57 protein-coding genes (2 of these 57 running past the window's edge) are annotated in these 55127 nt (G+C 64.3%); 26 read left to right on the top strand and 31 right to left on the bottom strand.

The features are described 5' to 3' along the window. Positions 1-505: the start of a sigma-54-dependent Fis family transcriptional regulator gene (locus tag PPGU16_RS35155; protein WP_180725452.1), read on the bottom strand. 1601 nt of this gene lie to the left of the window's left edge; 505 of the gene's 2106 nt are visible here — the first part of the coding sequence; it begins with the start codon at positions 503-505; its stop codon lies off the left edge, out of view. A 306-nt stretch (positions 506-811) separates the two neighbouring features. Here PPGU16_RS35155 and PPGU16_RS35150 point away from each other — a divergent pair, with 306 nt between their 5' ends. Next, positions 812-1282, top strand: a complete 471-nt coding sequence (locus PPGU16_RS35150; RefSeq protein WP_180725451.1) for a dihydroneopterin aldolase — start codon at positions 812-814, stop codon at positions 1280-1282. A 68-nt stretch (positions 1283-1350) separates the two neighbouring features. Here the strand turns inward: PPGU16_RS35150 and PPGU16_RS35145 are convergent, their stop codons facing one another. The 9 genes from PPGU16_RS35145 to PPGU16_RS35105 all read right to left on the bottom strand — a co-directional run bounded on the left by PPGU16_RS35145 (position 1351) and on the right by PPGU16_RS35105 (position 9382). Beyond that, entirely contained in the window at positions 1351-1773 is a 423-nt protein-coding gene (locus tag PPGU16_RS35145; protein WP_180725450.1) for a hypothetical protein, read from the bottom strand. Positions 1774-1897: 124 nt separating this feature from the next. Then, the gene (fae, locus tag PPGU16_RS35140; protein WP_180725449.1) at positions 1898-2407 is read right to left on the bottom strand and encodes a formaldehyde-activating enzyme; all 510 of its coding nucleotides are present in this window, start codon (positions 2405-2407) and stop codon (positions 1898-1900) included. Between the two features lie 135 nt (positions 2408-2542). Further along, positions 2543-3424 carry a triphosphoribosyl-dephospho-CoA synthase gene (locus tag PPGU16_RS35135; protein ID WP_180725448.1) on the bottom strand — a complete coding sequence of 294 codons (882 nt, stop codon included), beginning with the start codon at positions 3422-3424 and terminating at the stop codon, positions 2543-2545. After that, positions 3414-4421, bottom strand: coding sequence for an ATP-grasp domain-containing protein (locus PPGU16_RS35130; RefSeq protein ID WP_180725447.1), 1008 nt, complete (start codon positions 4419-4421; stop codon positions 3414-3416). Before PPGU16_RS35130 ends, PPGU16_RS35135 begins: the two co-directional genes overlap by 11 nt. Beyond that, the gene (mch, locus tag PPGU16_RS35125) at positions 4418-5521 is read right to left on the bottom strand and encodes a methenyltetrahydromethanopterin cyclohydrolase (protein ID WP_180725446.1); all 1104 of its coding nucleotides are present in this window, start codon (positions 5519-5521) and stop codon (positions 4418-4420) included. The genes PPGU16_RS35130 and mch overlap by 4 nt, the downstream gene beginning before the upstream one ends. After that, positions 5496-6725 carry an ATP-grasp domain-containing protein gene (locus PPGU16_RS35120; protein WP_180725445.1) on the bottom strand — a complete coding sequence of 410 codons (1230 nt, stop codon included), beginning with the start codon at positions 6723-6725 and terminating at the stop codon, positions 5496-5498. Before PPGU16_RS35120 ends, mch begins: the two co-directional genes overlap by 26 nt. Before the next feature lie 29 nt (positions 6726-6754). Next, positions 6755-7681, bottom strand: coding sequence for an NAD(P)-dependent methylenetetrahydromethanopterin dehydrogenase (locus PPGU16_RS35115; protein WP_180725444.1), 927 nt, complete (start codon positions 7679-7681; stop codon positions 6755-6757). Positions 7682-7774: 93 nt separating this feature from the next. Continuing rightward, positions 7775-8824 (bottom strand): beta-ribofuranosylaminobenzene 5'-phosphate synthase family protein, encoded by a 1050-nt coding sequence (locus PPGU16_RS35110; protein ID WP_180725443.1) that lies wholly within the window; start codon positions 8822-8824, stop codon positions 7775-7777. A 171-nt stretch (positions 8825-8995) separates the two neighbouring features. Continuing rightward, positions 8996-9382 carry a 4a-hydroxytetrahydrobiopterin dehydratase gene (locus PPGU16_RS35105; RefSeq protein ID WP_180725442.1) on the bottom strand — a complete coding sequence of 129 codons (387 nt, stop codon included), beginning with the start codon at positions 9380-9382 and terminating at the stop codon, positions 8996-8998. 378 nt (positions 9383-9760) lie between these two features. Here PPGU16_RS35105 and PPGU16_RS35100 point away from each other — a divergent pair, with 378 nt between their 5' ends. The 6 genes from PPGU16_RS35100 (at position 9761) to PPGU16_RS35075 (ending at position 15275) form a co-directional block, all read left to right on the top strand. After that, positions 9761-11578: a methanol/ethanol family PQQ-dependent dehydrogenase gene (locus PPGU16_RS35100; protein ID WP_180725441.1), complete on the top strand. Its 1818-nt coding sequence runs from the start codon at positions 9761-9763 to the stop codon at positions 11576-11578. Positions 11579-11754: 176 nt separating this feature from the next. Beyond that, on the top strand, positions 11755-12195 hold the full coding sequence (locus PPGU16_RS35095; RefSeq protein ID WP_180725440.1) for a c-type cytochrome: 441 nt from the start codon (positions 11755-11757) through the stop codon (positions 12193-12195). Between the two features lie 90 nt (positions 12196-12285). Then, positions 12286-13200, top strand: a complete 915-nt coding sequence (locus tag PPGU16_RS35090; RefSeq protein WP_180725439.1) for a substrate-binding domain-containing protein — start codon at positions 12286-12288, stop codon at positions 13198-13200. Beyond that, positions 13197-14012 (top strand): hypothetical protein, encoded by an 816-nt coding sequence (locus PPGU16_RS35085; protein WP_180725438.1) that lies wholly within the window; start codon positions 13197-13199, stop codon positions 14010-14012. The genes PPGU16_RS35090 and PPGU16_RS35085 overlap by 4 nt, the downstream gene beginning before the upstream one ends. Before the next feature lie 67 nt (positions 14013-14079). Beyond that, positions 14080-15066: a LysR family transcriptional regulator gene (locus PPGU16_RS35080; RefSeq protein WP_180725437.1), complete on the top strand. Its 987-nt coding sequence runs from the start codon at positions 14080-14082 to the stop codon at positions 15064-15066. A gap of 11 nt (positions 15067-15077) precedes the next feature. Next, the gene (locus tag PPGU16_RS35075) at positions 15078-15275 is read left to right on the top strand and encodes a hypothetical protein (RefSeq protein WP_180725436.1); all 198 of its coding nucleotides are present in this window, start codon (positions 15078-15080) and stop codon (positions 15273-15275) included. A 479-nt stretch (positions 15276-15754) separates the two neighbouring features. On the opposite strand, the gene PPGU16_RS35070 is transcribed toward PPGU16_RS35075, so the two are convergent. The 3 genes from PPGU16_RS35070 to PPGU16_RS35060 are packed head-to-tail and all read right to left on the bottom strand — an operon-like array spanning position 15755 to position 18224. Next, positions 15755-15955 carry a hypothetical protein gene (locus tag PPGU16_RS35070; RefSeq protein ID WP_180725243.1) on the bottom strand — a complete coding sequence of 67 codons (201 nt, stop codon included), beginning with the start codon at positions 15953-15955 and terminating at the stop codon, positions 15755-15757. Further along, the gene (locus PPGU16_RS35065; RefSeq protein WP_180725435.1) at positions 15927-16133 is read right to left on the bottom strand and encodes a YbdD/YjiX family protein; all 207 of its coding nucleotides are present in this window, start codon (positions 16131-16133) and stop codon (positions 15927-15929) included. The genes PPGU16_RS35070 and PPGU16_RS35065 overlap by 29 nt, the downstream gene beginning before the upstream one ends. A gap of 12 nt (positions 16134-16145) precedes the next feature. Beyond that, a complete protein-coding gene (locus PPGU16_RS35060) occupies positions 16146-18224 on the bottom strand; it encodes a carbon starvation CstA family protein (protein WP_180725434.1) in 2079 nt (692 codons plus the stop codon). Between the two features lie 202 nt (positions 18225-18426). Here PPGU16_RS35060 and PPGU16_RS35055 point away from each other — a divergent pair, with 202 nt between their 5' ends. After that, the gene (locus PPGU16_RS35055) at positions 18427-19842 is read left to right on the top strand and encodes a cache domain-containing protein (RefSeq protein WP_180725433.1); all 1416 of its coding nucleotides are present in this window, start codon (positions 18427-18429) and stop codon (positions 19840-19842) included. Further along, a complete protein-coding gene (locus tag PPGU16_RS35050) occupies positions 19839-20480 on the top strand; it encodes a response regulator (protein ID WP_180725432.1) in 642 nt (213 codons plus the stop codon). Before PPGU16_RS35055 ends, PPGU16_RS35050 begins: the two co-directional genes overlap by 4 nt. A gap of 27 nt (positions 20481-20507) precedes the next feature. Here PPGU16_RS35050 and PPGU16_RS35045 read toward each other — a convergent pair whose 3' ends face one another. The 3 genes from PPGU16_RS35045 to PPGU16_RS35035 form a co-directional block, all read right to left on the bottom strand. Beyond that, on the bottom strand, positions 20508-20849 hold the full coding sequence (locus PPGU16_RS35045) for a zinc ribbon domain-containing protein YjdM (RefSeq protein ID WP_180725431.1): 342 nt from the start codon (positions 20847-20849) through the stop codon (positions 20508-20510). A gap of 82 nt (positions 20850-20931) precedes the next feature. Then, positions 20932-21612 (bottom strand): Vgb family protein, encoded by a 681-nt coding sequence (locus PPGU16_RS35040; protein ID WP_180725430.1) that lies wholly within the window; start codon positions 21610-21612, stop codon positions 20932-20934. Between the two features lie 38 nt (positions 21613-21650). Further along, on the bottom strand, positions 21651-22871 hold the full coding sequence (locus tag PPGU16_RS35035) for a helix-turn-helix domain-containing protein (protein WP_180725429.1): 1221 nt from the start codon (positions 22869-22871) through the stop codon (positions 21651-21653). A 108-nt stretch (positions 22872-22979) separates the two neighbouring features. Here PPGU16_RS35035 and PPGU16_RS35030 point away from each other — a divergent pair, with 108 nt between their 5' ends. Then, entirely contained in the window at positions 22980-23744 is a 765-nt protein-coding gene (locus PPGU16_RS35030) for a DUF899 domain-containing protein (RefSeq protein ID WP_180725428.1), read from the top strand. A gap of 29 nt (positions 23745-23773) precedes the next feature. Beyond that, positions 23774-24553, top strand: coding sequence for a DUF2182 domain-containing protein (locus PPGU16_RS35025; RefSeq protein ID WP_180725427.1), 780 nt, complete (start codon positions 23774-23776; stop codon positions 24551-24553). A gap of 42 nt (positions 24554-24595) precedes the next feature. Here the strand turns inward: PPGU16_RS35025 and PPGU16_RS35020 are convergent, their stop codons facing one another. Genes PPGU16_RS35020 through PPGU16_RS35010 form a run of 3 tightly spaced genes read right to left on the bottom strand, consistent with a single transcriptional unit; the run spans position 24596 to position 27285 of the window. Beyond that, a complete protein-coding gene (locus tag PPGU16_RS35020; RefSeq protein ID WP_180725426.1) occupies positions 24596-25366 on the bottom strand; it encodes an SDR family oxidoreductase in 771 nt (256 codons plus the stop codon). Positions 25367-25399: 33 nt separating this feature from the next. Then, positions 25400-26371 (bottom strand): zinc-binding alcohol dehydrogenase family protein, encoded by a 972-nt coding sequence (locus PPGU16_RS35015; RefSeq protein WP_180725425.1) that lies wholly within the window; start codon positions 26369-26371, stop codon positions 25400-25402. A 59-nt stretch (positions 26372-26430) separates the two neighbouring features. After that, positions 26431-27285, bottom strand: coding sequence for an alpha/beta fold hydrolase (locus PPGU16_RS35010; RefSeq protein WP_180725424.1), 855 nt, complete (start codon positions 27283-27285; stop codon positions 26431-26433). Positions 27286-27478: 193 nt separating this feature from the next. On the opposite strand from PPGU16_RS35010, the gene PPGU16_RS35005 reads away from it, so the two are divergent. After that, a complete protein-coding gene (locus tag PPGU16_RS35005) occupies positions 27479-28111 on the top strand; it encodes a CGNR zinc finger domain-containing protein (RefSeq protein ID WP_180725423.1) in 633 nt (210 codons plus the stop codon). A 54-nt stretch (positions 28112-28165) separates the two neighbouring features. Continuing rightward, entirely contained in the window at positions 28166-28849 is a 684-nt protein-coding gene (locus PPGU16_RS35000; protein WP_180725422.1) for a haloacid dehalogenase type II, read from the top strand. A 46-nt stretch (positions 28850-28895) separates the two neighbouring features. Here the strand turns inward: PPGU16_RS35000 and PPGU16_RS34995 are convergent, their stop codons facing one another. Further along, on the bottom strand, positions 28896-29489 hold the full coding sequence (locus tag PPGU16_RS34995) for an MlaC/ttg2D family ABC transporter substrate-binding protein (RefSeq protein ID WP_405032402.1): 594 nt from the start codon (positions 29487-29489) through the stop codon (positions 28896-28898). 273 nt (positions 29490-29762) lie between these two features. Between PPGU16_RS34995 and PPGU16_RS34990 the strand changes: the two genes are divergently transcribed. The 4 genes from PPGU16_RS34990 (at position 29763) to PPGU16_RS34975 (ending at position 33388) form a co-directional block, all read left to right on the top strand. After that, positions 29763-30512: an electron transfer flavoprotein subunit beta/FixA family protein gene (locus tag PPGU16_RS34990; RefSeq protein ID WP_180725420.1), complete on the top strand. Its 750-nt coding sequence runs from the start codon at positions 29763-29765 to the stop codon at positions 30510-30512. A gap of 16 nt (positions 30513-30528) precedes the next feature. Further along, the gene (locus PPGU16_RS34985; RefSeq protein WP_180725419.1) at positions 30529-31461 is read left to right on the top strand and encodes an electron transfer flavoprotein subunit alpha/FixB family protein; all 933 of its coding nucleotides are present in this window, start codon (positions 30529-30531) and stop codon (positions 31459-31461) included. 24 nt (positions 31462-31485) lie between these two features. Then, on the top strand, positions 31486-32304 hold the full coding sequence (locus PPGU16_RS34980) for an HpcH/HpaI aldolase/citrate lyase family protein (protein ID WP_180725418.1): 819 nt from the start codon (positions 31486-31488) through the stop codon (positions 32302-32304). 136 nt (positions 32305-32440) lie between these two features. After that, on the top strand, positions 32441-33388 hold the full coding sequence (locus tag PPGU16_RS34975) for a LysR substrate-binding domain-containing protein (protein ID WP_180725417.1): 948 nt from the start codon (positions 32441-32443) through the stop codon (positions 33386-33388). Here PPGU16_RS34975 and PPGU16_RS34970 read toward each other — a convergent pair whose 3' ends face one another. The 6 genes from PPGU16_RS34970 to PPGU16_RS34945 form a co-directional block, all read right to left on the bottom strand. After that, positions 33389-34783, bottom strand: coding sequence for an MFS transporter (locus PPGU16_RS34970; RefSeq protein ID WP_180725416.1), 1395 nt, complete (start codon positions 34781-34783; stop codon positions 33389-33391). A gap of 103 nt (positions 34784-34886) precedes the next feature. After that, a complete protein-coding gene (locus PPGU16_RS34965; protein WP_180725415.1) occupies positions 34887-36065 on the bottom strand; it encodes a CaiB/BaiF CoA transferase family protein in 1179 nt (392 codons plus the stop codon). A gap of 13 nt (positions 36066-36078) precedes the next feature. Beyond that, positions 36079-37242: an acyl-CoA dehydrogenase family protein gene (locus tag PPGU16_RS34960; RefSeq protein WP_180725414.1), complete on the bottom strand. Its 1164-nt coding sequence runs from the start codon at positions 37240-37242 to the stop codon at positions 36079-36081. Between the two features lie 32 nt (positions 37243-37274). Next, entirely contained in the window at positions 37275-38117 is an 843-nt protein-coding gene (locus tag PPGU16_RS34955) for an HTD2 family dehydratase (protein ID WP_180725413.1), read from the bottom strand. 112 nt (positions 38118-38229) lie between these two features. Then, the gene (locus PPGU16_RS34950; RefSeq protein WP_180725412.1) at positions 38230-39147 is read right to left on the bottom strand and encodes an ATP adenylyltransferase family protein; all 918 of its coding nucleotides are present in this window, start codon (positions 39145-39147) and stop codon (positions 38230-38232) included. 5 nt (positions 39148-39152) lie between these two features. Beyond that, the gene (locus PPGU16_RS34945) at positions 39153-39638 is read right to left on the bottom strand and encodes an adenosine-specific kinase (protein ID WP_180725411.1); all 486 of its coding nucleotides are present in this window, start codon (positions 39636-39638) and stop codon (positions 39153-39155) included. Between the two features lie 217 nt (positions 39639-39855). Between PPGU16_RS34945 and PPGU16_RS34940 the strand changes: the two genes are divergently transcribed. From PPGU16_RS34940 to PPGU16_RS34930, 3 genes are all read left to right on the top strand, one after another. After that, positions 39856-40107 carry a hypothetical protein gene (locus PPGU16_RS34940; RefSeq protein ID WP_007577028.1) on the top strand — a complete coding sequence of 84 codons (252 nt, stop codon included), beginning with the start codon at positions 39856-39858 and terminating at the stop codon, positions 40105-40107. A 127-nt stretch (positions 40108-40234) separates the two neighbouring features. Next, complete coding sequence (locus PPGU16_RS34935) at positions 40235-40744, top strand: membrane protein (RefSeq protein ID WP_035995104.1); 510 nt, start codon at positions 40235-40237, stop codon at positions 40742-40744. Between the two features lie 243 nt (positions 40745-40987). Continuing rightward, entirely contained in the window at positions 40988-41935 is a 948-nt protein-coding gene (locus PPGU16_RS34930; protein ID WP_180725410.1) for a DMT family transporter, read from the top strand. 27 nt (positions 41936-41962) lie between these two features. Here PPGU16_RS34930 and PPGU16_RS34925 read toward each other — a convergent pair whose 3' ends face one another. Genes PPGU16_RS34925 through PPGU16_RS34910 form a run of 4 tightly spaced genes read right to left on the bottom strand, consistent with a single transcriptional unit; the run spans position 41963 to position 46981 of the window. After that, positions 41963-42718 carry a phosphatase PAP2 family protein gene (locus tag PPGU16_RS34925; protein ID WP_180725409.1) on the bottom strand — a complete coding sequence of 252 codons (756 nt, stop codon included), beginning with the start codon at positions 42716-42718 and terminating at the stop codon, positions 41963-41965. Then, positions 42715-43569: a metallophosphoesterase family protein gene (locus PPGU16_RS34920; protein WP_180725408.1), complete on the bottom strand. Its 855-nt coding sequence runs from the start codon at positions 43567-43569 to the stop codon at positions 42715-42717. The genes PPGU16_RS34925 and PPGU16_RS34920 overlap by 4 nt, the downstream gene beginning before the upstream one ends. Next, entirely contained in the window at positions 43566-44564 is a 999-nt protein-coding gene (locus tag PPGU16_RS34915; RefSeq protein ID WP_180725407.1) for a diacylglycerol/lipid kinase family protein, read from the bottom strand. The genes PPGU16_RS34920 and PPGU16_RS34915 overlap by 4 nt, the downstream gene beginning before the upstream one ends. Continuing rightward, a complete protein-coding gene (locus PPGU16_RS34910; protein WP_180725406.1) occupies positions 44561-46981 on the bottom strand; it encodes a penicillin acylase family protein in 2421 nt (806 codons plus the stop codon). Before PPGU16_RS34910 ends, PPGU16_RS34915 begins: the two co-directional genes overlap by 4 nt. 291 nt (positions 46982-47272) lie before the next feature. On the opposite strand from PPGU16_RS34910, the gene PPGU16_RS34905 reads away from it, so the two are divergent. From PPGU16_RS34905 to PPGU16_RS34880, 6 genes are all read left to right on the top strand, one after another. Further along, positions 47273-48391: a nucleoside hydrolase gene (locus tag PPGU16_RS34905; protein WP_434064436.1), complete on the top strand. Its 1119-nt coding sequence runs from the start codon at positions 47273-47275 to the stop codon at positions 48389-48391. A 157-nt stretch (positions 48392-48548) separates the two neighbouring features. Then, the gene (locus tag PPGU16_RS34900; RefSeq protein WP_180725405.1) at positions 48549-49565 is read left to right on the top strand and encodes an alcohol dehydrogenase; all 1017 of its coding nucleotides are present in this window, start codon (positions 48549-48551) and stop codon (positions 49563-49565) included. A gap of 203 nt (positions 49566-49768) precedes the next feature. Then, positions 49769-50509: a DUF3348 domain-containing protein gene (locus PPGU16_RS34895; RefSeq protein ID WP_180725404.1), complete on the top strand. Its 741-nt coding sequence runs from the start codon at positions 49769-49771 to the stop codon at positions 50507-50509. Between the two features lie 10 nt (positions 50510-50519). Next, complete coding sequence (locus PPGU16_RS34890) at positions 50520-52958, top strand: DUF802 domain-containing protein (RefSeq protein WP_180725403.1); 2439 nt, start codon at positions 50520-50522, stop codon at positions 52956-52958. Beyond that, positions 52955-53602, top strand: coding sequence for an OmpA family protein (locus PPGU16_RS34885; protein WP_007585194.1), 648 nt, complete (start codon positions 52955-52957; stop codon positions 53600-53602). Before PPGU16_RS34890 ends, PPGU16_RS34885 begins: the two co-directional genes overlap by 4 nt. Beyond that, positions 53595-54242, top strand: a complete 648-nt coding sequence (locus tag PPGU16_RS34880) for a DUF2894 domain-containing protein (protein ID WP_180725402.1) — start codon at positions 53595-53597, stop codon at positions 54240-54242. The genes PPGU16_RS34885 and PPGU16_RS34880 overlap by 8 nt, the downstream gene beginning before the upstream one ends. A gap of 30 nt (positions 54243-54272) precedes the next feature. Here the strand turns inward: PPGU16_RS34880 and fusA are convergent, their stop codons facing one another. Then, on the bottom strand, positions 54273-55127 hold the final stretch of the coding sequence (gene fusA / locus PPGU16_RS34875; RefSeq protein ID WP_180725401.1) for an elongation factor G. It continues 1191 nt past the right edge of the window; the window shows 855 of its 2046 coding nt (coding positions 1192-2046); the start codon falls outside the window, past its right edge; it ends in the stop codon at positions 54273-54275.

Genomic DNA, 55127 nt, shown 5'->3' with positions numbered 1-55127 from the left:
CGAAGATCGGCGCGGCCGAGCAGGTGAGGGACGTATAGCGCGGATAGAAATGCTCATGCTGATAGATCGCGAGACATTCGCGCTCGGTCAGGCACGTGCCCATGCCGTTCGTGCCCGCTTCGCGCTCGCTCCACACGGCGCCGGGACGCAGGCCATCGGCAGCGACGGCCTCGCCGAACGGTACCGACGAAACCTGATGCACGATCACGCCGTTGGCATCGACGAGTATCACCGCGAGTTCGGGGTCGGCGAGCTGCTGGTAGAGCGTGGTCATTTCCAGCTTCGAGCAGGCGATCAGATCGCCTGCCGCTTCGCGCCGCAAGTTCAGTTCGTGCTGCGTGAGCACGGGCGGCAGCACGAAACGTCCGGGGTCCAGACCGAAATCGACGAGGCAGCGCGTCCACGATTGCGCGACGGAATGGCTCATCGAACACGAGGCGGGCTGGTTGTTGACGATGTTCATTACATCCCGGACATGCGAATCGATGTCAACGAGCGATGACATTAGGGGCGTCTCCGATGCGTTCGGCTCGTGTCCATCCCGTTGCCGATGGGCGCGGCCTGCGCTGTATATAAGTGTTTCCCCGTGTGCTTCACGATGTGCCGCGCGTCTCGCGCGCGCGTGGCAGAACTGCTGATATGTCGTTTGAATCCGTTCCAGCGCACTCAGCAAACACTGTACAACTCGTGTCGCGATACATCAATAAATAGTCGTACGATCGTGTGCGAGTGCGCCTGCTTTTTGCTTCGCATCGTCAGATTGCCGTAAAAACCGATGCGCCGCACGCGCGCCCCACTGTGGAGCCGACACATGGACCGTTTCAACCCAGGAAGCAGTCCCATCCATTTTACTGTCGTGCTGCCATCGAGCGCGCGGCCCATGCTGGAGCCAGCAGAGCAGCCGCAACGCAGCGCCGCGCTCGATATCGTGTACATCGAGGGCTTCGTCGCGCAGACGGTGATCGGCATCGACGTGGGCGAACTGCACGAGCCGCAGCCCGTGCAACTGGATCTTGCAATCGGCGTGCCGTCGCTGCGCGCGTGCGAGACGGACCGTATCGACGACACGATCAATTACGCGGCCGTGCGCGCCGAATTGCTCACATTGCTCGCGACCCATAAGGTGCAGCTTCTCGAAGCGCTGGCCGAGCAGATTGCCCGGTTGTTGATCGACAGATTCGGCGCTCAGTGGGTGCGCGTCAAGTTGTGCAAACCCGCAAAGTTCGACGACGTCGCCGCGGTTGGCGTGATCATCGAACGGCAGCGCGTGCGCTTTGCGTGAGATGCGCGCACGTGCCCGTCGGTCTGTGACGGGCACGTCAGCGCGTGCGCAGGTTGGGTGAAGAGGCTTTACTTCGCCGCCGACGGCGTGGCCTTGGCGAGCCCGCACGCCTGATACGCCTCTTGCTGCAGCGCGCGATATTTCTTCGTTTGCGCGCGCGCCCGGTCGACGCGGAATTCATTACCGCCTTCGCCGCCGAGTGTCGCGTACTTCGCGAACGTCATCTGCTCGACGTATTCGTCATACGGTAGGGCAGCCGCAATCTTGTCGATCACGCACGAGCACTTGTAGACGTTGGCGAAATCATGGCCGTTGTCGTCCATGCAGCCGAGCACGTATTCGACACGGCCCTGGGTCGGGTAGTCATTGCCGCCGGGCGGCGCGCCTTGCGCCTTGTCACCGGCGGGATCGGCCGCCAGGGCGGCAAGCGGGATTACTGCAACGCACGCGAACGCCGCGACAGCGAGACGCGCGCGACAACGTGAGGTCATGGGTCAGCCTTTATCGTAGGGTTCAGCATCCATCGGGGAAACACGCGCGACGCAACGCGCGGCAGACCGTTACGGCCCGCCGCGCGTTGCGCGCGCGACACTGCTTGTCATGCATACGGCGCGCCTAGTTCGGCGCGAACGGGTGCGCAGCGCCTGCCTTCTTCGACACCACTTCAGCGGCGCTCGGCTCGCCCGCTACCGCGCGCTGGAGTGCTTCGCGTGTCGCCTTGTAGTTGAACTCCTGAATCTTCTTGTCGTCGTCGGCTTCCCAGTGAATGAAGACGCCGACGCAGACGAACAGGTCGTCGGCTTCGTCCTTCGGAATCGTGCCGTCTTCGACGCAATCCGCAACGGCAAGCGCCACGGCGTGCTGCGCCGGACCGAACATCTGCACGGCCTGCTTTGCGCCCTTGATGGTCACCTTGTTGAACATCACGGTATTGGGCTTGGTCAGCAGATTCGGCGCAACGACGGCGAGCAGCGACGTGAAGCCGTCCTTGTTGTTGGTGAGGGCGTGGCAGAAAGCCGATTCGGCTGCTGAGCCTCGCGGCCCGATGATCAGATCGATGTGGGCGACTTCGTTGCCCTCGCCGATAAGCGACTCGCCTACCATTACGCGGTTGATCTTGGCCATGCTGTTCCTCCAGTGAATTGGGTCTGTCGACGTGTGACGAACTCGCGACGCGTGGCGACCAACCGCGCGTTGTTTGAGGGGGACGCACCGCGTTCCCGTGTAACAGGAACCATGCCAATTAATCTCGTGATGCGTTCAGACGCTGTTGCGCGTGAAGCGCAGAGGGTCGAGCAGGGCGGCGACGAACAGCGTCGCGACGCTCAGATCGGCGCTCGTGCCTGGGTTGACGCCTTGCGCCTTCAGTTCGGCGTCCCATGCATCGAGTGGCGCGGTGCGCTCGCGACCGTGCGCGTCGCGCCATTGCGTATGGCGTTCACGCGCTTCGCGCGTGACACTTTGCGCCACGGCCGCGCCATGCTTGCGCAGTATGTGCGAGTCGGGCCACGCGCCGAGGAAGGTGAGAAACACGTCGAGCGTGAGGTCGGTCGGCATGCTGCAGTGCGATTGCGCGAGCGCATCGAGGCCCATGCCGAAGATGTCCGCGAAGCCGTTCGCGTATTGACGCGCGATGCTGTCGCGTTCGGCGGCCAGCGACATGGCTACGCGCAGATCGACAGTGGGCGGCGCATGCACCGATTGCTCGGGCGCGTCGCCGAGACCGCCGGGATTGGCGAGCGCGATCGCGCGATAGGCGGCGCGCGCATCGTCGACGTCGAGGCGCGACAGCACGGTTTCGACGGAGGCTTGCCAGCGCGCGGCATCGAGCGGTGCCGTGTCGCCAACGCTTTCTAGTGCGGCGGCAAGCGGCGCGACCAGCAGCACGATGCCGAGATTCGTATTGCAGCCCGCGACGTGCCGCGTGCGCGTCACGGCATCGAGAATGCGCTCGCCGACGCGCGCGCCGCGCGCAAACAGCGCAGGCGCAGCGGCCTCGGCGCTGTCGATGAACTGCGCGGCCTGCATCCCATGCCCCGCGCTCGCGATGCTGACATTACCCGGCTTCGCCGCTTCGACATCGAGCCGGCACGCGCGCAGGAACGCGTCGGGCGCGCGGGAGAGCAGATCGCTAGCGCCCATGGAGCGGCACGGCGGGCTGGGGCAGCGTCGACGTGTGGCTCGCGGCAAGCTTGCGGTCGAGCAGATCGTCGACCAGCGCCGCCGCGATATCGACGGTCGTCACCGATTGCAGTCCACGCCACGCGGCGACGCCATTCACTTCGAGCACGAGCGGCGCGCCTGTTTCGCCCGGCATCGACAGGTCGGGGATCAGGTCGACGCCCGCGTAATCGAGCCCGAGCGCGGCCGTCGCGCGTTCCGCGAGGTTCGCGAGCGTCGGGTCCAGCTCGGCAGGGTCGCAGCGCGCGCCGCGTGCGACGTTGTGTATCCAACCGCGCCCGCCCGTTCGCCGCATTGCAGCAACCGCACGCGCGCCGATCACGAGCACGCGCCAGTCGTACGCGCCAGGCCGCGCGCGCGCACTGCCGACGAAACGCTGCAGATACGCAACCTGGCGATAGCTGCGCAGTGGCGGCAGCGGTGTCAATGCGCCGTTCGACGCGTTCGCGCCGAGCCGCCGCAAGCCCTTGCCCTGCGAGCCGAACAACGGCTTGATGACGACCCGGCGCGCGGCCGCCGTCTCGCGCATCAGTACACGCTGCGCGAAGGCCGCCGATTCCGTCGCCCACGCGGGCGGCGTCGGCACGCCCGCGCGATGCAGCAGGAAGCTCGTCATCGATTTGTCGACGCTGCGCTCGATGGCGCGCGCGTCGTTGTAGACGGGCACGCCGCACTCGCGCAGCGCGTGCAGGATGCCGAGGCGCAGCGTGACCTGCTCGAACGTGCCACCCGCGATGCCGCGCACGAACACGGCGTCGGGCAGGTCGCGCGCGAAGCCGGGAATGGCGAGGCCGTACGGCGACCACGACGTGTCGATGCGGCATGCGGCGAGATCGACGCAGCGTGCATCGACGCCGCGCGCGCGGAACGCCTTCTTGAGGCGTCCCGTGTGCCAGCCGGTTTCGTCCGTCATGATCGCGACGCGCAGGCCGCTGCTTGCCGCCGGTACGTCGCTCATGGCGCCCCCGGACTGGTGACGCCCGGCGTGCCTGGCCCGGCAGCGGGCTCGTCGCCCACAACGACCGCGTCCCCTTGCCAAAGCGCATGCAGCAGCGCGCCGTCGAGCCGTCCGCCGCGATAGGTCGTGCCGCTTTCGAGGCTGCTGACCCACACCTCGGCGGGCGCAAACAGCGACGGGTCGATCTGATAGAAGTCGTGATTGAACGACGCGAAAATCTCGGCGAATGGCCTTCCATGGTCGCGTGAATTCGACGACGGCAACTCCGCCGCGAGCTGCCGCGCAACGGCGTCGCGCGTCACGGTCAGATGCACGCGTCCGCCGTAGAGGATCGCGTCGTTGGTGCGGCCCATCGCGGCAAGGCCATCGGGCGCGGGCGGCGGCAACGGCGCCGTGCCGCTCGCGTCGACGATCTCGACGAGCGGCACGCCGAGCACATGCGTCTTGTGCAGCGCGACCTCGACCACGCGCGCCACGATCTGCACCGTCCCCGCGACAGACTGCGTCGGCGTGACGATCACCGTGAGCTTTTCGGGTGCAAGGCCGCAATCGCCGACGATCTTTTCGAGCACCGCTTGCGGCGGCAACTGGCCGACTTCCATCACGAGCACGCCCGCGTCGTGCCCGTCGCGATAGCCCAGTTCGTCGAACAGCGTTTCCTTGCCGGCCAGCGCGCGCGCCGGTCCGGAGCCGAGCGAAAAGAACTTCTTGCCGTTGTTCTGTTCCTTGCTCGCGGAAAGACTCCAGCCCGCGTACTGGCTGCCAAGTGCCGCGAGCACCGGTGACGCCGTATGCACGTCGATCATCGCGGGCCAGAGCGGCGTCTGCTCGGCGCTGATGCGCGTCTCGATGCGGCCGAGGCCGCCCATGCAGATGCGCGCGATCATCACGCCTGCCTCGATGCAGCCGGGCGACGCGATGCCCGCATCGACGATGGTCGGGCCGAACGCATGGCGCGACGACGCAATGCGCAGCCGCGCGGCATCCGCCAGCAGTTGCGCGACGAGCGGCGCGGCGAGCGCGTTGACGCTGGGCGCGTCGCGGGCGATGGGCGGCGGCGCGTTGCCGTTGTGGTCAGCCGTGTGTGTCGACGAGTTCATGGCAAGGTTCGGGGCTGGTTTCGATGCGTTGCAAAAGGCGTTGCGTCTGGTATTGCAGCTCGCGTTGCAGGCCGGTGCGCCCATCGGACATCCGGCCCGTCACGAGCACCGTGCAGACAGGCTGGCCGGCTTCGATGCGGGTGCCCGGGTTCGGAACGTCGTGACAGACGGGATCGACGAACAACGCATCGCTGAAGCGGCGCGTCACCGTGAAAGCGGCGGGCGCGAACACGACCTGTTGTGCAACGCGGCATTGCGGCGCGCCTACGCGCTCTTGCGGCAGACGGCCATGCAGACACGCGTCGATATGCGCGGCGAGCAACCCACGCGGCCACGCGTCGCGCCATGCGCGCTCGTACAGCGCCATCGTCGACGAGGGCCGCGCGTTGACTTCGAGCACGCGGATCGCGTCGCCGTCGAGCAGAAAATCGAGGCTGTTCAGTCCGCTCAGATTCGCGCGCGCCGTGATCGAATGCACCGCGGAGTCGATCTGCCGCGCGATGCCCGCAGGCAGATCGACAGGACCGAGCGATCCTGTGTGCAGATAGGGCAGCCCGCCGATCGCGACGCAAAGCTGTTCGGCATAGCCGATGACGAAAGCTTCGCGTCGCGCGGCGAGAAAGAGTGCCGACATCGGCAGTCCTTCGCTCACGCGCTGAAAGTAACCGTGCTGCGTATTCGTGTCTGCGGCTGAACGGATATGCGTGCCGCCGCAGCCGTCTGCGGCTTTGTGCAACCAGCCTTCGGACCGCTCGGGCCGCTCGAAGGCAACCTCGGGATGCGCGATGCGCAGTTCATCGAGCAAGGCGAAAAAGCGCTTCGGGTCGCGCACGGCCGCTGTCGATTCCGCGTCGTTGCCGATCAGGCGCGGCAATCGCGCTGTCTGCTGCAGCCAGCCGATGTGCGGCTCGATCCCGCTGCCAGCCACATAACCGATCAGCTTCGGCAGCCGCACGACGCGTTCGAGCGCAGCCTGCAGTTTGTCGCGATCGATCGATAAACCGCTGCCGCCCGTATCGAGCCACAGCTTCGCGTAGCGGCGCGTGTCGCGATCGCCGAACAGGTCGAGCGCCGCGACCCGATAACCGGCATGCGCGGCGGATTGCGCGAGCATGCGCGCGGACAGGCCCGCCACCGCGACGAACGGCGCGGGGGCGGAAACGCGTGCGCGGGCATCGGCGGAACGGGCTGCACGGAAGGGCATCGCATCGCCTCGCTTCATTCGTGCGTGCGCTAGCTGCGCTCGGCGACGACCGCGCGCGCTTCGTCGAACGCTTCCGTGAAGCCGAAATACGCCGGCTTGCCCGCCGTGCGCATCCGCGTGAACAGGCGATGCTCGACCTGGTACTTCACGTTACCGATCGCCAGCGCGCCGATGCCGATTGCATCAGGTCGCACGGCGCCACCGAGCGGCTTGCCGTCGTCCATCACGTTGACGCCTGCGATGCCTTCCGGCGGCACGGCGTTGACGTCGGCGGCGATCAGCAGGCGCGGCGCCTGCGCGAGATCGGCGGCGCTCATCACCTGGACGCCCGCAGCCGCCGTCGCGAACACGATGTCCGCGTGCGCAAGCGCAGCGTGCAGCGTCTGCGGCGTGCCCGTGCCGACGCCCGAGGTCTTGATGCCGAACCGCTCGTCGACGTCGTGGCTCGCGCGTTCGGCGCGCGCCGCGTCGGAATGGCTCGCGATGGTCACATGCGCGCCGAGCGTCGCCGCGATGGCGGCCGTGATCCGGCCCACGGCGCCCGTGCCGCCGAGTATCAGCACGTGCTTGTCCTTCAGCTCTTCGCCGTGCTGCGCTTTCAGATGACATTCGACCAGCGCGACGAGCGCCCCCGATGTCGTGTATGCGCCGCTCGGATCGGCGAACACGGAAACTTCGAACGGCGGCACCATCGCTTCGCGCGCGCGGTCGAGCATGTCGGCGGCGAGCATCACATCGCGTCCGCCAATGAAGATGCCCGTGCGCGACACGCCTTTCGGGCCGCGCGAGAAGATCGCGTCCTGGGTGAGTTGCACGACGTTGCGCACGTCGACATCGCAATACGGCACGACGATCTGATAACCGGCGTCGGCGGCCATGTTGACGTCGAACGGACTCATCTGCGGCGTCGGCGTGAACATGTGCAGGATGTAGGGCCTTTCAGTGGTTTGTGACATGGCGTCGGCTCTTTCGTAGTCAAAAGCGGGGCTTGCGCGACCCGTGTCGGGTGCGCATGCGTCTGATCGGTCGGGGGCGTGCGGACATCCGGCTCATTGCGCGTCGATGCCGAAGCGCGGCTGCTGGACGGCATAGAAGCGCGCGCCGCAATTGCGGCCGCGCGTGACAGAACACACGATGCCGGGATACTCGCGCGTCGCCGCGCGGGCGGCCGCGAGCGCGTCGTCGGCGTGGCGCGAGCTTTGCACGAACGCGAAGCCCGTCGGGCCCCACGAGCTTTGCCCGACGCCCGCTGTCTGGTTCGCAGCGATCGCCTGCAAGGCCGCCGCGACAGCGGGGCTCGAATAGATGCCGCCTTGCACCGGCGCGAAGTATTCGCCGATCGACTGCTGGATCTCGCTGACGCCGGCGGCGAACGCGTCGAAGTCGCCCTGCGCCATGCCGGGCAGCACGCGCATCAGCAACTGGTGGCAGACGTGCGCGGCGAGTGTCTGCGGGAAGGGCGGCAGCGCGGCGAGGCCGCGCTTTTCGTCGTCGCCGTGCAGGCCTTCGCGCGTGGTGTCGTCGATCAGCACGATGCGCCAGTCATCGGGAAACGGCTGGCGCGCGAGCAGCGGCGGCAAAGCGGCGGCTGCCGTCGTGTTCACCATTGCGCGGCCCGGCCCGCCGTCGACGAGCAACCCGCCATGATCGAATCCCAGCACGCCGATGCCGGAGCGCGCGCCGCGTCCGAGGCGTTGCGCGAGTTCCGCCGTCGTCGCCGCGATGCCGACCAGCCGCGCGTACGCGGTGCCGACCGCGAGCGCGAGTTGCGTGCCGGAGCCGATGCCGCAATGCGCTCGCGCCGCCTGTTCTACTTCGATGGAAACGGGCGGCCCGCCATACGCGTCGTGCAGTAGCGCGAGATAGCGCTCGATACGCTCGCGCTGCGCGTCGGTGGTGGCGCCTTCGATCTGCGCGTCGTCGGCGGGCCGCGCGGTGACCCGCGTGCCGCATCCTTCGATGACCACGCCGACGCTGCCGAACGCGCGTCCGAGCGAGCCGCCGGGATCGAGAAAGCCCATGTGCAGCCGGCCGGGCGCTTCAACCGTGATCGCCGAGATGGCAGGCAGTGTCGACGTGCGTTCGGATGACATCCGCATGCGAGAGCTTCCTTGTCGAGTCGTGTGGGCGTGGGGCGGCGCGATGAGGCGGCGCGCTACCGCCGCAGCGGCGCGGTTCCGGAGTCAGGCAAGAGCCGTACCACGCGCGACACGGCGCGGATTCGCGCGATCCGCTGCGTGATCCAGCCGCGCGTCTTCGCGCGAACGCCGTCAGCTCTTCGGCGCGTCGTACTTGATATAGCGGAAGCGCTGGTCGTCGGCGGGTGTGCCTTCGAGCGGGCCGCCTTCCTTGCCCGGCTGCCAACCGATCACCTCTTCGATCTTGCGCGCGAGCGTGAAGTCCTTGTCGGTGATGCCCTTGGCGGAATGCGTCTTCAGCTTCACGACGACGAATGCATACGACACCGTCAGATCCGGGTGATGCCACGCCGCCTCGGCAAGATGGCCCACCGTGTTGACGACCATCAGCGTGCCTTTCCAGCTTTCCGTGCGGTACTTGCGCCGCAGCCAGCCGTCTTCGAGATACCAGTGCTGCAACGGGCCTTCGAGCTTCTTCTCGATTTCCTCGTCGGAATACACCTGTTCGCCTTGTGCCATGACAGACCTCCGCTGGTGTCGGGATGGATGCGCATATGAAGAGCTTAGTGCCCCTGTGCGTTTTGCAAAGCCCGATCGCCGCCTGTCTGCGTGCGGAGCCGTGGGCGCGGCCCGGTGGTTTGCGTATCTGACACAGAATGTCCCGCCACAGGCGGCGAAGCGGAACATGTTGACGCCGCCACGCCGCGCAGCGGCGTGTCAGTGCGTGCTGTAGCAACCGGCATGGAATATGCGATCCGCCGTCATACGCATGGGCCGGGCAATGGATCCGGCGCAGCAAAGACGTTACCTGCATCCAGCGGCGCGGCTGGAGCGACCCGGTAGCGTGTCATCGGTAACTGGACGGTTTCAACCAGTATCACCCAATCTGGAGGAGACATGAACGTACGCACCCTGGTTCTCGGACTGGCGGTGTTGGTTGCGACGGCGCTGAACTCGTTCCTGGCTTATGCCGATCCGCAGCTGGACTCGCTAATCAAGAACCCATCTAACTGGGCGGCGCAGGCAGGTGATTATTCGAATCACCGGTACAGCCCGCTCAAGCAGATCAACGAAAGTAATGTCGGCAAACTGCAGGTTGCCTGGACGATGTCGACGGGCGTGCTGCGCGGTCACGAGGGTTCGCCTCTCGTGATCGGCGACACGATGTATATCCACTCGCCGTTCCCCAACAAGGTCATCGCAATCAACCTGAAGGACCAGACCTTCATCTGGCAATACGAGCCGAAGCAGGATGCCTCGGTGATCTCCGTGATGTGCTGCGATACCGTCAACCGCGGGCTCGCGTACGGCGACGGCAAGATCTTCCTGCAACAGGCCGACACCAAGCTCGTCGCGCTCAACGCGAAGACGGGTGAAGTGGTCTGGACCGCGCAGAACGGCGATCCGAAAGCGGGTGAAACCAACACCAACGCGCCGCACGTATTCGGCGACAAGGTGCTGACGGGCATCTCCGGCGGCGAGTTCGGCGTGCGCGGCCGTCTGATCGCGTACGACATCAAGACCGGCAAGGAAGCGTGGAAGGCCTATAGCACCGGGCCCGACAGCGAGATGCTGCTCGATCCTCAACAGACGATGACCTGGGCAGACGGCAAGATGCAGCCAGTCGGCGCGGATTCGTCGATCAAGAGCTGGAAGGGCGATCAGTGGAAGCTCGGCGGCGGCACCACGTGGGGCTGGTATGCGTGGGATCCAAAGCTGAACCTTGTCTACTACGGCACGGGCAATCCGGGCACGTGGAACCCGACACAGCGTCCCGGCGACAACAAGTGGTCGATGTCGATCTTCGCGCGCGACCTGAATACGGGCAAGGCGAAGTGGGTCTATCAGATGACGCCGCACGACGAGTGGGACTATGACGGCGTCAACGAAATGATCCTCTCCGACATTTCGATCAACGGCAAGAAGACGCCTGCCATCGTCCACTTCGACCGCAACGGCTTCGGCTATACGCTGAACCGCGAGACGGGCGAACTGCTGGTCGCGCAGAAGTACGACCCGGCCGTGAACTGGGCGGACAGCGTCGATCTGAAGAGCGGCCTGCCGATTCGCAATGCCTCGTACTCGACGCAGAAAGCGGGCCCCGATCACAACGTGAAGGGCATCTGCCCGGCGGCGTTGGGTTCGAAGGACCAGCAACCTGCCGCGTTCGATCCATCGTCGAACCTGTTCCTCGTGCCGACCAACCACGTCTGCATGGACTACGAGCCGTTCGATGTCGACTACGTGTCCGGCCAGCCGTACGTCGGCGCGACGCTGTCGATGTATCCCGGTCCGAACGAGAAGGGCGCGATGGGCAACTTCATCGCGTGGGATGCGGCGAAGGGCAAGATCGTCTGGTCCAAGCCGGAACGTTTCTCGGTGTGGTCGGGCGCGCTGGCGACGGCGGGCGGCGTGGTCTTCTACGGCACGCTGGAAGGCTACATCAAGGCGGTGCGGATCAAGGACGGCAAGGAACTGTGGAAGTTCAAGACGCCGTCGGGGATCATCGGCAACGTGTTCACGTATGAGTATCAGGGCAAGCAGTTCGTCGGCGTGTATTCGGGCATTGGCGGCTGGGCGGGCATCGGCATGGCAGCCGGCCTGCAGAAGTCGACGGAAGGCCTGGGCGCCGTGGGCGGCTACCGCGAGCTGGCGAAGTACACCGCGCTCGGCGGCACGCTGTTCATCTTCGCCATTCCCGGCGGGAACGGCTGATGCAGCCTGATGCGTTGCAAGCAGTCTCGCAGCAGCAGTGACGTAGCCGAAGACGCCTGTACGCGGTCTTCGGCTCCGAACAGAAGGCGTGCCCGCGGCGCGTCGCCGATGCGATGTGCCGCGCGGCCAACCGGTTGTGCCTGAAGCATCAATCGAAACGATAGGGAGACGAACGCATGAAAGGCCGTGTTGTGCTGTCGCTTGCAGGTGCGTTACTGGCGTTGAGCGCTTTACCTGTTGTCATGACCAATAGCTGGGGACAGTCGTCGGACGCGCCGCCCCAGGCTCAGAAGGTTGCGTATAAGGTTGTCGACGGCAACAAGGTCGACAGTGATACGCTGCAGGGATGGAAAACATGGCGCGCGCTCGCCTGCGAACGCTGCCACGGCGCGAAGCAGGAAGGCCTCGTGGGTCCGTCGCTGATCGATGCGTTCAAGACGCTCGACAAGAACGAGTTTCATCGCACGGTGTTCGGCGGACGTGTCGACAAAGGCATGCCCGATTTCAGTTCGAGCCAGATGATGCAGAAGAACTGGGAGAATCTGTTCGCCTACCTGAAAGGCCGCTCCGACGGCACGATCAAGCCCGGCGATCTGCAGGCGATCGATGCGAAGTGACGATAAAGTCGTGCGATTGCCCGTGACGTGCTGCGATGGCCTGCATCGCATCGCGCTGCAGGCCGCATGACGCCAACCCGGGAGACCTCGATGACCGATCGCAGAAGTTCCGCCGTCCATGCCGTCTATGCGATGCTGGCGCTGTGCTGGGCCTGCGTCGGCGCGCCATCCGCCTATGCGCAGGGCGCACCCGCACCGAACCTGCCGAACAACGACGGCGCCGACAAGGTGCTGCGCGTGTGCGCCGATCCGAACAACATGCCGCTGTCGAACGACAAGGGCGAGGGCTTCGAGAACAAGATCGCGGCCGCGATGGCCAAAGATTTCGGCTACAAGCTCGAATACACGTACTTCCCGCAGCGCATGGGCTTCGTGCGCCATACGTTGCGCGACAAGGTGGACAACAGCGATCAGTTCAAATGCGACCTGATCATCGGCGTGCCGCATGGCTATGACATGACGTCGACCACACGGCCGTGGCTGCATTCCACCTACGCGATGGTGTTCATCAAACGCCCCGAGTTCGCGAACATCAATGCACCCGCCGATCTGCTGAAACTGCCGCCCGATCAACTGAAAAAGCTGAAGCTCGGCATTTTCTCGCAGACGCCCGCCGTCGACTGGCTGCTGAACAACAACCTGATCGACCAGGCCGTGTCGTATCGCGCGCAGAGCGGCGACCCGAATGCATTTCCGGGCGAGATGATCCAGCACGATCTGGCACAGGGCAATGTCGACGTCGTGTTCGTCTGGGGACCGATTGCAGGCTACTTCGCGAAACAGGCCAGCGACCGCGTGAAGCTCGTGCCGTTCCCGCCGCAGCCGGGCATCCGTTTCGACTATGAAATCTCGATGGGCGTGCGTTACGGCGAAAAGGCGTGGCACGACAAGGTCGACCAGTGGATCGCCACGCATCAGGACACGATCGACAAGATTCTCGTCAGTTACGAAGTGCCGCTCTTGCCGCTGGCGAGCGCGCCGGTTGCATCGGATGCGCCGAAATGACGGGCGCTGTGGCGGCGAACGCACGCGTCGGCGCGCGTGCGTTTGCGATGCGTGGCGCAGCCGCGATGGCGGCGCTCGTGTTGTCGATGACCGCGCCGCATGGGGCGCGCGCAGCCGATGCGGCTAGCGGAGCCAGTGGCCCGTCCGCACCCGCCGCGCCCATCGCACCTGCCGAAAAGCTGCTGTTTCTCACGCCGCATTTGCAGGGCATCGCGTCGCAGACGGAGCTCGATTATTCGCTCGTCGTGTCCGCGCCGCCCGACAAGCAGACAGATAGAGTCCGCGTGCTGGTCGCGAGCGCGGGCAACGCGAACAGCGACGCCACCGTCAGCGATGCGAGCGGCAAGGTGCAGTTGCCCGAGAATCTGCCGTGCAACCCTGTGATCCTGTATTTTCTCGAGCGCGATATCGCCGGGATGGAGCAGGCGACGGGCGGCCAGCGGCGTTATTTCCAGCAGCGCGTGCGGCTTGCACTCGCGGCGTCGCCGACCATCACCGACACGACGATACAGATTGACGGCAAGCCCGTGAAGGCGCGCAAGATCGTGATCCAGCCGTATCTGCACGATCCGAATGCGCAGCGCTTTCCGAAGTTCACGAGCAAGCGCTACACATTCGTGCTCGCTGAGGGCGTGCCTGGCGGCGTGTCGTTGCTGCGCACCGACGTACCCGGCGACAACGACGATTTTGCGCATCCGTTGAAGACGGAGTCGCTGAGCTACGAGGGCTCGCTGCGCAAGCTGTCGCCGCCTGCGCACGGCACGCCGACCTCACCTGCGGCGCCGCCTGCCGGACCGCGCGCGAGCCGCTGAATCTTGCGATGTCGCTGCGTGGCGGCGCGCGCCTGCCGCGCGTTGCCACGCCCATGGAACTTGCCACATGAACCTGATCCGCTCGCTGACGCTCAGGCAATTGCAGATCTTCGTGATCGCAAGCCGCCTGCCGAGCTTCGCGCGCGCGGCGGAAGAACTGCATCTGACGCAGCCGGCCGTGTCGATGCAGATTCGCCAGCTGGAGGAAGCGATCGGCATGCCGCTGTTCGAGCGGATCGCGCGGCGGCTGAGTCTGACGGAAGCGGGCGAGCGACTGTCGCATCACGCGAGCCGTATTCTCGGCGAGATCAAGGATGCCGAAGACACGATGATCTCGCTGGCACAAGCCGATAGCGGGTCGATCACGGTGAGCATCGTGAGTTCGGCGACTTACTTCGCGCCGAAGCTGCTCGCGCAGTATTCGAAGCAGTATCCGAAGGTAGATGTGCACTTTTCCGTGGGCAATCGCGAGACGTTGTTGCGGCTCTTGCAGGACAACGCGACGGATCTCGCGATCATGGGCAGGCCGCCGCCTGAGTTGGGCACGACGGCTGAGCCGCTTGCTTATCATCCGCATGTGATCATTGCGCCGGTTACGCATCCTTTGCGCGATGCGCGGCGTTTCGATCTGCAGGAGCTGGCGGGGGATACGTTTCTGTTGCGTGAGCCAGGGTCGGGGACGCGGGCGGTGGCCGAGCATACGTTTCGGCAGCATCTTTTCACACCTTCGCGGTGTGTGACGCTTGGGAGCAATGAGACTATCAAGCAGGCTGTGATGGCGGGGATGGGGGTGAGCCTTATTTCATTGCATACGCTGGGGCTCGAATTGCGGACGGGGGAGATAGCGTTGCTTGATGTGAACGGGACGCCCGTTGAGCGGACCTGGCAGATCGTGCATCTTGCTTCTAAGCAGTTGTCGCCGACCTGTTTGATGTTTCGACGGTTTTTGCTCGAGCATGCGGAGCCGTTTCTTGAGCAGGAGTATGTGGAACTGGTAGGGGGGTTGTCGTCGGGGACGGCACGGCGCGGGCGGAGTGCGAAGGTCGTTGTGTAGGGTTGGTTTTTTTGTCTGCGACGCTGGGTGGTTTTTTGCTTTTTGCTTTTTGCTTTTTGCTTTTTGCTTTTTGCTTTTTCGCCTTCGCGGCGCGGGCGGTTTTTGTGTTCTTGCCTTTGCGCCGGCATCCGCGCGATGTTATTGGTTCGCTAGCGTTGCCCCTGTGCGGGGCGGCACCTACTTTTCTTTGCCGCCGCAAAGAAAAGTAGGCAAAAGAAAGCGGCTAACACCGCCAGCCCATCTTCTTATCCACGGGCCCCCAACGTCCCCACGCCGCACACGGCAACCCGCTTGTTTGCGTGCGTTGCCAACGCTTTGAATAAGCGCATCACCCGCTTCAAACTCTCGCACAACAACACGCGGCGGCGAATGTTATGCGCCGCCCAGGTGGCAAACTATGTGTAGGTTGTCGCGTCGTATAGCTCTGCGCTCTTACAGGGTGGGACGCGTGCGCTATCGGTCCGAAGTGAGGCGTGTGGAGCACTTGGGCCGACACACAGTTTGCCACCTTGGCGGCGGTGGACTGTCTGGTACGGCGTGCTGTGACGTGGGTGCACGAAGCGGGTGAGGCATACGGAGAGAACGTTGGCAACGAACGCGGACTGGGACGTTGCCGTTTGAAGCATAAGAACCTTTGGGGGCCCTCAGGCAAACACACGTGCTGGCGGTGTGAGCCGCTTTCTTTTGCCTACTTTTCTTTGCGGCGGCAAAGAAAAGTAGGTGCCGCCCCGCACAGGGGCGACGCCTGAAGCACGCTAACAAAACGCGGATGCCAACGACAAAAACAAGCAAACCAACCAGCATCCGCAAAGCCAAAAAGCGAAACCCCCACCAGCGTCGCAGACAAAAAAACCACCCCTTCAACAACACTTCCCAGCGCCGCCGGCATATCTCGCCACCTGCCGCTCCCGAAAAAACTCCTCATAAGTCATCACAGGGCGATCAGGATGCACAGCACCCATATGCGAGACGTAAGTCTCATAATCGGGCAGACCGACCATCAACCGCATAGCCTGCCCGAGATACCGCCCGGCATTGACCACATCATCCCGAAGTCCAGAGAACATGTCGCGCTCCGCTTATTGCGTACCGCTTGCACGCTGCCCGGCAGGCAGAATCTCAAACGGCGTCTCCCGCACAGTCGGCCGATCCGCGCGTCGCGCACGAACCACCGCCAGCACACCATAAAACACCACACTAACCACCACAAAAATGAACAACCCAGCCAGCGCAGCATCCACATAGTCGTTGAACATGATCCGATGCATCTGCTCGATCGACTTGGCCGGCGCAATGATCTTGCCCGCATCGGCAGATGCACCGAGCTTCGCAGCATGCGCCAGAAACCCAACCTTCGGATTCGCGTCGAAAATCTTCTGCCAGCCAGCCGTCATCGTGCAAACCAGCAACCAGACGGTCGGCACCAGCGTCACCCACGCAAAACGCTCGCGCTTCATCTTGAACAGCACCACCGTGCCGAGCACCAGCGCAATCCCTGCCAGCATCTGGTTCGAGATGCCGAACAGCGGCCACAGCGTATTGATGCCGCCCAGCGGATCGACCACGCCCTGATACAGGAAGTAACCCCACGCGGCCACGCATAGCGCAGTCGCAATCAGATTCGCCGGCAGCGATTCCGTGCGCTTGAGAGCAGGGTGGAACGTGCCCAGCAGATCCTGCAGCATGAAGCGGCCCGCACGCGTGCCCGCATCGACAGCCGTCAGGATGAAGAGCGCTTCGAACAGAATGGCGAAGTGATACCAGAACGCCATCATCGCCTGTCCGCCGATCACCTGATGGAGAATCTGCGCCATACCCACCGCGAGTGTCGGCGCGCCGCCCGCACGCGCGACGATCGTCGTTTCGCCGACAGCCTGCGCGGTTTGCGTCAGCATCTCCGGCGTCAGCATGAAGCCCCATTGCGAGACGGTCTGCGCTACCGCATCAGGCGTCGTGCCGAGCACGGCAGCGGGTGCGTTCATCGCGAAGTAGATGCCCGGCTCGATCACGGCAGCCGCCACCAGCGCCATGATCGCGACGAACGATTCCATCAGCATCGCGCCATAACCGATGAAGCGCGCGTTCTTTTCATTGTCGAGCAGCTTCGGTGTCGTGCCCGACGAGATCAGTGCATGGAAACCCGACACCGCGCCGCAAGCAATCGTGATGAACAGGAACGGGAACAGGTTGCCCGACCACACAGGACCCGTGCCGTCGACGAACTTCGTCAGCGCAGGCATCTTGAGTTCCGGCGCGACGACGAGAATGCCGATCGCCAGACCGAGAATCGTGCCGATCTTCAGGAACGTCGACAGATAATCGCGCGGCGCAAGCAGCAGCCACACGGGCAGCACCGATGCCACAAAGCCGTAGCCGATCAGAATCCACGTCAGCTGCGTGCCGCTGAACGTGAACCACGCGGCGAGCGTGGCATTGTCGTGCACGCTCTGACCGAACACGATCGATGCCATCAGCAGCACGAAGCCGATCACCGACACTTCGCCAATGCGGCCCGGCCGGATGAAGCGCGTATAGACGCCCATGAACAGCGCAATCGGGATCGTCGCGGCGACCGTGAACGTGCCCCACGGCGAATTGGTCAGCGCCTTCACGACGATCAGCGCGAGCACGGCCAGGATGATCACCATGATGAGGAACGCGCCGAACAGCGCGATCACGCCGGGCACGGTGCCTAGCTCCATCTTGACGAGATCGCCGAGCGAGCGGCCGTCGCGGCGCGTCGAGATGAACAGCACGATGAAGTCCTGCACGGCGCCGGCAAACACCACGCCTGCAAGAATCCACAGCATGCCGGGCACGTAGCCCATCTGCGCGGCGAGCACCGGGCCGACCAGCGGGCCTGCGCCCGCAATCGCCGCGAAGTGGTGGCCGAACAGCACGTACTTGTTGGTCGGCACGTAGTCGAGACCATCGTTGTTCCGCACCGCGGGCGTCATGCGTTGCCCGTCGAGTTGCAGGACATGGTTCGCGATGAAGCGGCTGTAAAAGCGATAAGCGATCAGATAGACGCAGACGGCGGCGATCACGACCCAGAGGGCGCTGACCTTCTCGCCGTGCGCGAGCGCGATGGTGCCGAACGCGAATGCGCCGAGAAGCGCAACCGCTGTCCAGATGAGTAAACTGGATGCCCGGTTCATGGGAGTCTCCATAATTGTTTGCATGCCCGTCAGCGCCTGCTGGCGAGACCTCTGCGGCGCGCAAGGTGCGCGCCGCGCATGGTCGAAGATGTGCCATGCTCATGGGCGTGTAGTATTCGTGTTCGTCGTGTGCGCCACAAGCGCACAACTACGTAAGCGCGCTACGTAGAATTACGTAGGCAGTCCGACTGGCTTTCCGCAGATGAAACTCAAGGCAAAGATCTTCCTGCTCGCCCTCGTGCCGTTTCTGGCCGCGATCGCGGGCATTGCGCTCGGCGTGCGTCATCAGGCCACCGCGCTCGCGAGCGCGCAGCACGACACGACGCAATCGGCCTATATGGCGAGCAAGGAAATCGAGCTGCGCCATTACGTCGACCTTGCCACCAGCGCGATCAAGCCGCTCTACGACGAAGCGGGCGTCAATGCGCGCGACGACGCGATGCTGCGCAACCGCGCGCTCGCGATGCTCGAAAAAATGGACTTCGGCCAGGACGGCTACTTCTTCGTCTACGACATGCATGGCCGCTCGCTGATGCATCCGCGCGAGCCGGATCTCGTCGGCCGCGATCTGTGGACCTTGCGCGATCCTGCAGGCTCGCTGACCATCCAGCAACTCATCGCGGCGGCTGCCGAGGGCGGCGGCTATGTGCGCTATGTGTGGCATCGTCCGTCGACGGGCAAGCTCGCGCCGAAGCTCGGCTATGTCGTGCCGCTGCCGCGCTGGGGCTGGATGCTCGGCACGGGCATCTATCTTGACGACGTCGATACGACGCTCGCGCGCATCGACCAGCGCGCATCGTCCGATATCGAGCACACCATGCTATGGATCGGCGCGATCGCGCTCGCGGGGCTGTGCGTGATCGCCGTGTGCGCGCTGGTGCTGAACGTCAGCGAATACCGCAGCGCCGACGCGAAGCTCAAGCGCCTCGCGCAGCAGGTGGTCGAATCGCAGGAAAACGAACGGGCGCGGCTGTCGCGCGAACTGCATGACGGCATCAGCCAGATGCTCGTTTCCGTGAAGCTGCTGCTGGAGTCGGCGCTCGCGCGTTTCGAACTGACCGAGCCGCGCGTGCAGCCGGCGGAAGCGGCGCTGTCCACGGGCATCGGGCGGCTCGGCGACGCGCTGCGCGAAGTGCGCCGCATCTCCCATGCGCTGCGTCCGTCGATGCTCGACGATCTCGGTCTTGCCGCCGCACTCGAACAACTGACGCGCGAATTGAGCACGCAAAGCCATCTCGCGATCGGCTTTACGCAGATCGTCCACGATCATGCCGCGCAATTGCCCGACACGGTCAAGACGGCGCTGTTCCGCATTGCGCAGGAAGCGTTGACGAACATCTTCCGGCACGCGCAGGCGACGCAGGCCGCCGTCGCGCTGGAAGTCACGGCGCGCCGCGTCACGCTGTCGATCAGCGACGATGGCCGCGGCTTCGATGTCGAACGGGTGCAGACTGACCCAAGCGCGGGCGTCGGCTTGCGCAACATGCGCGAGCGGCTGGAGCCGCTGAACGGCGAGTTGCAGCTCGTGTCGCGGCCGGGCCATACCCTCGTCACGGCGACTGCGCCGCTTTTCGCGCAGGCAGCGCTTCACATCGAAATGCAGGCAGACCCTTCATGAACAGTCCAGCGGGCGCGGCGCGCCTTATCCTCGTCGACGATCATCCCCTCGTGCGCGATGGCTTGCGCGCGCGGCTCGACGCCGTGCCGGGCTTCGCCGTGGTCGGCGAAGCGGGCAACGCCGACGAAGCATTGACGCTCGCGGCCGCGCACGAGCCGGACCTCGTGCTGATGGACGTCGGCATGCGCGGGATGAACGGCATTGCGCTCGCGGCGCTGTTCCATGAGCGCTTTCCTGGCATCCGCGTGCTGATGCTGTCGATGCACGACAACGTCGAATACGTGACCCAGGCGGTGCGCGCGGGCGCGAGCGGTTACGTGCTGAAGGATTCGCCGGGCGCGGAGATCATCCGCGCGATCGGCGCCGTGCTCGACGGCAAGACTTACTTCAGCGAAGGGCTCAGCGCGCGGCTGATTCATGCGTCGGCAATGCGCGATCCGATCGAACGTCTGACGCCGCGCGAGCGCGATATCCTCGATCAGCTCGCCGAAGGGCTGTCGAGCAAGCAGATCGCGCAACGTAATGGTCTGTCCGTGCGCACGGTCGAGACGCACCGGCTCAATCTGAAGCGCAAGCTGGAGATCGAAGGGCAGGCCGAGCTGATCAAGTTTGCGGTGGAGCATCGGCGCACGGGCTGAGTCTGGTTGTTTGCGGTTGCCCGCCGCTCACACCTTCCTGACGAATTCCGATTTCAGACTCATCGCGCCAAAGCCGTCGATCTTGCAGTCGATATCGTGATCGCTGTCCACCAGCCGGATGTTCTTTACCTTCGTGCCCATCTTGATCACGCCTCCCGAGCCCTTCAGTTTCAGGTCCTTGATGACCGTGACGGTATCGCCGTCCTGCAGGACATTGCCCGCCGAATCGCGATAGACCTTTGCGGCCGGCTCGGTCGGCGTCACTGACTGCGCCGACCATTCATGCGCGCATTCCGGGCAGATATAGAGGCCCCCGTCTTCGTACGTGAACCCGGAGTTGCATGTCGGACAGGGTGGCAGCGTGCTCATGAGTATTCCTTGATGCCTGGCGGTAGCGGTAAAAGCGCGGAAGTATAGCGCTGTCTGTCCGCTGGCTTTCCTGGAATCTGTGTCAGTCGCTTGTCGCGTCGACGGGAGATTGCGCATCGCTGCTACGCGTGTCCCGCTTCGGCCGGCGGACCGCGCGCAGTTTTCCGCTGTTGCCGCCGCCGCAGAAGAACTGTTCCGCACCATCCGACTCGACCCCCGACACACGGACGCCCTCCGGCATATCGAGCATTTCCAGCACTTCACCTGTGGCGGGATCGACATGGCGCAAATCGCTCTCGTCGCCTTCCCACGTACCGTGCCACAACTCGCCATCCACCCACGTCACGCCCGTCACGAAACGGTTCGATTCGATCGTGCGTAGGACCGCGCCCGTCTGCGGATCGAGTTGAACGATCTTGCGTTCCTGATACTGCCCGACCCACAGCGCGCCTTCCGCCCACGCGAGTCCTGAATTGCTGCCGGCAGGCGCGGGAATCGTCGTGAGCACGGCCCCCGTCTGCGGATCGACCTTGCGGATCTGGTCACCGGCGATCTGGTACAGGTGGTGTCCGTCGAACGCCGTGCCTGCCGTTGCGGGGACCTCGATCGAACGCACCGTTTTTCCGCTCGATGGGTCGAGCGCGTTCACCGCTTCGCCCGACGCGAACCACACATGCTGGCCGTCGTAAGTGACACCGTGCACGTCGCCGATGCCCGGAAAAGGTCCATATTCACGCACGATTTCAGCAGGTGAGCGTTTCATGCTTGCGTCCTCGTCGGTGAAGTGTCGAGCTTTACATGCTAGCCGATTGGCAGCGTGGCGGGGAGTAACAAGGCCGTCGCGAATCCGGGCATGGGCGGCATCATCCAGCGGCGCGCGCGGCCCTGGCCGAACGACTGCACCTTGCCCGCCGACGCGAGGGTATCGAGCGCGCGCTGCACGGTGCGTTGACTCGCGCCGAGCGCGAGCGCGAGCGCCGAACTGGACCACGATTCGCCGTCCGCCAGCAAGGCCAGCAACGATGCGTGTTCTTCTTCGACGGGCCGCGCCAGCACGACGACTTCGGATGCGCGGTGCGGCGTCAGTGCGAAGCCGCGCTTCGTTGCATCGATATCGGCAAGCGCGCCAAGTACGGTACGCAGCCGTCCGATCTCGACACGCAGACGCGCGCGATGCGTTTCATCCGCGTGTTTCATGCGGAACGCGCGTTCGATCAGCGTGTCGCGCGGCACGTCTTGCGGCCAGGCTTCGGCGAGCGTACGCGCAAGCGTGAACAGCACGGGGCGCGTGGCCAGCGCGACGACGTGGTCGCCATCGCGCACGGCATAACGGCAAGCGTCGATGACGAGTGCTTTCGACGCCATCAAGGCTTCGACATCTTCCAGCAGCAGAAGCCGCTCTTCGCCGCCTGCGATCAGGCGCGCGGCGGGCGTATCCAGCAGGCGCGCCGCGCTTTCGACTTCCGCCGCGAGCCCTGGAATGGCGGCATGACGCGCGGCACGTTCGGCTCTCGCAAGCGCGGCGCGCGCCGTCTTCGTGCGCAGACGCCGCATCGCGATGCCCGCGACGATCAGTTCGTGCGCGGCGCTCGATGCCGGTGGAAAGGGCGCGGCATCGAACCCGTCGAGCAGACGTTCGGCCTCGTCGAGATGCCCGATCAGCAGCAGACGGCGCACCTGAAGATTGCGCGCGTGCGCGGCGTTCAGACGGTCGTCGTGCGCTTCGAGCGTCTGGCGTGCGGCTTCGAGCGATTTCGCGGGCCAGCCGAGATCGCGCGAGGCGAGTGCGATCTCCGCTTCGGCGACCACGCATCGCGCGCGGGCCACGGCGTCCCTCGGACCGAAGGCGCGCGCCGCGCTGCGTATCAGCGACTTCGCGCGCACGAGATCGCCGAGTTGCGCCATCGCGATGCCGCGCAGCGCGAGCGCGGGCGCGTCGCCGCGCAACGCGACGCGATTCAGCGCGCCGAGCGGATTACCCGCGGCGAGCGAGCGCGCGGCGGCTACGAGGGTTGCGTCCATCTGAATCACGCCACACTTGTCACTCCCGACCCTTGGATGTCCCGCACTAATCTAGCACGACACGATTCATCGACAACACGCATCGGACATTCAATGGAGGAACACACGATGAGCAAGCACACGGTCGCCACACGCGACGCATGGCTGAAGGCACGCCTCGAACTGCTGGCGGAAGAGAAGGCGCTGACGCGGCGCAGCGACGCACTCGCGCGGCAGCGTGAGGCGCTGCCCTGGGTGAAGATCGACAAGCCGTACCGTTTCGAGACCGAGCAAGGCAGCGCGACACTGCCCGATCTTTTCAGAGGACGCTCGCAACTGATCGTCTATCACTTCATGTTCGGCCCCGACTACACGGCGGGTTGCCCGTCGTGCTCGGCGATTGCGGATGGCTTCGACGGCGTGGCCGTGCATCTCGCGAATCATGATGTGACGCTGACGGCCGTGTCGCGTGCGCCGCTCGCGAAGTTGCAGGCGTACAAGGCGCGGATGGGATGGAAGTTTCCGTGGGCGTCGGCGGATGGCAGCGATTTCAATTTCGATTTCAGCGTGTCGTTCACGGAAGCGCAGCAACGCACGGGCGACATCGAATACAACTTCGAGCGGGCCGGCCATGCGATGGATATGACGCCCGCGCCGGAACCCGTCGTCCGGTTCGCGGCCAGTTGCGGCACCGATGTGCCTACGTATTCGCGCGACCGGCCGGGCATCAGCACCTTCGTGCTCGAGGACGGCGTCGTGTATCACGCGTATTCGACCTACGCGCGCGGCGTGGATGGACTGTGGGGCATGTACCAGTGGCTCGACCGCGCGCCGAAAGGGCGTAACGAGAGCGGCATCTGGTGGCGCCGTCACGACGAGTACGCACGCGGCTGAGGCGGATCGTGGATAGCGCGGGCGTTTTCATGCGTACGGATAGCGCGCGGCCTCTGATGAATGCGGGTGCCTCGCGGCGCACGTTCTTCGGCGTGACGGCGCTCGTTTTCGTCGCGTGCGCGGCGCTGACGGTGATCGGATGCCTGTCGATGTCGGCGATGGGCGAACTGCCGATGCCGGGCGGCTGGTCGCTGTCGATGACATGGGCGCCGATGTGCGGTCAGAAATGGCCGCGCGTCGCCGCCACGTTCGTCGGCATGTGGATCGTGATGATGGTCGCGATGATGCTGCCGTCGCTTGCGCCTGTGTTGTGGCGTTATCACGAAGCCATCGGTAGAAAGGGCGTAACGGGTGTTGCGCTGGTGGCAGCAGGCTACTTCTTCGCGTGGGCGGTTCTGGGCGTGATCGTGTTTGCGCTGGGCTTCGCGCTGATGACGCTTGTGTTGCAAATGCCGTTGCTGGCTCGCGCTGTGCCTCTCACGGCAGGCTGTGTCGTGCTGCTCGCAGGGATAGCGCAGTTCAGCGCATGGAAGTCGCGTTATCTGGCGTGCAGCCGAATGCTGACCGCGCCAGGCAGCGCGAGCGACGCGTGGGCATATGGGACACGCCTCGGCGCGCATTGCATCGTGTGCTGCGCGGGATTGACGTCGGTGCTTCTCGTCAGCGGCATGATGGACCTGCGTGCGATGGCACTCGTCACGCTAGCGATCACAGCCGAACGTCTCGCGCCATCTCCCGAACGCGTTGCGCAAGCGATAGGCGTCATCGTCGTGATTAAAGGCTTATGGATGCTCTTGCAGTCATCCTGACGAAAGGCCGGCACGCGCCCACAACGCCTGCCGGCCGCATCGTCAGATCGATTTCACTTCTCCGCCGTCCATGCGCAGCGTCGATCCCGTCATCCAGTGCGCACCGGGCGACACGATGAACGCCATCAGCTCGGCAATTTCCTCGGGCTCGCCGTACCGCGCAATGCCCGCTTCCTTCGGAAACTTCGCCGTCGCTTCTTCGACGGTCATGTCGTGCAGCGGCGCCCAATGCTCCAGATATGACCGGCGACGCCCGGTCATCACCGGGCCGGGCAGCACGCTGTTGACCTGCACGCCGTCTTCGATGCCGCGATCCGAAAACGCCTTCGCCAATGCGACGATCGCCGCGTTGATCGTGCCGACGGCCGCGTACGGCGCTTTCGGAAACAGTGCCGAGTTGCCCGACATCAGCACGACCGAGCCCGACGCCGCCTTCAACGCAGGCCACGCTGCGATCGTCAGCCGCCGCGCGCCGTGCAGTTTCAATGCAAGGCCGTGTTCCCACTGCTCGTCGGTCATGTCGAACACGTCGATCTGCGGCACCGCGCCCGCGATGTTGAGCAACGCGTCGATCCGCCCGAACGACGCGAGCGCCTGATCGACGACTTCCTGCGCGGCGTTCGGCAGCGACAGGTCGATGTCGAGCGTCAGCGCCTTCGCGCCCGCATCGATCACGGCCCGCGCCGTTTCTTCCAGGTTCTCGCGATTGCGCGCGACCAGCACGAGCGCGTCGAAGTCCTTCGCGAGTCTGATCGCCGTCGAACGGCCAATACCCTGGCTCGCGCCCGTGACGATCGCTACTTTGCCTGCCATGTCTATTCTCCTCGTTGGATCCGATAACACGCTTCAGTGAACGACGACCATCTTGCCGCCCGCTTCATTCGCTTCCATGACACGGTGCGCTTCGTGAATCTGATCGAAGGAGAACACGCGCGAGGGCTTGGCCTTGAGGCGGCCGGCAGCGACATCGGCGGCGATGGTTTGCAGCGGCACATCCGACAGCGGAAAACCCGGCGTGCCGAATACGAAGCTGCCGAAGAACGTCAGATACACGCCGCTCGCCATTTGCAGCAACGGATTGAAATCCGCGATCGGCGCGAGACCGCCAAGCCAGCCAGCGAGACACGCGCGGCCGCCACGGCGCAGCATCGCGAGCGAATCGAGAATCACGCTGTTGCCGACCAGATCGAGCACGGCGTCGATCTGCTTCGCTTCCGCGATGCGCTTCGACAGATCGGGGCCTTCCAGTTCGACACGTTCCGCACCGAGTGCTTTGAGCATGTCGAAGCGCGCCGGATTGCGCGTCGTCGCGATCACTTTCGCGCCCGCATTCACGGCGAGATTCACAGCGGCCTGTCCAAACGAAGAAGTCGCGCCGCGAATCACCACCGTTTGGCCCGCGGTGAGTTCGAGGTTGCGGAACAGGCAGGTCCACGCTGTTGCGTAGGTTTCGGGAATGGCCGCGAGTTCGGCCCACGGCAGATCGGATTCGATCAGCGCGACATTCGATACCGGGGCCCGCGTGTATTGCGCGTAGCTGCCGTTGATCGTGCGACCGAGGCCGCCCATCAGCGCGGCGACTTTCGCACCGACAGGAAATTCACCGCCGGGACATGACTTCACGATGCCCACGCATTCGATGCCGCTCACCTTGGCGGCTTCGGCCCATTCGCCGCGCCGCATATGCATTTCGGCGTGGTTGACGCCGAACGCCTTGATTTCGATGACGACGTGACCTTCCAGCGGTTCCGGTTCCGGCAGTTCCGTATAGACGAGGCTGTCGATACCGCCGAACTTTTCGAGCACGATGGCGCGCATGAGGGTTCTCCTAAGGTAGATGGCTGTGATCGGGCGAATGATCCGTTCGCCCAGCGGTTTCAGCGAGTCAGAAAGCCGGCGATGGCAGCGGCGATGTCAGCCGCGTGGGTTTCGAGCGCGAAGTGGCCCGTATCGAAGAAGCGCACGTCTGCGTTTGGCAGGTCGCGCTTGAACGCTTCAGCGCCGGGCGGCAGGAAGAACGGATCGTTCTTGCCCCACACCGCGAGAAACGCCGGCTGATGCGTGCGGAAGTACTGCTGGAACGCCGGATACAGCGCGACGTTGCTTTGATAGTCGCCGAACAGATCGAGCTGGATCTCGTGCGCGCCGGGGCGGTTCATGTAGTAGTCGTCGAGCGAATAGCCGTCGGGCGAGACTTGCGTCGTGTCGCTCACGCCGTGCGTGTACTGCCAGACCGTCGTGTCGCGCGTCAGCATGGCCCGCAGCGCGTCGCGGTTCGCCTGCGTCGGCGCCTTCCAGTACGCCTGAATCGGATTCCAGCCGTCGCTCAGTCCTTCGACATACGCATTGCCGTTCTGCGAAATGATTGCCGTGATGCGCTCGGGGTGCTTCAACGCGAGCCGGAAACCTGTCGGCGCGCCGTAATCGAAAACATAAATGGCATAGCGGTCGAAGCCGATCACTTCCGTGAACCGGTCGATCACGTTGGCGAGATTGTCGAAGGTGTAGGCGAACTGGTCGCGCGCCGGCATATCCGACTGGCCGAAGCCGGGCAAATCCGGCGCGACGATGTGAAACCGGTCGGCGAGCAGCGGAATCAGATCGCGGAACATATGACTGGAACTCGGAAAACCGTGCAGCAGTAGCAGCTTCGGCGCGCCAGCGCGGCCCGCTTCCCGATAGAACACGTTGAAACCGTCAACGTCGGCGTGGCGATGGGCAATCGTGGACATGGCGTTCTCTCCGTAAAGATCAATTTCTCTCGACTACGTCAACGCGACTTGTGCCGCGCCTTGCTTCAGAATCGCGCAATCTCGTGTAACCGTTCAGCGAATATTTTATAGGTTACGAATCCGCGATGTAACTTGTCAAGAGGTTTTTTAGTGGTTACGATGGGGTCATCGTCACCTTACATTTGTCATAGCAATGGACTACCGCCAGATACCGGCCATGTTTTTGGCCGACGCGCCGGGGCTCGATTTCCTGAATTCGATTGCGACGCCCGTCGACGTGCCCGTCGACTGGATCAGTGACGGCGAAGGGCTGCTCAGCTGGCTCGACCAGGCGGGCATGGTGCCGCCCGACGCGCTTGCGTCGATCCGCTCACGCGCGACGCCCGCCGAGCTCGACGAGATCGCGGCGAAGGCGCGCGAGCTGCGCGAGTGGTTTCGCGGCTACGTGAAAAAGAGGAAAGGGCATGCGCTTGCGGCGAGCGATCTGCGCGAGCTCGGCCCGTTGAACGCGCTGCTCGCGCGCGACGAACAGCATGGCGAGATCGTCGCGAACGGTCCGGACGGCGCGACCGCGTTTTCGTTTCGGACGGTGCGGCGCTGGCAGTCGGCGGAATCGTTGCTGATGCCGATCGCCGAGGCGCTGGCGAAACTCGTCTGCGAAGAGGATTTCACGCAGGTGAAAGCGTGCGAAGGACCGACCTGCACGCTGCTGTTCGCCGATCACACGCGGGGCCATGCGCGCAGGTGGTGCAGCATGGCCGTCTGCGGCAACCGGGCGAAAGTGGCCGCGCATCGGGCGCGGCTCAAGGAGAAGAATCGCGACTAGCGCACCCGTCGCGCACGCGGCAGTGCTTCACATTTTTTCTGGAGGAGACGCGGTATGAACCACATCAAGGCCATTGCATTCGACCTGTACGGCACGCTGTTCGACGTGCATTCGGTTGCCGTCCAGTGCGACGAGCATTTTCCTGGGCGCGGCCAGGAAATCAGCAACGTATGGCGGCAGAAGCAACTCGAATACACGTGGTTGCGCAGCCTGATGAACCGCTATATCCCGTTCGAGCACGTGACGGAAGAAGCGTTGCGCTTCACGATCCGGCATCTCGGGCTGGAACTCGACGAGGCTTCTTGCCGCTCGCTGTCGGATGCGTATCTGCGTCTGCAAGCTTATCCGGAAGTGCCCGATGCGCTGCGCGCGCTGCGAGATCGCGGACTGAAGCTCGCCATTTTGTCGAACGGCTCGCCGCATTCGATCGATGCCGTCGTGACTCATGCAGGGCTTCGGAGCAGCTTCGACCATCTGCTGAGCGTCGATCCCGTACGCGTTTACAAACCAGACAATCGCGCTTACGAGCTCGGGGAACAGGCGTTTGGCGTCGGCCGAAGGGAAATCCTGTTCGTGTCGTCGAATGCCTGGGATGCGACGGGCGCGCGCTACTTCGGTTTTCCGACCTGCTGGATCAACCGGGGCGGCAAGACGTTCGAGGAAATGGGGCAGCGGCCGGACTGGGAAGTGAACGGTCTGGATCGTCTCGTGACGCTGTTCGCTTCGGCCGCTGCCTGAGCGGGGCGACTGGCGGATGCGGGAACCGCCAGTCCAATGACGCCGCTTACTGCGGCTTGCCCGACGCGAGCTGCTGATTGCGGTCCGTCAGAAAGCGCAGCAGCCCGTCGATGCCGCTTTGCTGGATCGTCTCGCCGAACTGCTGCCGGTACGTCTGCACGAGCCAGGCGCCCATTACGTTGAGGTCGTACACGCGCCAGCCTTGCGGCGTCTTGCGCAGACGGTAATCGATCTCGACGGGTTGCGCGTTGGTGGAGGCGATGGTGCGCACGACGGCGTCGGTGTCGGTCGGTGCGACGCGCATCGGCGGATATTCGATCTTCTGATCCGGCTTGAGCTGCGCGAGCGCGCCCGAATACAGATGGATCAGCAGCATCTTGAACTGCTGCGTGAGCTGCTGCTGTTGCGCGGGCGTGGCCGTGCGCCAGTAGCGGGCCAACGCAAGCTGCGTCGTATGCTCGAAGTCGATATAAGGCAGGATGTCCCGGTTCACGATATCCATGATGCGCGGGATATCCGATGGGTCGATCGCCTGCTTGTGGACTTCGTCGAGCACCTGCTGTGTCACTGACTTGACCAGTACCTGCGGATCGGAGCTATCGACGGTCTGCGCCGATACGCTATTGCCGAAAGCAAGCATCGTGAAGAACAGGACGGCAACAAAAAATCGCGATCTGATGTGGGCAATATTCATGATGTAAATGCGTTGTCTAACAACACCGGCGAAGGGCTTCGCCGCGGCGAGAGCTATTGTAGGTGCGTTGCGCAAAATTGGCAGCGAGGGTGCCCGTCATCGCCGAAACCTATGACGGGCAGAGCAATCTGGTATTTGCGTTGCGGCGGGGCGCGCTTTCAAATAGAGGCTGCTCACGAGGCTTAGGCTCGTGATCCTTCTATAAAAGTGGAGACGACCATGAAAGTGCTGGTCCCGGTCAAGAGAGTGATCGACTACAACGTGAAGGTCCGCGTGAAGTCGGACAACACGGGCGTCGATATTACGAACGTGAAGATGTCGATGAATCCGTTCGATGAAATCGCCGTCGAGGAAGCGGTGCGTTTGAAGGAAGCGGGTGTCGTCAGCGAGGTGGTTGCGGTTTCTTGTGGCGTTGCTCAATGTCAGGAAACGCTGCGCACGGCGCTGGCGATTGGCGCGGACCGTGCCGTTCTGATCGAGTCGAATGAAGAACTGCAGCCGCTGGCTGTCGCGAAGCTTTTGAAGGCACTCGTCGACAGGGAACAGCCTTCGCTCGTGATTCTCGGCAAGCAGGCTATCGATGACGATTCCAACCAGACGGGGCAAATGCTCGCTGCATTGGCGGGGCTGCCGCAAGCGACGTTTGCTTCGAAGGTTGTGATTGCGGACGGCAGGGCAACGGTGTCGCGTGAAGTCGATGGCGGCGCGGAAACGTTGTCACTCACGCTGCCGGCTGTCATCACGACCGATCTGCGCCTGAACGAGCCGCGTTATGTGACGCTGCCGAACATCATGAAGGCGAAAAAGAAGCCGCTCGAAACCGTCAAGCCGGAAGAACTCGGCGTCGATGTCACGCCGCGTCTGAAGACGCTGAAGGTCAGCGAGCCGCCGAAGCGTTCGGCTGGCATGAAGGTGGCCGATGTGTCCGCACTGGTCGAGAAGCTCAAGACCGAAGCCAAAGTTCTCTGAGGTACAGGAAAAGAACATGACGATTCTGGTAATTGCTGAACACGACCACGTCGCGCTGAAGGCAGCGACGCTGAACACAGTTGCTGCCGCGCAGAGGATGGGTGGCGACATTCACGTGCTGGTGGCAGGCCATAACGCGCAAGGTGCGGCTGACGCGGCGGCGAAGGTGGCAGGCGTGTCGAAGGTGCTGCTCGCCGACGCACCGCAACTGGCAGCAGGCCTCGCGGAAAACATCGAGGCGACGGTGCTGAATGTCGCGAAGGACTACTCGCACATCCTCGCGCCCGCTACGGCTTACGGCAAGAACATCGCGCCGCGTCTTGCGGCGAAGCTCGACGTCGCGCAGATCAGCGAGATCACGGCTGTGGTCAGCGCCGACACATTCGAGCGCCCGATCTACGCGGGCAACGCCATCGCCACGGTGCAATCGCAAGACACGATCAAAGTCATTACGGTGCGCGCAACAGGCTTCGATCAGGCAGCAGCGGAAGGCGGCAGCGGGTCCATCGAGAAGATCGACGCAGCGGCAGACGCAGGCATCTCGCAGTTCGTGAGCCGTGAAGTCACGAAGCTGGATCGTCCGGAACTGACGAGCGCGAGCATCATCGTGTCGGGCGGTCGTGGCCTCGGAAGTGGCGAGCACTACACGAAGGTGCTGGAGCCATTGGCAGACAAGCTGCAGGCCGCGTTGGGCGCCTCACGTGCAGCCGTCGATGCTGGCTACGTCCCGAACGACTATCAGGTCGGACAAACCGGCAAGATCGTCGCGCCGCAGTTGTACATCGCGGTCGGCATCTCGGGCGCGATCCAGCATCTGGCGGGCATGAAGGACTCGAAGGTCATCGTCGCGATCAACAAGGACGAAGAAGCGCCGATTTTCAGCGTCGCGGATTATGGCCTCGTCGGCGATCTGTTCACCGTCGTGCCGGAACTGACGGGCGCATTGTGACGAACACACTTGTGGGGAGTCGAGATGTCGCAGCCTGTTAATCGTCCGCATCGCTCGTTTCTGTTCGTTCCGGGCACGCGTCCGGAACGCTTCGAGAAGGCTTTGAAGAGCGGCGCGGACGCCGTTATCGTCGATCTCGAAGACGCTGTCGCGCCCGGCGACAAAGACCACGCCAGACAGGCCGTAGCCGAATGGCTCTCGCCGGAGCGCCCGGTGCTGATCCGCGTGAACGCAGTCGGCACGCCATGGTTCGAGCAGGATGCCGCACTCGGCAAACTGCGCGGCGTCGCGGGCATCATATTGCCGAAAGCGGAGCGCGCAGCGGATGTCACCGCGCTAGTCTCGCGAACCCGAAGCACGATGCCCGTCTTTCCATTGATCGAAAGCGCGAAGGGCATGTGGAACGCGCTCGAAGTCGCGAGGGCGCCGTTCGTGCATCAACTGATGTTCGGCACGCTCGACTTTTGCGCCGACATGGGCATGGCCTCCGATGGCGACGAACTCGATACGTTTCGCGCGAAGCTCGTGATGATTTCTCGCGTCGCGGAGATTCGTGCGCCCATCGACGGCGTGACGCCCGCCATCGACGATACGCAAACACTCGAAACCGAAACCACCCGGGCAAAGCGCTGGGGATTCGCGGGCAAGCTCTGCATTCATCCCAAGCAGGTGTCGACCGTCAACGGCTGCTTCGCACCGGGTGAAGCGGAAATCGCATGGGCGAAGCGCGTGCTCGAAGCATTCGAGCGCGCGAACGGCGCGGCGGTGGCGGTGGACGGGAAGATGGTCGACCGGCCCGTCATTCTTCGCGCGCAAGGCATACTCGACGCGAGCGGCACCTGAACGCTCAGCGCGCACTGAGCACGCATCCCACGTCCATCGAGCAGGCAGCAGTATAAAATGGGCTCCCAGCCCGAGCGCCCCAACACGTATCGACAATCAGCGCTCATCGCATAACTGCTCACACCATCAACCGCTCATGGACGTTCGCCAGCTCCGCTACTTTGTCAGCATCGTCGATTACGGCAGTCTTGGCAAAGCGGCGGAAAAGCTCTTTGTCGCGCAACCTTCGTTGAGTCAGCAGATGGCGCGTCTCGAAGAAGAACTCGGCGTGTCGCTGCTATTGCGCAGCAATCATGGCGTGACGCCGACGGCTGAAGGCGATGCCCTCTATCGTCATGCGCGGCTCGTGCTGCGGCAGATGGAGCAACTCAAGCAGGAAGTGACGAAAGGCGCGGGCAGCGAGTCGGGCACGGTGGCAGTCGGCCTGCCGACGACGATGGCATCGGTGCTCGCCGTGCCGCTGTTCGAGCGCATCCAGGACCGCTATCCGGGCATCCGTCTGCAGTTCTTCGAGAGCATGAGCGGCTATCTCAACGAGTTGCTCGCCAACGGCAGACTGGACCTCGCCATCCTGTTTCGCGAGTCCGATACGCCCGGCATTTCCGCGTTGCCCGTGCTCGACGAGACGCTCTATCTGCTCGGCGAACCGGGCGGCGCGGTCTCGCCGCGTTCCACCACGTGTCCGCTCGCGAAACTCGCGGGCGTCAAGCTGGTTGCGCCGGGTGTGTCGAATGGCTTGCGGCTTCTGATCGAGCGGACTTTTTCTAGCGAGAAGGTCGAACTGAACATCATCGCCGATATCGATTCGTTGCCGTCGATGCTGCTGATCGCCCATTCGGGCCGCGCATGCACGATTTTGCCGTCGTCGGCGCTCGCGCAACTCGATCACACCCGCATGCCGAAGATGCGCAAGATCGTCGATCCCGTCATTCGCCGTCCTGCCAGCATCTGCTGGCCGAACGGCGTGCCGATGCATTCGGCGACGGTCGCCGTGAGGCAAATGCTCATCGAACTGATCGCGGAACTGGTCGAACGGGAAACATGGCAGGGCGTGACGCTGCGAAAGCAGGTCACGCCCGGCTGATCAAGCGTGTTCCGCCGCGTGCGCTGCGTCGCGGTTACGGGCGGTAGAGGTGGCATCGCTGGTTCCCGGCGCGACATCTTCGAGCGCATGCCGGCTGGTCTCGACGCGAAGGATGCAGATCGCAACGCATAGCACCGCAAAGATCACGCTGACCATTGCAATCACGCCGGACACACCCACGCGCTGATACAGCAGCAGCGCCAGATACGGCGTCGCAATCGACGCAGCGCGTCCGCAGGTTCCCGCGACGCCGGTGCCGCGCAGTCGCACTTCCGTCGGAAACAGTTCGGGGATGTAGCCGAACAGCCCGAGCGTGGTGATCGTATAGATCGTCGTCACAAGACAGAAGCCGACGACGATGATCTGCGCAGGCTCACGCAACGTCACATAGATCCACCCCAGCACGATGCTCACAAGCGCGGCGAGCACGATGCCTTTCGCACGGCCGATCCGATCCGCGATCAGGTAACCGACCAGGCCGCCGACGGGCGAGCCGATCGACATCAGCATCACGAAGCCGAGCGACTTGACGATCGACAGGCCTTCGCTGACGAAGAAGGTCGGCAGCCACGCGATGAATCCGTATAGCCCGATATTGACGGCAATCGCCGTGAGCGCCGCGACGCAGGTGCGCCCGCGCATGCCGGGCGCGAACAGCGCGCTCAGCGGCACCGCGCCCACGTTCAGATTGACCACGCGTTGGACGGGCGGCAGCGTGCCGACACGCGCTTCGACTTCGCGCTCGATCGCGGCGAGCGTTGCTTCCGCTTCGTCGAGTTGTCCCGTCGATTCGAGCCAGCGCGGCGATTCGGGCATCCGGTGACGCAGGAACCATACGATCAGCGCGCCGACGCCTGCAATGGCGAACATATAGCGCCAGCCCAGGTTCGGGATGATCCAGTAGCCTGCCGCGAGCGCCGCGAACAGCCCGCTGTTGATGATGATTGCAAGCAGCGATACCCACTTGCCGCGCGTCGCGGGCGGCACGAACTCGGCGAGCGTGCCCGCCGCGACCACCAGTTCGGCGCCGAGCCCCACGCCCATGATGAAGCGCAGCACGATCAGCCATTCGATGTTCGGCGCGAAGCAGGCGGCAATCGAAGCGATCCCGAAGATGCCGAGGTTCAGCTGATACGAATAGCGTCGTCCGAGCCGGTCGCCGATATGGCCCGCCGCATACGCGCCGATCATCATGCCGACGAAAGTCGCCGAGACGAACATCGCGCCATGCTGGAGATCGGTGAAGCCTTCCTTCACCATGGCGGCGACGGAGCCGTTGGCGAGATAGATATCGAACGCGTCGAGAAACGCGCCACCGGCGATCAGGCCGAGTATCTTCCAGTGGAAACTGCAAATGGGCAGACGGTCCAGTCGACCGGCGGCGTTGACTGACATGGTTTGTGTCTCCTGGTTTGGTTGCCTTGCCACAGACGAAGCAAAGGCGAGGCGGGCTTGATTGTTTTGAAGTGATTGCCCGGCGTATCTGGTTGTCGAATGACTACACGGCCTTAACAGCGCGCAACGCGTCCACCTCCGCTGCGCTATAGCCCAGTTCACGCAAGATCGCGTCCGTATGCGCGCCGAGCGCGGGAACGGCGTCCATGCGGGGCTCGTCTTCTGCGGACATGCCCGGCGGATAGAGCGCGGGGATCTCGCCCGCCGCCGTCTGGACCTGCGTCCAGCGTTGCCGGGCCTGCAACTGTTCGTGGTTCCAGACGTCGTGCATGTCGTTCATCCGCGCGTTCGCGATGCTGGCCTTCTCCAGGCGCTCGATCACTTGCGCCGCTGTCCACGCGGAAAACGCCTCGACGATGACGCGCGTCAGTTCCTCGCGATGCTTCGCGCGGCCACTGTTCGCCGCGAAGCGCTCGTCCGTGAGCAGTTCGGGACGCTCGATCACCGTCTCGCAGAAGTTCTTCCATTCGCGCTCGTTTTGCAGGCCGAGCATCACCGTCTTGCCGTCTCCGGCGACGAACGGTCCATACGGGAAGATGGTCGCGTGAGAGGCGCCCGCCTGACGTGGCGGCGTCTGTCCGTCGATCGAGTAGTAGAGCGGATAGCTCATCCACTCGACCATGCTTTCGAGCATCGACACGTCGATATGCTTGCCGCGTCCTGTCTGTGCGCGCTCGAGCAGCGCGGCGAGAATGTTGGTATAGCCGTACATGCCCGCCGCGATATCCGCGATCGAGCAGCCCGCTTTCGCCGGCTCGCCGTCCGAACCCGTGATGCTCAGAAAGCCCGATTCGCTCTGGATCAGCAGGTCATAGGCTTTCTTGTCGCGAAAGGGACCGTCCAGTCCATAACCCGAAATATCGCAGACAATCAGCTTCGGATACTTCACGCTCAGCGTCGCGTAATCGAAGCCGAGGCGCTGTGTGGCGCCCGGCGCGAGGTTCTGCACGAACACATCGGCATCGGCGAGCAGCTTGTGCACGATGTCGAGCGCCTGCGGCTGCTTGACATCGAGCGTGATGCTTTCCTTCGAGCGGTTCGTCCACACGAAATGCGACGCGAGGCCCGACACGCGCTCGTCGTAGCCGCGCGCGAAGTCGCCTGCGCCTGGGCGCTCGATCTTGATGACACGTGCGCCGAGATCGGCGAGCTGACGGGTGCAGAAGGGCGCGGCGATCGCATGTTCGAACGTGACGACCTTGATGCCTTGAAGCGGACGCATGATCGACTCGCTCTCAGAAGGAACGCGGCAGACCGAGGATATGCTCGGCGACGTACGACAGGATCAGGTTCGTCGAGATGGGCGCAACCTGATAGAGACGCGTCTCGCGGAACTTGCGCTCGATGTCGTACTCGGCTGCGAAGCCGAAGCCGCCATGAAACTGCAGGCAGGCGTTGGCCGCTTCCCATGACGCATCGGCGGCGAGCAGCTTGGCCATGTTGGCCTGCGCGCCGCACGGCTCGTGCGCGTCGAAGCGGCGCGCGGCCTCGAAGCGCATCAGGTTCGCCGCTTCGACATTGATGTACGAGCGCGCGATCGGGAACTGCACGCCCTGGTTCTGGCCGATCGGGCGGCCGAACACGACGCGGTCTTTCACGTACTGCGAGACCTTGTCGATGAACCAGTAGCCGTCGCCGATACATTCGGCCGCGATCAGCGTGCGCTCGGCATTCAGTCCATCGAGGATGTACTTGAAGCCCATGCCTTCCTCGCCGATCAGGTTTTCAGCAGGGATTTCGAGGTTGTCGAAGAACAGTTCATTGGTCTCGTGATTGACCATGTTCGGAATCGGACGAACCGTCATGCCGTGGCCAATGGCCTCGCGCAGATCGACGATGAAAATCGACATGCCTTCGCTTTTCTTCGTCACGTCGGCGAGCGGCGTGGTGCGGGCGAGCAGGATCATCAGATCGGAATGCTGGACGCGCGAGATCCACACCTTCTGCCCGTTGACGACGTAGCGATCGCCCTTGCGCACGGCCGTCGTCTTGATCTTCGTCGTGTCGGTGCCCGTGGTCGGCTCGGTGACGCCCATCGATTGCAGGCGCAGTTCGCCGCTCGCGATCTTCGGCAGATACAGCCGTTTCTGTTCCGCCGATCCGTGGCGCAGCAGCGTGCCCATGTTGTACATCTGCCCGTGACACGCGCCCGAGTTGCCGCCCGAGCGGTTGATCTCTTCCATGATGACGGACGCTTCCGTGAGACCCAGGCCCGAGCCGCCATATTCTTGCGGGATCAGCGCGGCGAGCCAGCCTGCTTTGGTGAGCGCGTCGACGAAGGCTTCGGGATAGCCGCGTTCTTCATCGACCTTGCGGAAGTACTCGGCGGGAAATTGCTGGCAGAGGTCGCGAACAGCTTCGCGGATGTCCTGAAACGGATCGGTGACGGTATGGATCATGGTCGAGTCGTATGCGGTTGCGGATTGCGGAGTCAGGCGAGCGTGGCGCGTGCCGTCATGGTCAGCCAGCCTTCGTGGTCCTTCGACCACAGTTCGACCGTCTTGCCGTCCGCAGACGGCTGGCCGCACAGATGAAGGGCGTTGCCCATGAAGCTCGGCCGCATCGCCTTGTAAGAGAAGTCGAGCACCGTTGCGCCAGGACATTGCCTGCGCAGCAGATCCATCAGCAGCGTCGCGATCAGCGGTCCATGCACGACGAGATTCGGATAGCCTTCCACCTGCGTCGCGTAAGGCTTGTCGTAGTGAATGCGGTGGCCGTTGAAGGTCAGCGCCGAGTAGCGGAACATCAGCACTTCATCGGGGACGATCTGACGGTGCCAGTGCGCGGCATCGGGCGCGGCTGTCGGCGCGGGAGTGGGCGTGCCGGGCGCGGCCGGTTCGCGGTAGACGATGTCCTGTTCTTCGTCGATGGCGAACGTGCCTTCGCAATAGACGCGGTGATTCACGGTGACGAAGCCGAGCTTGCCGGTGCGGCCTTGCTTCTCGCTGACGTTCAGGATCGACGATTCGCGGGTGATCGCGCTGCCGACTGTCACCGGCGCGTGAAAGCGCAGGCGGCCGCCCGCCCACATGCGGCGCGGCAAGCCGAGGTCGGGAAGAAAACCGCCTTTACGCGGATGGCCGTCGTCGCCGATCTGCGCCTGCGCGACGGTCGGGCGGAAGAAGATCCAGTGCCAGAGAAGCGGTAGGGCGTCGCCGGGAAGCGGCGGCGAGTCGTAGTCGAGGGTGGCGCCCAGCGCGACGGCCGACGTGGGCACGACGATGTCGGCGGCGATGACGGTTTGCGCATCGGATGCAGCGGACTGCTGGTTCATGCCTGTCTCCGTCGCCAGCTAGCGCCAGCGCGTTTGTTCTCGATACGGAGAGGTTAGGCGAAGCCCCGATGGCACGGAAATACCAGTTTCATGTGCCAGTCATAGGGCGATCCTATTGCGGCCAGGGCAAGCAGGCGCGTTGCAGCACGGTCATCGGGCCGAGCCGCTCGATCAGCGCCATGTGCGCTGCGTCACGCACGAACAGCGAACCGGCGAACCCCAGCGCATTCACCGACACCCCCTCCACGTGTTCCGCCGATCTGGGAACGAGCAGCATCCATTGGCGCGTGACGAGCAGGTTGTAGGGTGACGATTGACATGGAACGCCATCGATCCCGATCGCGCCGATGCCCACTGCGTCGAGCAGCGCACGGTAGCAGGCGAGCGCCATGTTTGCGGCATCGGCGGGTGTCGCATGGTCCAGTGCGATACGCGCGAATGCGTGACGAAACGGCAGACCCGGCACGCGCATCGCGGGGCCATTGGCGACGGCTTCTGCCAGCAGCGGCTCGACGGGCACGGACGGCGCGGTATCGCCGAGCGGCAGCGGCACGATCTGCAGATGCTTGTGCGGCTGACTGGCGCCCGCCTCGGGGCCGCCATTGTAAAAGCCGATGCCGTCGAACTCGGCCATGCAGGCCATCAACGCGTCGAAGTCCGCATGATCGAGCAGCGCTTCCTGCCGCTGAAAATCGCGCGTGACGATCAGCAGATGATGATCGATGACGTTGAACTTGTTGAGCAAGGCCAGATGCGTGTCGGAGATATCGGCGACGAACAGGTCGGGCTCGTAGGGAAGGAACGGATTCGCGACGGGCCCTTTCTGCGTCTGCAGCTTGCGCGCTTGCCGGCGCTGCTGTTCCTTGCGCGTGAGGCTCGACACCTGCCGCACGACGAAGCGCACAACGCCGCTTTCGATCACGGCCTGAACGGTATCGATAGGCTGCAGCGCGCCGCAGCGCAGCGCGTGCGCGGTCTGCCGCTCGATGGCGGCCCACAGTGTGCCAGGCGCGAGGCGTCGATGTTCCATGCGGCTCAAAGTTTGTAGCCGATCGTGCGCAACAGGTCTTTGCGCCATTGCACGTCTTCCGCGCCTTCGACACCGAGCGGCGAGAACCCGTCTATCACGCCGACGATGCCCCGGCCCTGATCCGTTTCCGCCACCAGCACTTCGACGGGATTCGCCGTTGCGCAGAAGATGCGGCAAACCTCGGGCACGGTCTTCAGCGCATTCAGCACGTTGACGGGGAAAAAGCCGTCGCCGAGAAACACGAAGAAGCTGTGGCCCGCCGCGACGTTCAGCGCGTTCTGGCTGGCCATTTCGACGAGCGTATCGTCGGTGCCGGAGCGGCGTACGAGCCGCTTGCCCGACGCTTCGCAGAATGCGAGTCCGAACTTGATGCCGGGTACGGCGCCGGCCAACGTCTCGTGGATATCCTCGACGGTCTTGATGAAGTGGGATTGCCCGAGAATGAAGTTGGTCGTTTCGGGCTTGACGACGGTGACGGCGGACAATTGCATGGCGGGCCTCGCTCCGTTGCGGCAGAACACCGTGATAGATGCGTATCGAGCTTGTTCTAGCCTAGACGTAAGCGCGCGCGAGCGAAAGCGTGCGCAATGTAAGGCGATTGTCTGATTGCTCGAAAGCAGGGTGCGGAAACATCGCGATACAAAATCGACACGATGCTTACCGGCCTGGCTCAGGTACGCGCCCAGCCAATATGGGAAAATCGGGGTCATGAAAACGCCCAGAATTTCCATCATCGTGGCCATGCTGGCCGTGGTCAGCCCGCTGGCGCACGCGAGCCTCGCGAGCGGCGCTCACCAGTTCAAGACCGACGCGAAGACGGCTGGCCGGGAGACCGGGCACGCCGTTCGCAACGGAGTGCATGCCGTCGGACACGGCGCGAAAGCGGCAGGCCATGCCGTTGCCGACGCGACCAAGCACGGTTATCACGCAACGAAGAAGTTCGTGACGGGACATGGCTAGGTGCCGCAGTGCAGCATGCTGACTAGCATGTGGTTGCGGCCCGCTGAACGGCCCATTCAGGCGTAGGATTAGACGTATCGCCCCGTTGCATCCCGTTGCGGATGCCGCCATTCGACGGAGAGCCGATATGAGACGCCTTTATTTCATTGCCCCTGACACGCTGACCGCGAAAGCGATCGTGGACGACCTGCTGCGCGCGCGCATCACCTGGCGGCACATCCACGTGCTCGCGAATCACAGCGTCACACTCGAAGAATTGCCCCAAGCCTCTTTGCTGCAAAGCAGCGACGTCGTGCATTCGCTGGAACGCGGTGTGGCGCTCGGCGGCGTGACGGGCGCGCTGCTTGGCCTCGTCGCGCTGGTCTATCCGCCTGCGGAACTGGCCATCGCGGGCGGCGCGGTCGTCATGCTGACCGTGGCAGGCGCAGGTTTCGGCGCGTGGACGGCCACGATGATCGGTGTCAACGAGCCGAACACGCAACTCGAACGCTTTCGCGATGCGATACGCGACGGCCAGTTGCTGATCATGGCGGACGTGCCCGGATCGCGCGAGCATGAAATCGAGCAATTGATCGCGCAGCATGTGCCGCGAGCCGATCTCGAAGGCGCGGAGCCCGCTTCGCCGATCTTTCCGTAGGGCTCGACGCGTCTTTCCCGCGCCGGCAGCGAGTCGACAAGGCCGTGCAAATGGTTGACAATCGAATGCCTTACGCGCGGGAAACGATCCGCTAACCGGCTCAATAGGATTCGTCGTGACGGCATGCCACTGCCGCCCACGCACTGTCAGTCGGCCGGACCCGCCGCGCTGTATCTATTCACGCCAACCACGCGCGGCGACTTCACGTGCGCGCGTTCGCGCAAGACCCGCTGACGAATATCAATGAGAAAAACTCTGGACGGCCTCGCCGTTTCAAGCATGGTGATGCTGTGCCTGATATGGGGACTCCAACAGGCGGCCATGAAAGCGATCGCTGCCGACGTTTCGCCGATGCTTCAGGTATCGCTACGCTCCGGCGTCGCCGCCGTGCTGGTGTGGGTGTTCGGCCGGCTGATCGTGCGCGACACATGGCTCAAGGGCGTCGCGCTCGGGCCAGGATCGCTGGTCGGCGTGCTGTTTGCCGCCGAGTTTCTGTTCGTCGCTGAAGGGCTGCGACTGACCACGGCGTCCCACATGGCCGTGTTCCTCTACACCGCGCCGATGTTCGCGGCAGTCGGTCTGCAGATCGTGCTGCCCTCCGAACGTCTGACGCGCATGCAGTGGACGGGCATCGCGTTCGCCTTTGTCGGGATCGTGATTACTTTTGTCGGGCCGGGCGCGGGAGGCGGCGCAGGGCCGTCGGCGCCGAACTGGATGCTGGGCGACCTGCTGGGCATTTGCGCGGGCGCCGTGTGGGGCCTGACAACCGTCGCCGTACGCGCGTCGCGCCTGAGCGAAGCGCCCGCCACGCAGACGCTGTTCTATCAGCTGGTGTGGGCCTTCGTCGTGTTGCTGCCGTTCGCGCTGTTGACCGGCCAGTCCACGTTTCATGGCAACACGCTGGTGTGGGCGAGCCTCGGGTTTCAGGCCTTCGTCGTCTGCTTCTTCAGTTACGTTGCGTGGTTTTATCTGCTGAGAATCTATCTTGCGTCGCGGCTCGGCGTGCTGTCGTTCATGGCGCCGATGTTCGGCGTCGCGCTCGGCGCACTGCTGCTGCATGAACGGCTCGATCCGACCTTTCTCGCGGGCGCGGCGCTCGTGCTGGCGGGCATGCTGGTCGTCAATGGACGCGAGTGGCTGAAATTCGTGTTCGCGCGGCAACGGCGCGATGGGAAAGTGGGTTCGGCGTGAACGTGAAGCACGCCGTTGACAGAAGTTTCAGCCGATAGCGCGTCGACGCAACCATTCAGCCACCAGCACACAGAGCGTGAGCCATGCTGTCGACGACATCGCGCCCGCCAGCACATCGCTGGCGTAATGCACGCCGATGATCAACCGGCTCCACGCAATCATCCCGGCTATCGCCACCGCGCCGAGTACGGCGGGCAACTGCCAGCGCGCGGGCAGCGTCCGCACGAGCACATACGCGATCGCGCCATAAGTCGCGAGCGAGCCGGACGTATGGCCGCTCGGAAAACTCCAGCTATGCACGGACGCGAACGCGGTGTCGTAGTCGGGCCGCGCGCGGCGGATCAGTTGCTTGAGCGTCATGTTCAACAGGCCGTTGCCGCCCGACGCCGCGGCGAGCGTGCAGGCGAGCAGAAGATGCCGCGTGGACAGCAGGGCAATGACGCCCACTGTGCAGCAGACGGCCAGCACCTTGGGATCGCCGAGATGCGTCGCAACAGCGAACACATGTTTGACTTCGCGCGACACGCTAGCGCCGAGATCGAGCGCGAATGCGAGGTCGAAGCGGGTCAACGCGGGACCGGTCAACAGCGCATGCGTGAGCACCGCGAAGCACGCGGCCGCAGCGACGATGACGATCACGCCGACGCGTATCCCCGCATCGAAGGTCAACACGCGTGCACGGCCGATACGAAACGCGCCATACGCGATGCACGCCGCGACGAGCAACGTCGCCACCATCAGTTCGAGCGCGTGCCGGCCCGCGATGCTCGCAAGCTCGATCATGACGAGCCAGCCGCGCGCACGGAAACGGGCGAACGCGCTTCGTCGGTGCTGGCGAGATCGAGTTCATGTTCCAGCACGGGCACGAATGCGTTGCTGTTGTCGTAGTCATAGCGGGCAACGATGGCCTTGCGACCGTTCGACTCGTCCGCGTCGTAGCGGATCAGATTGACCGAATTGGAAATCTGCGCACGGATGCGCGTCGATACCGCTGTGCCCGCCTGCACGGCCCACACGGGGCGCGCGATGTCCATGCGGCTCGCGAGCGGCAGCACATACGGCAAATGAATATGGCCGCCGATGATCAGATCGGCACCCGCCTGCGCCCATCGGCGGATCGCCGGTTCGTGGCCATGCAGCAGGTTGCGCGTGTCTTCTGCCGCGACGGACGCGACGGGATGATGCGTGACCACTATGCGAAGTTGCAGCCGCGTCGCGCGTTCGAGCCGGCGCGCGGCGCGCTCGATCTGTTCTGCGGAGACTTCGCCGTCCGTGTGCCGTGAGCGGCGCGTCGTGTTCAGTCCGATCACCAGCAGTTCGCGCGATTCGAAGACGGGTTCGAGATCGTCACCAAATACGCGTCGATGATTCGCATACGGATGCAGCACGCGCGCGAACAGATTGAAGAGGGGAATGTCGTGATTGCCAGGAATCACGAGCGTCGGCATTGCGGCCAGCCGGTCGACGAACGCCCGCGCCGCCGCGAACTGGCTGCGCCGCGCGCGCTGCGTGATATCGCCGGACAGCACGGCGAGGTCCGGCTGCTCGCGCGCGGCGAGTTGCAGCAAGGCTTCGACGACGTCGGGCCGTTCGGTGCCGAAATGCGGATCGGAGATCTGGAGCAACAGCGTCATGAGCGGTTCTGGGCGGCGACATCGGCCTCGGGTTTCAGCAGATAAAGGGGCGTGTCGCCCACACGGAATTCGAGCGGCATCTGCATATGCGTGACCTCGCCATCCATGGCGATTTTGACACGCCTGCGCCGCTTCGACGGATGCGTCACGGTAAAGCGGCGGAAGGCAAAACCGATCACGTTGTCGGCGTCGCTCATCCGGCTCAGCGCGCCGCGCAGCGACAACACGATCTGCGCAATGCGGCCGATCGCGCGCGGCGCCAATGCAACCAGCAAGCCTTGCGCCAGCAACGGCGCTTCGGCCGCGCCGACCTGTTCGAGCTGAAGCCGGTTGTTGGCGACGAACAGCGTCGACGTGCGGATTTCCTGCATCGTGCCTTCGTGATCGACATGCAGACGCAGATGGCGATGCCGCCGCAACAGCATCGCCATCGCCGACCACAGCGCGACCAGCCGGCTACGCCCGAATTGCCGCTTGTAGATCTCGCGATGCTCGAGCATCTTCGGATACAGCCCGAGACTCGCGTTGACGAGGAACATGCGGTCGTTGACGAAGCCGACCTGCACGGGATGCGCGCGCGCCGTCAGCAGCAGATCGACGGCTTGCGCGGGATCGGCGGGAATGCCGTGGTCGCGGCTGAAGTAGTTGAACGTGCCGCACGGCAGCACGCCGAACGCGCAGCCGCTGCCGATCACCGCCTGCGCGACCGCGCACAGCGTGCCGTCGCCGCCCGCGCCGACCACCGCGCCATTGCGAGCCTGCGCGAGTTCGACCGCGCGTTGCGCCGTCGCGGCCAGTTGCGACGGATCATGCACGAGCATCAGTTCGTACTCGCGGTTCGCCTTGCCGAACGCGTTCGCGATCAACGCAGCCGTGGTCTCGCCCTGCTTGCGGCCCGAGCCGGCGTTCATCACGATCACGAACGGCGCGCGCCCGTCCATCTGCCGGGCTTCGCCGTGCGTGGGGATGGCAGAGGGGCGGGCGTCGGCGGTCATCGCGTCGAGGTGCCGGGCACGAGGTGAATGCGCTTTTCGGTCGCCTGCTCGACGGCGGCGCGCGTGTAGAGCAGCGGGAAATACTCGCCGTCCAGCCACATCTGCGCGAGGTCGCGATAGTGCGGGCTGTCGGGATCGCCCGATTCGCCGGGCAGATTCACGGCACGCGAGTTGTCCCAGTTACCGACATCGACGATCACGCGAAACGACGGGCCGTTGGTCTCGCGGAAGTCGTTCGCGCGATACGTCGACTGGTTGGGCGTGTAGGCGCTGCCGCCTTTGGCCGTCGGTCCGACGTTGAGCTTCGCGCGCATGTCGGCGTCGACGAGATCGGCGAACGGATGCGCGTTGAGGTTGGTCTGCAGCTTGCCCCATTGCCATGCGCTTGCGTCCGCGCCTTGAAGACGGACCATCTCGCGATACGCGTCGCCCAGGCTCGTCAACAGGACGGCATCGCGCTTGCCTTGTGCGTCGTTGCCGAAGCGCGCGTCGGGATGTTCTAGTGTATCGAGCATGACGGCCGTGTCGGGCGCGCCGAACGCATCGGCGGCGGCTTTCGGCAACACGGCTTGCTTGAACGCGCGGCCGAGATGACGCGACAGCCACACTTCTTCCAGCGCCGCCTGCGCCGAGTTCGCACCCATCTGCGCGTCCCAGCCCTTGAGCAGCGCGAGCGCGGCGCGCGTGTCGGCATCGTCGGACGACAGCGGCGCAAGCAACGCGACGAGCCGCCGCGCGGGAATCGACACGTCGTCGTTCTGCAGACGCTCGCTGTCTTCGATCGATACTTTCGGCGACGCCTTCAGCACTTCGTCGATGCGTTGATGGCGCGACCCGTTGGTCCATTCGAAGCCGAGCTTGCGCTCTGCATAGGGATAGTCGTCGGGCAGATTCATTTCGTTCGACGTGGTGAAGTAGCCTTGCTTCGGATTGAACGCGGACGGCATGTCGTCGCGCGGCCAGAAGCCGGCCCATTCATAACGTCCGTCGCCCGGCACGGGCAGCAGGCCGTCCCAGTTCGGACGCTTCGGCGCAAGACCGCTCGGCACCCAGCCGATGTCGCCATGCGTGTCCGCGTACACCTGGTTGACGGTCGGCGCGCCCCATGTCGACAGATCGTTCCTGAACTGAGCGTAGTTCTTCGCGCGCATGTAGCGCACGGAATCGAAGTAAGGCGACATACCCGGCGCGAGCCACGCGGTGCGCACCGCAAACGCGCGATGCTTCGCGTCTTCCGTGTAGATCACGGGGCCGTGCCGCGTGAACGCGAGATCGGCGGTGACGGGAGGGCCGCCGCGCACCGCGATCTGCTCACGCACGATGCGCATCGGCTCCCAGCGTCCCTTGTACCGATACGCATGCGGGTTCGCCGGGTTCAGTTCATAGACGTACAGGTCCTCCTGATCGATGTTGAAGATCGTGAGGCCGAACGCGATCGCGCCGTTATGTCCGATCGACACGCCCGGCGCCGACGGCTCGCCGCCGCCGATCAGATCGAGTGTCGGCGCGCTGATCTGCTGGATGTAGCGCAGGCTCGGCGCGGCATAGGCGCGGTGCGGATCGTTCGCCATGGTCGCGCGGCCCGTCGCCGATTTGTCCGGTGCGATCACCCAGTTGTTGCTGCCTTCCGTCACTTCTTCGGGATTGTCGGCGGCGGCGATGACGGTGGTCGCGGCATCGGCGCTCTTCAACGAATCGCGCGTCACGCGCACGTTCTGCGTGGCGAGGTTGAAGACCTTGAGGACATCGTCGGGCAGGCAAGGGTCGAGTCCTTCAGGCATGTGAGGTTGCCATTGCGGCTGCAGTCCGAAGCGGATCGAATCCGCATCGAGCGTGCTTTTGCACGCGACCTTCGCGCGCGCCACTTCGCTCGTCAGATTGCGCGTGAGACCGTGACTGCGGATGCGCACCACGTCGTCGGCGGACCACTTCGCGGGCCAGTAGCCGACTTTGCGAAACTCGTACGGCAAGCGGTCCGGATGCGCGGCGAGCCAGTCGATATACGCATTCACGCCCGCTGCGAAACGCGTCGCGACAGGCTTTGCATCGGGCCCGTAGCGTTGCCATTCCACCGACATGTCGCCGCGATACAGGAAGAGCCGCGTCGCCTTGTCCTGTTCGACATAGGCCGGGCCGAATACTTCGGCGAGTTCGCCGAGACCGCGGCGACGCCACAAGTCGATCTGGAACATCCGGTCGCGCGCGGCATTGAAGCCCTGCACGAAGAACGCGTCGTGCTCGTTCTGCGCAAAGATGTGCGGCACGCCCCATTTGTCGATGAGGATATCGGTTGGGCGCGACAGGCCTTCTACCGTGATCGTTTCGTCGGGCGCGCTGTCCGCGCGCGCCGTCTGAACGGACAGCGCGCCGAGCGCCGCACATGCAAATATGACCGCGAGAGTGTGTCTTGCCTGCACTTGTTTCCTCCTTATGGTTGCAACGCAATGTCTCCGCCAACATGTCGACTGTACCCGACGATCTTGCGTTCGTTGAGTGGAACGTTATGGGTCGGATAGCGCTTGCGGGCGCAACGTTCAGCGCGTACATGCAACACGCATGGGCAGCGCCGCAAAAAGCACGGCCCATGCGGCTTTTAGCGTGCTCGCGGGTTTGCTCGTTTTAGCTTTGCCCCTATGATGAGCCTGCTGCCGAATAAGCCTTCGTCGTGCAGTACGAACACAAACACGAGCTACAACAGGGAGACGTCATTGAAGCGACTTCTAGTCACGATGTCATGCGCGGTCATGCTGTCGGGCTGCGGCGGAAACGGCGTCACGCGCGCGGCGCCGAAGGTGATCGTCGATAGCGACTACAACACGCTGAGCGACGACGGCCAGCTCGGCGTGATGGCCGCGCAATTGCAGGCGCAAGGCAAGATCGAGGTGCTCGGCATCACCGTCGTGTCGGGCAACCAGTGGCTCAGACAGGGTGTTGCCGACGCGTTGAAGTCGATGGAGCGGCTGGGTGTTGGAGACCGCATCGGCGTGTATGCGGGCGCGAATTACGCGCTGGCGCATCCGTATCCGGAGATCCAGCAGGAGCTTGCGCAGTTTCCTGGCGGCGACGGCTATCTGGGCGCATGGAGCACGCCGGAACCGACGTCGGATACTCAACTCGTCGCGCCGCCCGACGGCTTCGCAACGCATACGCAGGTGCAAGGCAAAAGCGCGGTGGATTTCATCGTCGATAGCGTGAAGGCGAACCCGAACCAGGTGACGATACTTGCGATCGGCCCGCTGACGAACATCGCGCTCGCCGCGCGACAGCATCCCGAGATCGTGCCGATGATCAAGCAGATCATCTACATGGGCGGCGCGATCGACGTGCCGGGCAACACCACGGCGACGGCTGAATTCAACTGGTGGTTCGATCCCGAAGCAGCGCGCGAAGTGCTGCGTTTGCCTGTCAGGCAGACAGTGGTTCCCCTCGACGTGACCGACACCGTGAAGATGGATAAAAGCGTCTATGACCGCATCGCGCACGATCCGAACAAACAGACCATCATCACGCAGCTGTTCAAGCAGTTGAACGGCTATGGTTTCGACGGCAAGAACGGCTTCGAAACCAATCCGAACTACACGACCGACATCTGGGACACGCTGACCATCGCGTATCTGATGGACCCGAGCTTCGCGACGCAGACGGAAGAGCGGTGGGTCGATGTCGAGACGGGCTTCGGCGCGAACGACGGCAAGGCGACGGGCTACGCCAGTTCGCCACCGGCAGGGCTGCAAAAGATGACGATCATCAAGCGTTTCGATAACGCACGCTTTTTCGATTTCTACGTCGACCTGCTGACGCGGCCCGTTCCTGTGAAACTGCCGTGACAGATACGTGGTGTCGCGTGTTCGTATCCGCTTGTGTCCGTTCAATTGCGCACGCATCATTCAGCACCTAGTATCCATTTCGGACCAGCCGGCTGCGTCGCGATGCGAAACATCGCAAGCCGGGCTGGCATGACTGTTCTTCGACTGGAGCAATTCGATGCGAAAGATGAGAGCGGTACAGGTGAGCGGGCCGGGCGGCGCGCTGGAACTCGTGGAGCGTGACGTGCCGGCACCCGGCGCGGGACAGGTGCTGATCAAGGTGCAGGCATGCGGCATCTGCCACAGCGATTCGCTGACCAAGGAAGGCCAGTGGCCGGGCCTGCAATATCCGCGCGTGCCGGGGCATGAAGTCGCGGGCGTGATCGATACGGTGGGCGCGGGCGTCGAAGGATGGAAAGCGGGCGAGCGCGTGGGGGTGGGCTGGCACGGCGGCCATTGCGGCCATTGCGCCAATTGCCGGCGCGGCTATTTCGTCGTGTGCGAAAAGGGGCAGGTGCCGGGCATCAGCTACGACGGCGGCTACGCCGATTACCTCGTCGCGCCCGTCGAGGCGCTGGCGCGCATGCCCGAAGAACTCAACGACGTGGACGCCGCGCCGCTGCTTTGCGCGGGCATCACCACGTTCAATGCGTTGCGCAACAGCGGCGCGCGCGCGGGCGAGGTGGTCGCGATTCTCGGTATCGGCGGGCTGGGGCACCTCGGCGTGCAGTTCGCGCGGCGCATGGGTTTCAACACGGTCGCCATTGCGCGCGGCGAGGACAAGGCGCCGCTCGCGAAGCAACTGGGCGCGCATCACTACATCGACAGCCGCGCGCAAAATCCCGCCGATGCGCTCAAGGCATTGGGCGGCGCCTCGGTGATTCTCGCGACGGTGACCAACGCCGACGCGATGACGGCCACGCTCGGCGGCCTCGCGCTCAACGGCAAGCTGATCATTCTCGGCGTCGCGGACAAGCCGATCGAAGTGCCGCCCGTCCAGTTCATCATGGGCCGCAATGCGGTGCAGGGCTGGCCGTCGGGTTCGTCGGCGGATTCCGAAGATACGCTCGCGTTCAGCGCGCTCGCCGACGTCAAGCCGATGATCGAAACCTATCCGATCGAGCGCGCCGCCGAGGCGTACGACCGCATGATGAGCGGCGCGGCACGCTTTCGCGTCGTGCTGACGATGAACTAGCCGTTTCGCCTGATCGGGCGAAGCCATGCGGGCCCAAAAGCCGCCGTCGCGAGCGCGCGACGGCGGCCGAAAATCCGTCTCTCCCAATGTCTGCCGGGGTTTGCGGCAGATGCAACAGGTCCGCTGCGCCCCATCGACATCCCAACCGGCAATCCCGGCTCCGGCAGCGCGTAAAATGCTGCCTTTTCAAGGTTTCTGGTGGTATGGTTCAAGCCCCTCAGCGCACGGCGGTTAGCGGTCCGACGCTCGTCCGTCTGCTCGCGCGCCTGACAACCGCCGACGTTCCCGCCTCCAGCCAGTCGCTGTCGGACCAGTTGAGCCAATGGCTCGGCTGGACGGACGCGATCGCGCTGTCGACGGCGCTCAACAGCGCGCCGCCCGCCGTCGCGTCCGGCGCGCGCGGCGCGGGCAGCGTGGAGAACGAGTGCGCGCGGGTGCGCGCGTCGCTGGCGGACGCGATTGCCGGCGACAGCGTGCTCGCGCCGCGCCGCCGGCGCAGCGCCGCGCATGCGCAGAATGCGCAGCAGCCAGAAGCGGAGGCCAGTTACGCGGACTTTCGCCAGTGCTACCAGGCGTTGCAGCAGTCGATGGAAACGCGCATCGGCAGTCTGCGCGGTCGGCTGCGCAGCATGGTGGCGGCGCAGACCTCGGAGATGACGCGGCTCGCGGTGGTCGACGCGATCATGGAGCGGTCGCTCGGCGCGCGCGAGCGCAGCCTGTTCGGCGCGGTGCCGGGTCTGCTCAGCGGTCATTTCGATCGCCTGCGCCAGGCCGCGCAGGACGAGCAGGACGCCGAGGCCACTGTCGATAGTCCATCCGCTGCGGCCCGGTCCGGCGCGTGGCTAGACGTGTTCCGCAAGGACATGCAGAGCGTGTTGCTTGCCGAACTCGATATTCGTTTTCAACCGGTCGAAGGGCTGCTGGCTGCCCTTCGCATCAGCTAACTGGGACAACATGTCCAGATATCGCATTGATTTTGTCGTTGTTTTTCTCGTAGGTCTGGTTGTTGCCGGTTGGGTCGGCGCGGGCTATGTCGTGTCGAATCCGCTGGCGCTTGCGGTCACGCTGCTGGTCGCCGGCTGTTATGTGGCAGGCGCGCTCGAACTGCAGCGCTATCAGGAGGCCACTGCGACGCTCACGCGCGCGCTCGCGGAGCTGTCCGAAGCGCCGTCCCGGCTCGGCGTGTGGCTCGAACGTCTGCATCCCGGTTTGCGCAATCCGGTGCGCCTGCGCATCGAAGGCGAGCGCGTCGCGTTGCCGGGGCCGGCGCTTACGCCGTACCTCGTCGGCCTGCTGGTGCTGCTCGGCATGCTGGGCACGCTGCTCGGCATGGTGACGACGCTGCGCGGCACGGGCGCCGCGCTCGAAAGCGCGACGGATCTGCAGGCGATCCGCGCGTCGCTGGCCGCGCCCGTGAAGGGTTTGGGCTTTGCGTTCGGCACCTCGATTGCGGGCGTGGCGACCTCGGCGATGCTCGGCTTGCTGTCGGCGCTGTGCCGCCGCGAGCGTGCCCAGGCCGCGCAGCTGCTCGACACGAAGATCGCGACCACGTTGCGCGCCTTCTCGCAGAGCCAGAAGCGCGACGAAACCTTCAAGCTGCTGCAGCGCCAGGCGGACACGATGCCCGTGCTGGTCGACCGCCTGCAGACGATGATGACGGCCATCGAACAGCAGAGCCTCGCGCTCAACGAGCGGCTGATTTCAAACCAGCACGCCTTTCATGGACGCACGGAAGCGGCGTATGCGCGGCTGGTGTCGACCGTTGCACAGTCGCTGAAGGACAGTGCGGCGGAAAGCGCCCGCGCGGCGAGCGCGGCGTTGCAGCCGGCGATGGAAGCCACCATGGCCGGGCATGCGCGTGAAATGGTCTCGCTGCGCGACACCGTCGAGCACGCGGTGCAACGTCAACTGGACGGCTTGACGACGGGTTTCGAGACGACGACGTCGACGGTCGCGGATTTGTGGAGCAAGGCGCTCGAGGGGCAGCAGAGCGCGAGCGAATCGATGGTGCAGGATCTGCGCACATCGCTGGAAGGCTTCAGCCAGACGTTCGAGCAACGCTCGACGGCGCTGCTGGACGGCGTCTCGGCACGCCTCGACATGACGGCGGGCCAGGTGTCGAGCGCGGCGGAAAGCGCGCGCGCGGCGGGCGCCGCATTGCAGCCGGCGATGGAAGCCACCATGGCCGCGCACGCGCTCGAAATGGCCGCCCTGCGCGGTACGGTCGAGCAGGCGGTGCAGCGACAACTGGACGGCCTGTCGAGCGGCTTCGAGTCGACTACCGCGAACGTGGCGAATCGATGGAACGAGGCGCTCGAAGCACACCGGAGCGCAAGCGAGTCGCTCGCAAAGGATCTGCGCACCTCGCTCGAAGGCTTCACGCAGACTTTGGAGCAGCGCTCCACCGCGCTGCTGGACGGCGTGTCGACGCGCCTCGACGCCACGGCGGGACACGTCTCTCAAGCCTGGACGGACGCACTGACGCAGCAGGAGCGCGCCAGCGAAAAGCTCGCGGAACACAACCGCGAAGCATTGACGACGGCGGCATCCGCCTTCGAGCAGCATTCGGCCGCGCTGTTGCGCGCTGTGGATCAATCGCACGCCGGTTTGCAGAGCGAACTGGCCTCGCGCGACCAGCAACGTCTGGACGCATGGAGCGCCTCGCTTGAAACGCTCGCGGCGACCTTGAGCCAGAAGTGGGACGAAACGGGCGCGCGCACCGCGAGCCGTCAGCAGGAAATCTGCGACACGCTCGCGCAAACCGCCCGTGACATCTCGGCGCAGACCGAGACTCACGCCAACGGCACGATCGCGGAAATTTCGCGGCTCGTGGAGGCTGCGTCGGAAGCGCCGCGCGCGGCGGCGGAAGTGGTCGCCGAACTGCGCCAGAAGCTCTCCGACAGCATGGTCCGCGATACCGCGATGCTCGACGAGCGCAGCCGTCTTCTTGCCACGCTCGAAACGCTGCTCGACGCCGTGAACCACGCGTCGACCGAACAGCGCACGGCCGTCGATGCGCTCGTCTCGACGTCGGCGGGGCTGCTGGAGCGGGTCGGCACGCAGTTCAACGACAAGGTCGAAGCCGAAACCCGCAAGCTCGGCGATGTCGCCGCGCAGGTGGCGGGCAGCGCCGTCGAAGTGGCGAGCCTCGGCGAAGCGTTCGGCATGGCCGTGCGGCTGTTCGGTGAATCGAACGACAAGCTGACGGCGCATCTGCAGCGCATCGAGGCGGCGCTCGACAAGTCGCTGCTGCGTAGCGACGAGCAGCTTGCGTACTACGTCGCGCAGGCGCGTGAAGTGATCGATCTGAGCATGCTGTCGCAGAAGCAGATCGTCGAAGACCTGCAGCAGCTGGCGGGCCAGCGCGCGTCAGCGGGAGCCGACGCGGCATGAACGACGATATCGACGGCGGCGTCGAGCCGACGACGCCCATCTGGGCCGCGTTCAGCGATCTGATGTCGGTGTTGCTGGGCGCGTTCGTGCTGATTCTGGTTGGCGTGATCGGCGTGCAGCTGGAGCTGTCGGCGCGGCTCGACGACGCCGTCAAGCAGCGGCAGATGGAAGCGCAGCGCCGCAAGACGCTGGAGCAGGCGCTGGCCGGGCCGCTCGCCGCCGGGCGCGTGACGCTCGTGAACGGGCGCATCGGCATCAGCGGCAACGTGCTGTTCGCGCTGAACTCCGACCAGTTGCAGCCGCAGGGGCGCGATCTGCTGAAGAGCCTTGCCGGACCGTTGTCGGCGTATCTGCGCTCGCACGACGAAATCCTGATGGTCAGCGGCTTTGCCGACGATCAGCAAGTGCGCTCCAGTAACCGCCGCTTCGCGGACAACTGGGAACTGTCGGCGCAACGCGCGCTGACGGTGACGCGCTCGTTCATCGACGCGGGCATTCCGGCGTCGTCGGTGTTCGCGGCGGCGTTCGGGTCCGAGCAGCCCGTCAGTTCGAACGCGGATAGCGAAGGGCGGGCGAAGAACCGTCGCGTGGAAATTGCAGCGGTGCCGAGGCCGGCGTCATCAGGCGGCGGAAACCGTGAGTAACAACGCAAGCGCGGACGAAAGCGCGCGCACCAGCGACGCACAGGCGACGCTCGACGCATGGCGCGAGCAGGGCGCCGACCGGTTCGATCCGTTGCGCTTTCATTTCATGGATGCGCTCGCCCGGCGTGCAGCCGCTCACGAAGGCGAAGCGCGCCGCATTCTCGATGCGCGTCTGTCGACCTTGCTCGAAGCCTATACCGGAGATCTCGGCAGCGCTGCAACGACGGCCCAAACACCCGTGCCGTGCAAGCCCGCGCGTGGACCGCTCGGAGAACTAGTCGACTACATCGCGAGCCATCCGCAGGCGGGCGACGAACGCGTTGCGCTCAGTGCCGCCGTTCGCTCCGAACTGAAGGCGCTCGATTACTTCCGCGAAACCTGGTCCAAGGTCAGTGCCGAGAAACAGGTGCGCGTGTCGCTCGAACAGGTGCCGGGCAATGCCGGGCCGCTCAATTCGAGCAGCCTCGTGCATCGGTCGCTGTCGCTGATGCGCGAGCTGTCGCCGGGCTATCTGCAACAGTTTCTGGCGTACGTCGATGCGTTGTCGTGGATGGAGCAGATCGCGGGCGGCGCGTTGCCCGTCAAGGATGCGCCGCGCGCCGCGAGCGCGAAGAAGGGCACGCGCGGCAAGTCGCGCTAACCGTCTTTATTGCGTCGCCGGACGGGCGCGTCAGGCCGTGTCGGATTGCTTCTTGTACTGCGACGCGAGCTTGTCCTGCTGGTTCGGCGGCACAGGATCGTAGTGGCTCAACTCGATGCTGTAATTGCCGTGTCCGCCCGCGATCGCGTTCAGGCGTGACTGATAGTCGGCCAGTTCCGATAACGGCACTTTCCCCGCCACGACGACAGCACGGCCCGTCAGATTGCGCGTGCCTTGCACCTGCGCCCGCCGCGACGACAGGTCGCCGATGATGTCGCCCATCGTCGTCTCGGGCGTCATCACCTCGATGTTTACGATCGGTTCGAGCAGGATCGGCTGCGCTTTCAGGATTGCATCGATGAACGCCTTGCGGCCCGCCGTGACGAACGCGACTTCCTTCGAATCGACAGGATGGCTCTTGCCGTCGAACACGGTGATGCGAACGTCCTGCATCGGAAAGCCCGCCAGCGGGCCGTTTTCGATCACCTGCAAGATGCCTTTTTCGACGGCGGGCATGAACTGGCCCGGAATCGCGCCGCCTTTGACGGCATCGACGAATTCATAGCCCGCGCCACGCGGCAAGGGCTCGACGCGCAGCATCACTTCGCCGAACTGGCCGGCGCCGCCCGTCTGTTTCTTGTGCCGATGATGTCCTTCCGCCTTGCCGCCAATGGTCTCGCGGTACGCGATCTTCGGTGGCCGCGTGATGACGCCGAGCTTGTATTGATCGGCGAGCCGCTCCAGCATGTGCCGCAGATGCAGTTCGCCCAGACCGCGCACGACGGTCTCGTTGGTGCCGACGGGATGTTCGATTTTCAGGCAAGGGTCTTCCGCCGCGAGCTTTTGCAGGATCTCCCACAGACGCTGTTCGTTGCCGCGCCGCTC

The organism is Paraburkholderia largidicola (assembly GCF_013426895.1).
Taxonomy (GTDB): Bacteria; Pseudomonadota; Gammaproteobacteria; order Burkholderiales; family Burkholderiaceae; genus Paraburkholderia; species Paraburkholderia largidicola.
Note: the sequence above shows the minus strand (reverse complement) of the source record. Positions and strands in the feature narration are given on the sequence as shown.

What these genes read in the sequence shown, in the direction of transcription:
- PPGU16_RS34975 (WP_180725417.1), top strand. Translation starts at nt 32,441, where the DNA reads ATGGACGTTCGCCAGCTCCGCTACTTTGTCAGCATCGTCGATTACGGC.
- PPGU16_RS35070 (WP_180725243.1), bottom strand. Translation starts at nt 15,955, where the DNA reads ATGCCGGCGGCGCTGGGAAGTGTTGTTGAAGGGGTGGTTTTTTTGTCT.
- PPGU16_RS34950 (WP_180725412.1), bottom strand. Translation starts at nt 39,147, where the DNA reads ATGGAACATCGACGCCTCGCGCCTGGCACACTGTGGGCCGCCATCGAG.
- PPGU16_RS34970 (WP_180725416.1), bottom strand. Translation starts at nt 34,783, where the DNA reads ATGTCAGTCAACGCCGCCGGTCGACTGGACCGTCTGCCCATTTGCAGT.
- PPGU16_RS35115 (WP_180725444.1), bottom strand. Translation starts at nt 7,681, where the DNA reads ATGTCACAAACCACTGAAAGGCCCTACATCCTGCACATGTTCACGCCG.
- mch (WP_180725446.1), bottom strand. Translation starts at nt 5,521, where the DNA reads ATGAACTCGTCGACACACACGGCTGACCACAACGGCAACGCGCCGCCG.
- PPGU16_RS35145 (WP_180725450.1), bottom strand. Translation starts at nt 1,773, where the DNA reads ATGACCTCACGTTGTCGCGCGCGTCTCGCTGTCGCGGCGTTCGCGTGC.
- PPGU16_RS35040 (WP_180725430.1), bottom strand. Translation starts at nt 21,612, where the DNA reads ATGAAACGCTCACCTGCTGAAATCGTGCGTGAATATGGACCTTTTCCG.
- PPGU16_RS34890 (WP_180725403.1), top strand. Translation starts at nt 50,520, where the DNA reads ATGTCCAGATATCGCATTGATTTTGTCGTTGTTTTTCTCGTAGGTCTG.
- PPGU16_RS35000 (WP_180725422.1), top strand. Translation starts at nt 28,166, where the DNA reads ATGAACCACATCAAGGCCATTGCATTCGACCTGTACGGCACGCTGTTC.
- PPGU16_RS35130 (WP_180725447.1), bottom strand. Translation starts at nt 4,421, where the DNA reads ATGAGCGACGTACCGGCGGCAAGCAGCGGCCTGCGCGTCGCGATCATG.
- PPGU16_RS35015 (WP_180725425.1), bottom strand. Translation starts at nt 26,371, where the DNA reads ATGCGCGCCATCGTGCTCGAAAAGTTCGGCGGTATCGACAGCCTCGTC.
- PPGU16_RS35100 (WP_180725441.1), top strand. Translation starts at nt 9,761, where the DNA reads ATGAACGTACGCACCCTGGTTCTCGGACTGGCGGTGTTGGTTGCGACG.
- PPGU16_RS35150 (WP_180725451.1), top strand. Translation starts at nt 812, where the DNA reads ATGGACCGTTTCAACCCAGGAAGCAGTCCCATCCATTTTACTGTCGTG.
- PPGU16_RS35060 (WP_180725434.1), bottom strand. Translation starts at nt 18,224, where the DNA reads ATGAACCGGGCATCCAGTTTACTCATCTGGACAGCGGTTGCGCTTCTC.
- PPGU16_RS34990 (WP_180725420.1), top strand. Translation starts at nt 29,763, where the DNA reads ATGAAAGTGCTGGTCCCGGTCAAGAGAGTGATCGACTACAACGTGAAG.
- PPGU16_RS35065 (WP_180725435.1), bottom strand. Translation starts at nt 16,133, where the DNA reads ATGTTCTCTGGACTTCGGGATGATGTGGTCAATGCCGGGCGGTATCTC.
- PPGU16_RS34885 (WP_007585194.1), top strand. Translation starts at nt 52,955, where the DNA reads ATGAACGACGATATCGACGGCGGCGTCGAGCCGACGACGCCCATCTGG.
- PPGU16_RS34980 (WP_180725418.1), top strand. Translation starts at nt 31,486, where the DNA reads ATGTCGCAGCCTGTTAATCGTCCGCATCGCTCGTTTCTGTTCGTTCCG.
- PPGU16_RS34935 (WP_035995104.1), top strand. Translation starts at nt 40,235, where the DNA reads ATGAGACGCCTTTATTTCATTGCCCCTGACACGCTGACCGCGAAAGCG.
- PPGU16_RS35110 (WP_180725443.1), bottom strand. Translation starts at nt 8,824, where the DNA reads ATGCGGATGTCATCCGAACGCACGTCGACACTGCCTGCCATCTCGGCG.
- PPGU16_RS34930 (WP_180725410.1), top strand. Translation starts at nt 40,988, where the DNA reads ATGAGAAAAACTCTGGACGGCCTCGCCGTTTCAAGCATGGTGATGCTG.
- PPGU16_RS35025 (WP_180725427.1), top strand. Translation starts at nt 23,774, where the DNA reads ATGCGTACGGATAGCGCGCGGCCTCTGATGAATGCGGGTGCCTCGCGG.
- PPGU16_RS34940 (WP_007577028.1), top strand. Translation starts at nt 39,856, where the DNA reads ATGAAAACGCCCAGAATTTCCATCATCGTGGCCATGCTGGCCGTGGTC.
- PPGU16_RS35135 (WP_180725448.1), bottom strand. Translation starts at nt 3,424, where the DNA reads ATGGGCGCTAGCGATCTGCTCTCCCGCGCGCCCGACGCGTTCCTGCGC.
- PPGU16_RS35050 (WP_180725432.1), top strand. Translation starts at nt 19,839, where the DNA reads ATGAACAGTCCAGCGGGCGCGGCGCGCCTTATCCTCGTCGACGATCAT.
- PPGU16_RS35080 (WP_180725437.1), top strand. Translation starts at nt 14,080, where the DNA reads ATGAACCTGATCCGCTCGCTGACGCTCAGGCAATTGCAGATCTTCGTG.
- PPGU16_RS34900 (WP_180725405.1), top strand. Translation starts at nt 48,549, where the DNA reads ATGCGAAAGATGAGAGCGGTACAGGTGAGCGGGCCGGGCGGCGCGCTG.
- PPGU16_RS34925 (WP_180725409.1), bottom strand. Translation starts at nt 42,718, where the DNA reads ATGATCGAGCTTGCGAGCATCGCGGGCCGGCACGCGCTCGAACTGATG.
- PPGU16_RS35055 (WP_180725433.1), top strand. Translation starts at nt 18,427, where the DNA reads ATGAAACTCAAGGCAAAGATCTTCCTGCTCGCCCTCGTGCCGTTTCTG.
- PPGU16_RS35085 (WP_180725438.1), top strand. Translation starts at nt 13,197, where the DNA reads ATGACGGGCGCTGTGGCGGCGAACGCACGCGTCGGCGCGCGTGCGTTT.
- PPGU16_RS35005 (WP_180725423.1), top strand. Translation starts at nt 27,479, where the DNA reads ATGGACTACCGCCAGATACCGGCCATGTTTTTGGCCGACGCGCCGGGG.
- PPGU16_RS34955 (WP_180725413.1), bottom strand. Translation starts at nt 38,117, where the DNA reads ATGAACCAGCAGTCCGCTGCATCCGATGCGCAAACCGTCATCGCCGCC.
- PPGU16_RS34960 (WP_180725414.1), bottom strand. Translation starts at nt 37,242, where the DNA reads ATGATCCATACCGTCACCGATCCGTTTCAGGACATCCGCGAAGCTGTT.
- PPGU16_RS35035 (WP_180725429.1), bottom strand. Translation starts at nt 22,871, where the DNA reads ATGGACGCAACCCTCGTAGCCGCCGCGCGCTCGCTCGCCGCGGGTAAT.
- PPGU16_RS34895 (WP_180725404.1), top strand. Translation starts at nt 49,769, where the DNA reads ATGGTTCAAGCCCCTCAGCGCACGGCGGTTAGCGGTCCGACGCTCGTC.
- PPGU16_RS35020 (WP_180725426.1), bottom strand. Translation starts at nt 25,366, where the DNA reads ATGGCAGGCAAAGTAGCGATCGTCACGGGCGCGAGCCAGGGTATTGGC.
- PPGU16_RS34915 (WP_180725407.1), bottom strand. Translation starts at nt 44,564, where the DNA reads ATGACCGCCGACGCCCGCCCCTCTGCCATCCCCACGCACGGCGAAGCC.
- PPGU16_RS35120 (WP_180725445.1), bottom strand. Translation starts at nt 6,725, where the DNA reads ATGCCCTTCCGTGCAGCCCGTTCCGCCGATGCCCGCGCACGCGTTTCC.
- fae (WP_180725449.1), bottom strand. Translation starts at nt 2,407, where the DNA reads ATGGCCAAGATCAACCGCGTAATGGTAGGCGAGTCGCTTATCGGCGAG.
- PPGU16_RS34920 (WP_180725408.1), bottom strand. Translation starts at nt 43,569, where the DNA reads ATGACGCTGTTGCTCCAGATCTCCGATCCGCATTTCGGCACCGAACGG.
- PPGU16_RS35105 (WP_180725442.1), bottom strand. Translation starts at nt 9,382, where the DNA reads ATGGCACAAGGCGAACAGGTGTATTCCGACGAGGAAATCGAGAAGAAG.
- PPGU16_RS34995 (WP_405032402.1), bottom strand. Translation starts at nt 29,489, where the DNA reads ATGCTTGCTTTCGGCAATAGCGTATCGGCGCAGACCGTCGATAGCTCC.
- PPGU16_RS34985 (WP_180725419.1), top strand. Translation starts at nt 30,529, where the DNA reads ATGACGATTCTGGTAATTGCTGAACACGACCACGTCGCGCTGAAGGCA.
- PPGU16_RS34965 (WP_180725415.1), bottom strand. Translation starts at nt 36,065, where the DNA reads ATGCGTCCGCTTCAAGGCATCAAGGTCGTCACGTTCGAACATGCGATC.
- PPGU16_RS34945 (WP_180725411.1), bottom strand. Translation starts at nt 39,638, where the DNA reads ATGCAATTGTCCGCCGTCACCGTCGTCAAGCCCGAAACGACCAACTTC.
- PPGU16_RS35030 (WP_180725428.1), top strand. Translation starts at nt 22,980, where the DNA reads ATGAGCAAGCACACGGTCGCCACACGCGACGCATGGCTGAAGGCACGC.
- PPGU16_RS35045 (WP_180725431.1), bottom strand. Translation starts at nt 20,849, where the DNA reads ATGAGCACGCTGCCACCCTGTCCGACATGCAACTCCGGGTTCACGTAC.
- PPGU16_RS35095 (WP_180725440.1), top strand. Translation starts at nt 11,755, where the DNA reads ATGAAAGGCCGTGTTGTGCTGTCGCTTGCAGGTGCGTTACTGGCGTTG.
- PPGU16_RS35090 (WP_180725439.1), top strand. Translation starts at nt 12,286, where the DNA reads ATGACCGATCGCAGAAGTTCCGCCGTCCATGCCGTCTATGCGATGCTG.
- PPGU16_RS35010 (WP_180725424.1), bottom strand. Translation starts at nt 27,285, where the DNA reads ATGTCCACGATTGCCCATCGCCACGCCGACGTTGACGGTTTCAACGTG.